Source organism: Collinsella sp. TM05-37, from assembly GCF_003436455.1.
Lineage (GTDB): Bacteria > Actinomycetota > Coriobacteriia > Coriobacteriales > Coriobacteriaceae > Collinsella.
Genome location: NZ_QSPN01000009.1, coordinates 1 through 57,671, shown reverse-complemented (window position 1 = coordinate 57,671; position 57,671 = coordinate 1). Strand labels below are relative to the sequence as shown.

Here is a 57,671-nt window from a genome sequence, read left to right as displayed (position 1 = left end):
TCCTCTCCGGCTATCGCGAGCATTCAAAATGAGATTAACTCTAATAGACCGAATGTTTTACATGCGAGTTTGTACAACGGATCAGCCCATTCTGTAACAGCGGAGGCTTACGCCACACTTACTGGTAAGAAAACTGGAGAGACAAGGCAGATGATTGGCATAGCGGACGGCTGGAATTCATCTTTATCCTTCCTGAAGTATGATCAGAGCTATTATGCGTGGACTTATGGAACGACTTTTTCGAAGTAGGGCGATTCGTCTAGCTCTGTCTTTGGTGCTGATGGCTTCATTGGTGGGCTGTTCAACAAAGGAAGAGATATCGCGCGGAGGTTCCGGAGAAGTGACTGCGACAGACTCAGGTTCATTAGAAATAGCTGGCGGGCATGCCGATGTGATGTTACAAGGAAAAGGCGTGCTTAGGTCGAATGATGCTGAAGACGCTGTCTGCTCAATAGAGGATTTGAAGACAGGTGAAACTGCATCGTACCGAGTTTCAGATAATGCTGCGAATATGATTGAGTCGATACCGACCGGAGCGCAGGTTTCTTTTAGATACTTTGCTCCGCAACTTGAGGATGAGCTTGCTTCTCTGGTGTCTATATGCGCCGATGACAACTAAAAGGCCTGAATTCAAACGGCCTCGGATGGTCAATTGGCTATCCGAGGCCGTTTTTTACTCGACCGGGGCTTCGACCTTGTCGATGGCCCAGGTGGCTCCGAGGCCGCCGGTGGTGTTGCGGCGAATGCGTACGGTGACTTCGTGGCGTTTGCCGGCCTGTGTGTAGCGCAGGGGGAAGCTCGCGCGGTTACGGCCGGCCTCGATGGTACCGCGCTCGCGAGCGATCCGGTAGTACTCGCCGACGATGCCGAGGGTGTCAGCGCCGTAGGGGAGATAAGTCGACAGCTGGTGCAGCAGCGGGCTAGGGCAGAAGACCTCGGTCGCGAAATCGATGGGGAAGTCCCCGGGGATGGTCGGTGCTGCGGGAGCGGGGGCCGGTGCTGAATTGGGGACCGGAGTCGGTGCAGGTGTGGGAGCCTGGTCACAGGCGGGTGCGGATGCGGACTCAATGACAGGTGCAGACTCAGATGCCGCTTCTGGCTTAGCTATGGAATCTGTCGGTTCCACGGAGATGGACGTGTCTTCGGTCCCGGTTTTGGCATCGGCCTGCGGAGTGTCCTCTGCCTCGACGTTCGGCTTGGCCTCGACCGGCGTGGATACCATGGTGGTGATGCCGGCGTTGGCGTTCTCGGGGTCGTAGACAACCGTGAGCGAGATGGCAGGCTGGGGCGCCTCGGGCTCCGGTGTTGCCTCGGCAGCATCTTGATCCGCGAGCTCGTCGGACTGATTGTCCTCGGTGTTGTCGCCAAAGACATCGTGGTTCTGGAACACGGGCGCCTCGGGCTGGCCAGCCGCCTCTTCGGTTGTCGACTTGGATGCCTCGTTGAGCTCCACAGCGGCTTCCTGCTCTGGCATGACTTCGGGATCGGTCATGGCGGCGATTTCGGTTTCGGCTTCCGCTGCCACCTCAATAGCGACTTCGATCTCTATCTCGGGCTCGGGCTCCGGCACAGCTTCAACCGCGGCTTCTGGTTCGGGACGCTTAACGTGCTTGGGGCGCACAGCCTTGAGGTCCTTCTCACCGCGCTTTTTCTTTTTGTAGGACTGCTTAGCGCCCTTGGCGGTCTTGGGCTTGTCCTCGCCCTTGGCAAGGGCGGCATCCCAGGCCTCGTTGGCGATGACGGTGGCATACAGGCGACCGCCCTTAAAGACGGTCAGCTTAATGCAGTCGTCAAGCTCTTCGAGCAGCTCGCGCGTGGATTCGAAGCCCAGGTCATAAGCGGTCATGTCGCCAGCGGCGAGCGCCTCTTCGACCTGCGTCATAAACGTTTGCTTGCCGCATCCAATCGCATCGCGCAGCAGGCGATACAGATAGATGTGGTTGCCCAGTGAAAGCGTGGGCCTAACTATTGTCTTGCTCATGGCAAATCTCCTCTTTACACATGTAAAGCATCTTACCATCGCATGGCGCTCGCCATGGCGGCGCCCAAGGCAAACGGGCGCGAACCGCTGTCGATTCGCGCCCGTTATACAGGTCGGTTATCTATGAGAGGCAAATGTGCCTAGTTGCCCGATGTCGCGCCTTGGCTTGAACTGTCAGATGCCGTGCCGGACGCGGTTCCGCTCGAGCTGTTGGTGTTGCTGTTGTCGGTAGATCCCGTACTCGGTGTATTGCCATTCGCCTGGTCGCCCGTGCTCGGTTGAGAGCCGTCAGTCGTTTGACTTGAGTCAGTCGTGCCGGATTGCGTGCCGCTGTTGTTCGCAGAGGAATCGACGCCCTGCGATTGGTTTTGGGTGTTCGAGGACGAATTGGCAGAGGTAGAACTGTCTTGCGTATCGTCCGTCTGTGCCTGCTGATCCTGCGACTGGGTGTTGCCATTTGCATCGCTCTCGGTCGTGCGCGACGACAGGATTGGCTCGGGACGCTCGCCCAGACCCTCACCGGCAGTGGTGATAAGGATGGCGCCGGCGCAGGCGATGACCGCGACGATGGCGATAGCGATCGAGAAGACGATGACCTTCTTTTGCGTCTGGCTGCGCTCAGCCGCCGCCTTGGCGCGCAGGCTGTTGGGAGCGACGCGCGCCGTGGTCGCGCGTCCCGCAACCTGGCGCATCTCCTGCGTGGTTGCGGCGCCACCTAGGTGCTCCTCGACATTGGGCTCAACGGGCTCGTAGGCGCCGGTAGGGTAGTCGACAGCGGCATGCGTGCCCTTGATTGCTTCGGCGCTGGCGGAGATAAAGTGGCGATAGACCTGCGAGGACACAACAGTGATGACTGAGCTCACAGCGGCACCAATCACCGAGCCGGCAATGCCGATCTTTGAAGCAAGCGCCACGCTCGTGGCGGCAGCTGCGGCGCCGGCGATGATCTGGGGAATGGAAATGTCGTCAAACAGGCCCTTTTTGGGCGCGATGGCCATGGTCTGTCCGATGGAATGGTTCTCGTGCACGCCGTTGTTGAGCGCGGCCGGTGTCATGACGCGCGTGCGCGGCGCGTCAGTGTACTTGGTTGTCATACGGGGTCCTCCCGGTGTAAATCTGCTTCGTTTTGTGTAGCCATCAGGGTACCCACCAGATGTGAATCGTACGTGACATTTAACAGATACCATCAACTCATCAAGGGGGCTTGCTGTCTTTGGTGCAATAGCTTGATGCTAAACTGGATTTACGATTGCGAGGTGGTTTACGTGATGTACCCGTATATGACGTTCGAAGACGGTACCGAGGTCATTCATTCTGACCTGATTGCGGATGGCGATATCGAAAAGGTTATCGTGCATTTTGAACGACCGACGGCAGAGGGCTTCGACTCCGCTCGTTGTGAGTTGCCTTCCTGTTCGTGGACTGACTGGGAAGGGCATTTTACTCAGAGTGAAAAACGAGCTTTCGAAGAGTGTCTGAGCAAATAATTTAGATTAGTTCGAGTTTAGTTCGAATAAAGAAGCTGAATGCGATGACCTAAAGCGTATGCATTTTTAGTATTAGATGCGTATGAAATGGAGGATGTGAATGGATGAGCTAATAGACTTTAAAAAACGATTTCTCAAGAATGGCGAGCTGGTTTCAATTCCAAAAAAGGAAAGCTATAAAAGAATCATGCTGCTATGGGCCGTCTCTTTCTTTGAATTAAATACAAGTTATACGGAGCTTCAGGTTAATCGTGTGCTGTCACAGCTCTATCCTGATTATGCCGTGTTGAGGCGGTACTTGGTTGATTATGGATTCCTATTAAGGGATGAACGAGGCCTGAAATACGAGGTTAATCGTGATGTTCACGGTATTGAGAGCTAGCCGTCCGGTTCGGGTCCTATATATTGCTAGAGGGATAAGCGAAATAGGCAATTGGTGTGCGAATATTGCTTTGCCAATGCTGATTTACGAGGTAACTCACGATGTTTCTGCAACTGCTTTGATGGTCTGCTGCAGATTTGCCCCCTCTCTGTTTTCAGTTGCGCTCGCGCAGCTGCCTCAGAAGATGGGTATCGGGACACTGCAGGCCATGAGATTGGCAGACTTAATTCGCGCGGGATTATTCGTTTGCTATATTTTTGTTGATAGTAAATGGAGTATGTTTGCTATTACGTGCGCGGTATCGCTTTGCCGAACGGTAGAAATGCCCTGCTTTTACTCGTTGTTAAGAGCCAATACGAATAGTATCAATCGCGACGTAATTAATAATTCGTTTGGGTTCCTGCAGAATTTGATGATGGTTCTGGGGCCAGTTGCCGGCGGTTTTGTTGTCGCTCAATTTGGGGCGGAGGCTGTTCTTGCATTAGACGCGCTTTCTTTTGCCGCGTCGTTCTGGTTGCTGCGAGATGTTCCGTCGGTTATCGAGGTTAATGATAAAGAGGGAATAAGCAAAAATGAAAAAAACAGGACTGCATTTAGTGATCTTAGCGCGAAGCACTTGGCAATTGGTTTCCTATTAATCGATATTTCTAGTGGCGTGGCATTCGGCTCTCTGAATTCTCTTTTGCCAGCTATAGCGCAATTGCAATTTGACTCGTCATCGATACAATACGGATTCCTTCAGAGTAGTCTTACAATCGGACTGTTGTTCGGAAATACAATATATGGTCGTTTAATCAGTGGTTCCGATTGCGTTAAATCATATTGTTTTGTGACGTATCTTGCGCTCGGTGCGTATCTGGCGTTTGGCTATCGCTATGCGTCTGGGATATCGTTTATTTTCCTTTTTATCGTCGGTGCCGGAAACGCCATTCAAGATGTGCTTCTCATAACATCGCTGCAGGATTTGGCGAGAGACGGATCTGAATCGATAAGCCTGTTTTCAATTAGGGAGTCTTTGCAATCGGTTGCTGTTGTTATTTCAACACTTCTTGTTTCGCTGTTCACGAGCATCGCGATGTTCTCAATTCTCGTTACAGGACTTGGTGTATTTTCAATTATGATGGTAGTTGTGTTTCAATTAAATTATTTGCGAAAGATGTGACGTTGATATGCCTAAAACGCTTTTAGTATTTCCCCCAGGATGGAGTCCAGTGGGGCCGTATCTTGCCTTGCCTGTTTTGAAGTCATATCTTCAAGAGGTTGAACAATACAAAGTTGACATTGTTGACTTAAACGTGGAATTTTACGATGACCTCCTATCTTTTAGACATGTCGAAGAGTGCTGTAAAAGGTATCGGGAATCAAAGGATTCGTTTAGTTCGAATGTTCAATTAACAATCGAGTTGATACAAAAGTCGGCACTTAATGTTGACGAGGCAAAAGATATTTTCAGATCGAAGAGATACTTTAATCTAAAAGAAAGACAATATGCCGAAAACATTTTTAGAAATGCACTCTATATCATAAATCGCGTCTCATATGGAGTTAAATACACGTTCAACTCCATAGATCTGCCCTATGATTATTATTCGACACCAGAAATAATGAAATCGCTTGCGGATACCTTGCATAATCCGTTTATTTCCTTCTATGAAACTGCCTTTCTTAAGCGTATTCAGAGGGAAAAAATCGAGTTTATTGGGATTTCGGTGAGCGGCTGTTTCCAATTGATTTCTGCAGTTACGTTAGCGAAACTGATTAAGGAAGAATGTCCATCTGTTAAACACGTCTCATTGGGCGGCAATTACATTACTCGTTTAGCAGATGACTGCATGAAAGAATGGCATCCCTTTTTTGAATACATTGATTCGATAATGATGTATGACGGCGAAGAGCCGCTTGCACGTCTTCTTGAGGCTCTTGACTCTGGTGATGACAATCTCGACTGTGTTCCAAACCTTTGCCATGCTAAAGGTGGAAATATATAAAAACCATCGGATTGAGCAAACATTTATCAACGATACAGTTCCCGATTTCGATGGCTTCGCCCTTTCTAAATACTTCATGCCTGAGTTAATATTGCCGGTTTATTCCTCTAGGCAGTGTTTTAATCATTGCGCCTTCTGCACCATTCCCGGTGCTACCGGTGGTTGTTACCGAAAGATGCCTATATCGAGAGTATTTGAAATAATGTGTCGGTTAAATGAAAAATACGGCACGAGAGTTTTCTCTTTTGTGGATGAAACATTCGAAGGCAAAAGAATGGAGCAACTCGCGGATGAAATAAACGCATCGGGAAAAACGTTTTTCTGGCATGGAGAAACGAGGTTCTCTCCAACCCTAAGTACAGAAGTTTTTAACAAGATATACCAAAGTGGATGTAGGCAGATTCAGTTTGGCCTCGAGTCATACAACCAAAGAGTTCTTGATCTAATGAAGAAGAACACGAGAGTTGATTGGATTGATCGCAATATCCATGATTGTCTCAATGCGGGTATTCCTGTTCATCTATTTTTTATGATTGGCTTTCCGACCGAAACTAAAGAAGAGGCTCTGAACACCTTAGCTTATACAGAGAATGTTTTGAATTATTCAAAACAGGTATGTGGTGTTCCATATTCCACGAGAGGATTTACGAATTTTGGTCTCGTTATGGGGTCGGATGTTTGGAATCATCCCGATAAGTATGGTGTCTCTGTAATGCCGAAGTCCCAATATGAGGATTTGCGCCTCGAAGTGGATTATGTTTCAGGCACTGGTTTAACTTTAAATGAAGCAAAATCCTTATCTGATGAGCATCATATTGATTTTTATATGCAAGAGGTCATAAACGGTAGCGACACAATTGACTTGCCCCAGCGGCTTCATATTTCAGAGGTGACCTGGATTCTAGATTCTATTCACGCTGTCAGGTATAAGGGACATTTGACCAAAGTAAAGCGACGGCTAACTAGTCTAAATCCAGCTGATCGAATCTGGCTGGATTCCAAGACCTCTGTCGTGCTCGTTGAGCCATTTGCCTACTTCTATAATTCTGAATACCATCATGTCTATGCTGTTTCCCAGTTGGTATACCTTAAGTTGGCCCGTTTATTGGAGGCCGATTGTAGCATTTCTCTTATTCTTGATCAGGGCGACCTCGAGCTGACAAGGGCGATAGAAGAACTGTTGCATTATGGATTGCTGAATACAAATATCGATGCCGATTATGTAATGCACGATAATGGTTTTCAATTGGTTAAAAGTTCGTTTGTTAAAGAAGTCGGACGCTCAAAAGAGGGGTTAAGAGTACTGCTGAGTTGTGCCACCCATAGAATGTGTGCGGTTAATGATTTTTCGTTCGCTTTGCTTTCGTTGTTTGAAAAGCCGATTACTAAGAACGAGGTGCGCGACATTTTGAAAAAAGAGGGACTATCGGCAAGCGAGGAGCAATTAAACAAGTTGGTTGATAATTGCATGAAAGCAGATATACTACAATTGATTAGATAGAGGAGGTTTCTACATGGACGTTATTAACAAAGATCTCTTGGAGCAACTGAAAGAGTCTCAGGAAGAGGGCGTCGTGGTAGAAGTGTTCGACTTTGAGGACTACATGGATAAATTCTGCCATTAGTTTCGGAATTTACTTGCCTCGCTTAAAGGAGAAGTCGATTATCGATTTCTCCTTTTTTAATTAAAGATATTTTTGGAATACATGCTCTTAGCACAGGTTGGCGTCTCAGTAAACTGGGAGGTTGCTTTGGCTAGCTAGAGATATGTGAACGTCCGTTAGACTGAATCTCAGGGTAGAAGGGGCCTCCAGTGTCCAGATCAACAAGGCAATGCTGCGTTTCGGCTAATAAGAACCATGGCTTTTTGCGTGTGGCGGCGGCGTCGCCGCGGATTCGCGTGGCCGATGTCGAGGGCAATGCCGAGGTTGCGCTGACGGCTGTTCGTGAGGCTGCCGAGCGCGGCGTTCGCGCGTTGGTACTGCCCGAGCTCAACCTGTGCGGCTATACCGCGGCCGACCTGTTCCATAACCGCACGCTGCTGCATGCCTGCGAGGCGGCGCTCGTGCGCATTCTCGATAAAACCCGTGAGCTGCCGATCGTCTTTACCATCGGTCTTCCCGTCGCGGTGGCCGAAAACATCTACAATTGCGCCGCCGTGTGCTGTGCGGGCGAGCTTTTGGGCCTTACGGCCAAAAAGTACTTGCCCAACTACGGAGAGTTTTATGAGCGCCGCTGGTTTGCTCCGGCGCCGGCCGATCCCGTGTGGATTGAATTTGCTGGTCAGGGTCCGGTGCCGCTTGGCTCGGGGCTTGTCTACCGCTGCTGCGATGAAGGTGCCGAGGATCTGGTGCTGGGTGTCGAGGTGTGCGAGGACCTGTGGGTACCGGCGCCCCCCTCGACCGAGATGGCGCTTGCTGGCGCGACGGTGATCCTCAACCCGTCGGCCTCGGACGAGATTATCGGCAAGGCGGATTACCGCCGCAGCCTCATCTCCAACCAGAGTGCGCGCCTGTACTGCGCCTATGCCTACGCGGATGCGAGTGAGGGCGAATCTACGACCGACATGGTCTTTGCGGGCGAGAACCTGATCTACGAAAACGGCTCTAAGCTGGCCGCCACCAAACTGCTTACCTGCGACATGGCGGTTGCCGATGTCGACCTCGATCGTCTGGTTGCCGAGCGCCGTCGCTCGACGACGTGGACGCGCGCGGACGATGCGCCGGAGGCCACGACCGTTGAGTTCTCTTTTGAGGGCGTGTTGGCCGAAGAGTCTGTCCTGCGCGATGCCTGCGATATCGACCGTGTTTTCCCTCGCGCGCCTTTTGTGCCGGCCGACCACGGTGATCTGGCCGAGCGTTGCGAGACTATTCTCAATCTGCAGACTGCGGGCCTCAAGACCCGCCTTGCCCATACGGGTACCAAGGCTGCAGTCATCGGTCTTTCGGGTGGCTTGGACTCCACGCTGGCACTGCTTGTGACCGTGCGTGCCTTCGATGCACTGGGACTGCCACGCACGGGTATCACGGCGGTTTCCATGCCCGGCTTTGGCACGACGCATCGCACCAAGTCGAATGCCGAGTCGCTCGCCCGCGACCTGGGCGTGAGCTTCCGCGAGGTTTCGATTCACGCGGCCGTGGAGCAGCACTTTAGGGACATTGAGCACGATCCGGCCGTGCAGGACGTGACCTACGAGAACAGCCAGGCCCGCGAGCGTACGCAGATCCTGATGGACCTGGCCAACCAGGCTGGCGGTTTTGTCATCGGCACCGGCGACCTGTCGGAGCTGGCGCTCGGCTGGGCTACGTACAACGGCGACCATATGAGCATGTACGCCGTCAACTCGAGCGTTCCCAAGACGCTCGTGCGCCATCTGGTGCGCTATGCGGCCGATGTCTTTGGCGGGCGCATCGCCAAGGTGCTGCTCGATATCCTCGATACGCCGGTGTCTCCCGAACTTCTGCCGCCCACGGGCGACGGCGAGATTGCGCAGAAGACCGAGGATTTGGTGGGCCCGTACGAGCTGCACGACTACTTCCTCTACTACCTGCTGCGTTTTGGCTTTGAGCCCGGCAAGATCTACCGCATGGCGCTCAAGAGCTTTGAGGGTGTCTACGATGCCAAGACCGTCCACACGTGGCTGCGTACGTTCTACCGTCGCTTCTTTGCCCAGCAGTTTAAGCGCAGCTGCCTGCCCGATGGTCCCAAGGTGGGCTCGGTGACGCTCAGCCCGCGCGGCGATTGGCGTATGCCGAGTGACGCCAGCTCGCATCTGTGGCTTGCGCAGATCGACGCACTCAATCCAATTGACTAAGGTTGGCTAAATTGAACCAATACGGGGTTTGCAAGCGTTACACTTTTGCAATCTGATGGCCCGTATCGCGCGGCGCTCTTGTCGGAGCGCCGCGTTTTTTATATCGAAAGGTGGCACCATGCAGGCATCGCAGCGTCTCGACCGCTTTGGCGCGGAGGTCTTCGCCTCGCTCAACAACAAGCTGCTCACGCTGAAGGCTCAGGGTAAGACCATTTACAACATGAGCGTGGGAACGCCCGACTTTAAGCCGTACGACCACGTGGTCGAGGCGCTCACGCAAGCGGCCCAGGACCCCGAGATGTGGAAGTATGCCCTGCGCGACCTGCCCGAACTCAAGCAAGCCGTGTGCGATTACTATGAGCGCCGCTTTGGCGTTTTGGGCATTACGCCGTCTATGGTGCAGTCGTGCAACGGCACGCAGGAGGGCGTGGGCCACTTGGGTCTGGCCCTGCTCGATCCGGGTGACACCATCCTGGTGCCCGATCCGTGCTACCCGGTCTTTGAGGCGGGTGCCAAGATTGCCGATGCCAAGCTCGAGTACTATCCGCTGGTTGCCGAGCATAATTACCTGCCCTATGTGGCGGGTATCGATCCCGAGGTGGCCGATCGTGCCAAGTATATGATCGTATCGCTGCCCGCCAACCCGGTGGGCTCGGTGGGCATGCCCGAGGTCTACGAGGAGATCATCGCCTTCGCCCGCGAGCACGACCTGCTCATCGTTCACGACAATGCATACTCCGATATCGTGTTTGACGGTGAGCCGGGCGGCAGCTTCTTGCAGTATCCCGGTGCGCTTGAGGTGGGTGTGGAGTTCTTCTCGCTCTCCAAGTCGTTTAACGTCACTGGCGCCCGCATCGGCTTTTTGGTCGGCCGCGAGGATGTGGTCTCTGCCTTTGCCAAGCTGCGCGGCCAGATCGACTTTGGCATGTTCTTCCCGATCCAAAAGGCTGCCATCGCCTGCCTGAACGGTCCGCGTGATGAGGTGGAGGCGCAACGTCTGAAGTACCAGGAGCGCCGCGACGCCCTGTGCGACGGTCTTGAGGGCCTAGGCTGGGAGCGCCCCAACGCGCACGGTTCCATGTTTGTGTGGGCCAAGCTTCCCGGCGGCCGCACTGACTCGATGGCGTTTTGCGAGGAGCTCATGGAGAAGGCCGGCGTTGTGGTGACGCCGGGCGCGAGCTTTGGTCCTTCGGGCGAGGGACACGTGCGCATGGCGCTGGTCCTGCCGCCCGATCAGATCGCTCTGGCTGTCGAGGCTATTCGCGAGGCGGGCCTGTATTAGAAGATCATTTAGGCTCGTCAATAGTTCGAAACCGATTTCGTGCAGTTATTTTACGAATCCTGCAAACAATTTCGGTAAACGGTCGATTTTTGGCTGCGAATAGGAGCATAATCAAAGTCCCGATTGGATGTATTGGGATTACGGCAAGCCGCTCGGGTCGTTCCCGGGCGGCTTGCTTGTGGAGAGAGATGGGAGTTTCTAATGGTTAACGAGAAGAAGGTCGCTATTGTCGGTTGCGGTTTCGTCGGTTCGTCTTCGGCGTTCGCGCTGATGCAGAGCGGTCTGTTCTCCGAAATGGTCCTCATCGACGTGGACAAGAACCGCGCCGAGGGTGAGGCTCTGGATATCGCGCACGGCATGACGTTTGCCGAGCCGATGAAGATCTACGCCGGCGATTATTCCGATGTCGCCGACGCCGCCATGATCGTCGTCACCGCTGGCGCTGCCCAGAAGCCCGGTGAGACCCGCCTGGACTTGGTCAACAAGAACGTCAGCATCTTCAAGTCCATTATTCCCGAGATTAAGAAGTCTGGCTTCGACGGCATTCTGCTCATCGTCTCCAACCCGGTCGACGTTCTGACCTACGCCGCCATCAAGATGTCCGGTCTGCCCGAGGGCCACGTCATCGGCTCCGGCACCGTGCTCGACACCGGCCGTCTGCAGCAGATGCTCGGCGCCCACGTCGAGGTCGACCCGCGCGACGTTCAGGCCTACGTCATGGGCGAGCACGGCGACTCCGAGTTTGTCGCTTGGTCCAGCGCTCAGGTTGCCGGCGTGCCGCTGAACACCTTCTGCGAGCTTCACGGCCACCTGGAGCACGAGGCCGCCGAGAAGCGCATCGCCGAGGACGTCAAGAACTCCGCCTACACCATCATCGAGAAGAAGCACGCCACCTACTACGGTGTCGCCATGGCCGTTAAGCGCATCTGCACTGCCGTCATGCGCGATGAACAGACCGTTCTACCCGTCTCCTCGCTCATGGTGGGCGAGTACGGCCTGTCTGATCTTGCCATCTCCATGCCGACCGTCGTTGGCCGCGACGGCGTTGTCTGCCGCGTCCCCGTGCCGCTGGACGATGACGAGCAGCATGAGCTTACCGCCTCCGCCAAGGCCCTCAAGGACATCATCGACAGCGTCGACTTCTCCTGCTAAATCCAGCTCTTTTGGGCAACAGGCTACAATGAAAGGCGTCCGGTCCACACGGTCCGGGCGCCTTTTTGGTGCAAAGTAACCCTACCCCAATGCGCCATAGTTGATGGGAGAGTCATGTCGGATTCGCCTAATTTTTTGACATATGCCCAGACGGTGTTTGATCCGTTTGAGGAGCGGTCGTTCTGCGCGGTGGATAGCCTGGTCTTTGCGTGGTTGTCCTATTTACGTTTGCCGGGTGATATGGCGGAGCTGACGAACTGGCAGGGCCTAGACGTACGCGAACTGCTGCGTGCCGAGTGCTACCGGGACATGATTGACGACTTGTGGGATCCAGAGGGGAGCAGGGCCTTGTTGGAGGCCGTGGCAGCAAACCCTCGTTACCGTGGCGTGCACGTTTGCGGCTATCGTGCCGTGAGCGATGTGGTAGCGACAGAGCAGTTTGCAGCCATGGCGTTCCGGTTTCCGGCGGGGTTTAGCTATCTTTCCTTCCGGGGGACCGACAGTACGATTGTGGGCTGGAAAGAGGACTTTAACATGGCGTTCCGGTGTCCTGTGCCGGCCCAGGAATCCGCGGCGCGCTATGTGGACGAGGCGGCGGATGCGATTGACGGGCCGCTTTTGTGCGGAGGTCATTCCAAGGGTGGAAACCTTGCGGTGTACGGTGCGGCGATGTGCTCCGATGTCGCCCGTGAGCGAATCGAACGGGTGTATTCCCATGATGGTCCTGGCTTCGTCGAGGAGTTTCTGAACGGCAACGCCTTTGCCGATCTTTCCGGCCGCATCGATAAGACGCTACCTCGGTCGTCGATCTTTGGCATGATGTTCGAGACACAGGAGGACTATGCCATCGTTGAGAGCACTGAGTTCAGCCTGCTGCAGCACAATCCCTTTAGCTGGGTGGTTGATGGTCGCGACTTCGTGTACTGTGAGCGCCTGTCCGCCGGTGCTCGATACGTTGATGGCTCCATTCGCGAGATGCTCTTGCAGTGGGGCCTGCCGAGCGCGAGCGTTTTGTAGATGCATTGTTCTCCGTGTTTGAGGCTACGGGTGCTGAGCGGTTTGCGGATATCGCTGGGAATCTGCGCGAGAGCCTGCCCGTGATGCTCCAGGCTGCACAAGGCTTTGACAAGGATACGCGACGCTTTGTCTCGCAGACCATCGTGGCAATCCTTAAATGCGCACTGCTGCCCAAACGACCCCAGATCGACATGCCCGCTGCCGGCAAGAGTTTGGCAGAACAGCTCGAGGCTTGGCAGTCCGAGCTCCTGCGCTAGCCATTGGTGCAAAGCAACCTGTCCCCGATGTACCAATCTTCGATGCGCTCGGGGAGGGCTCGACCGCTATACTGGTTCGTGCCGAAATCGATCTAGAACGGAATGCCGTATATGAAAATCAATCACGCGATTCTGCATATCCTGGACTTTGACTCTGCCGTCAACGTCATGAGCCAGCGCGAGCTCGATATCGAGAGCCGTACCGTGCGCAACTTTGTGACCACGCATCTGCGCCGCGCACGAACCTCGGCCGACAATAAGCGCGCCACGTTTGCCGAGAACTCTGCGTTTGGCGGCGAGCTCAAGGGCTATTTCTTTGGCGAGCGCGAGTTCGTAGACCTGTCGCAGCAGATTGCGGAGTTTATCTCCTCCGAGCTCACCAAAGCCGAGAAAGCCGAGTCCACCGACGTGCTCGTGGCCGATTTTGACGACGATGAGGATGCCCGCTGGTTTGCCGTGATGCTGCTGGGCTCCAAGCAGGCTTTTATGCACGAAGTGGGCCGCGAGGAGGGAGAGGTGCGCAACGACATCGCGCGCCACTACGCCATTCTGCCGAACCCCTCGCAAAAGGTGCCGAGCTATGCCATCGTGCGCGCGAGTACCATGGAGATCGGCTACGTGGACAAGAAGCGCAAGATTGCCGGCGAGGACCGTATGCTTATCCCCGATGGCCTGCTGCAGTGCGACACGGGCGTATCGGGCAAGGAGGTCATCGACACCGTGACGCGTGTGGTCGAGGAAGTCGCCGAGGAGCACGGTGCCAATACGGCCGTAGCGCTCGCTAAGGTTAAGGCTGCCGTTGCCGAGAAGGTCGAGGACGACGAGGAGCTTCCGCCTTGGGATATCGTCGATGAGGTCTTTGAGGACGAACCGGTCATCAAGGAGAGCGTACGTGCGGCGCTGACCGAAGAGAAGGTGCCCGAGCGTGTGCCCGTGGAGCGCAAGCAGGTCGAGCGTGCGGCCGTGCGCAACCACAAGATTCGTACCGACACGGGCATCGAGATCAGCTTTCCGGCCGAGATGGGCTCGAACTCCGAGTACATCGAGTTCGTCAACGAACCCAACGGCCTCATCTCCATCGAGCTCAAAAACATCGGCAGCATCGAGAATCGATAGCGGCTCGAGTAGATTGACCGTAACGAAAAGGCCAAAGCCCTTTGGGGCTTCGGCCTTCTTGGTAAAACCGCGTAACTATTAAAGCTGACGTAGTCCCTCTTCGAGGCCGGTCTTGCTGTCGGTTTTCTCATCGCGCATCTTGATGACGCGGGCGGGGACGCCGGCCACGACGGCACCAGCGGGGACGTCCTCGACGCACACGGCGCCGGCGGCAACGACAGCGCCCTTGCCTACGTGCACGCCTTCCAGGACCACGGCGTTGGCGCCGATCATGACATCGTCCTCGATGATGACGGGCGTGGCGCTTGCGGGTTCAACGACGCCTGCCAACACGGTTCCAGCGCCGATGTGGCAGTTCTTGCCCACTGTGGCGCGGCCGCCCAGCACGGCGCCCATGTCGATCATGGAGCCCTCACCGATGACGGAGCCGATATTGATGATGGCACCCATCATGATGACGGCGCGATCGCCGATCTCGACGCGGTCACGGATGATCGCGCCCGGCTCGATGCGGGCGTTGATGCCCTTAAGGTCGAGCATGGGCACGGCGGAGTTGCGGCAATCGTTCTCCACATCGTAGTAATCGATGGAATCGGCATTGGCATCAAGGATGGCTTTGAGCTCATCCCAGTCACCAAAGACGGTCTTGCCACGACGACCGCCGTAGACGTGCGCATTGCCCCACTGGACCTTCATGCCGGGCTTCTCGCGCACGTACAGTTTGACGGGCGTCTTTTTGGGCGCTGTGGCGATGTAGTTGATAATCTCCTGGGCATCCATCTCGGCTGCATTGCTCATTTGCTGTCTCTCCTTTGGGTGGATCCGGTTGATACCTGGTTAGGCAAACATGACCTGGTCGAACGTATAGAAGCCGTGCTCGCGGGTGACGAGCTTCTGCGCGGCTGCCAGAGCGCCGTTGACGAAGATCTGACGGCTCGTGGCGCGATGCGTGAGCGTGACTTCCTCGTCTTGGCCAAAGAAACTCACTTCGTGTACGCCGGCGACCGTGCCGCCGCGCAGCGAGTGCATGCCGATCTCCTTGGGGTCGCGCGCGCCGCACATGCCCTCGCGGCCATAGACGGGCTGGTAGCCTGCCTCGGGCTCGGCCTCGACGACGGCGTCGAGTAGCAGCTTGGCGGTGCCGCTGGGAGCGTCGACCTTTTGGTTGTGGTGTGTCTCGACGATCTCGCAGTCAAAGCCAGGCAGTTCGCGCGTGGCCTGTGCCACCAGATGACGCAGGGCCGCGATGCCGATGGAGTAGTTGCCGGAGTGCATGACGCGGGCGCTCTGACCTAGCTCGCGCAGGCGATCCATCTGCTCGGGCGTATAGCCCGTGGTGCCCGAGACCAACGCCGCGCCTGTACGCTCGACATAGGCAACGACGGCATCGAAGGTCACGACATTCGAGAAGTCGATGATGACGTCGGCTGCCGGGGCGCTTTCGAGCTCAGACAGGTCAAAACCGATCTGGGCCACAATGTCGAAAACGGGCTGTCCGGCGGTATCGACAATACCCTCGGCAGTGGTGCGGATGAGCGAGCCCATGCGGCCCGTTCCCATAATGACGGTCTTAATCAAGCAGACCAGCTCCCTTCAGAGCATCGGTAAGTGCGGCACGCGTATCGTCGGCCATGGGGCACAGCGGCATGCGGTAGTTTGCCTCGATCATACCCATCTGGGCGAGCGCTTCTTTAACGGGGATGGGGTTGACCTCGCTAAAGAGGGCGTTGATGAGCGGCTGGCCGGCAATCTGGATATCGCGGGCGCGCGCTACGTCACCGTCCAGATAGGCGCGGCACATGTCGTGCACGAGCTGCGGCTGTACGTCGGCCCACACGCTGATGGCACCCGAAGCGCCCAGGCTCATGAGCGGCACGGTGAGTGCATCCTCGCCCGAGTACATGCGGAAGTCATCAGACAGCAGGTGGGCGATCTTGGCCGCGTAGGCGACGTTGCCCGAGGCTTCCTTAATGCCCATGATGTTGGGGTGCGCAGCCAAGCGCTCTACGTTGCGCTCGCTGATGCTGCAGCCGCAGCGGCCGGGGATGTTGTAGAGGATGCAAGGGATGTCCACGGCATCGGCGACGGTCTTAAAGTGCTGGTAGATGCCCTCTTCATTTGACTTGTTGTAGTAGGGGGTAATGAGCAGCAGGCCGTCGGCGCCCAGGCCTTGGTAAGTGAGCGACTTGGTGAGCATGGTTTGCGTGGAGTTGGAGCCCGAGCCGGCGATGACGGGGACGCGGCCCGCAACCTGCTTGACCACTGCGGCGACAACGGAGTTGTCCTCGTCGTCGGTCATCGTGGCACTCTCTCCGGTGGTGCCCAGGGTGAGGATGGCGTCAGTGCCATTTTGCAGGTGGAAATCGATAAGGCGCTCGAGTGCATCAAAGTCGACGCTGCCGTCCTTTTTAAACGGCGTGACAAGGGCGACGATCGAACCCTCGAGGTTGCGGATGTCCATGTTCTTCTCCTTCGCTTCCGCGATCTGGATGCGTTTGTTCCATTGGGCGGCGACTGCCAGGCGCTCGTCCTGGGCGCGACGGCGGGCACTTTCGGCGCGCGACTTCGCCAGCAGCTCTCGGCCGCACGGCAGCACGTCGAGCGTGGCGAAGTAATCGCCCGGGCGCTCGGCGCGGCGGATGAGGTCGGCCGAGCCATCGGGGCGCAGCAGGACCTCGGCGGAGCGTAGGCGTCCGTTGTAGTTGTAGCCCATGGAGTAGCCGTGCGCACCCGTATCGTGAATCACGAGCACATCGCCCATGTCGATATGCGGCAGCTCGCGATCGATGGCGAACTTATCGTTGTTCTCGCATAGGTTGCCCGTGATGTCGTACGTGTCCGTGACGGGCGCTGCGGTCTTGTCGGCGCCACTCGGCTGACCCATTACCGTAATGTGGTGGTAGGCGCTATACATGGCAGGTCGAATGAGGTCGACGGCGCTTGCGTCGACACCGATATAGTCCTTGTAGATCTGCTTTTCGTGGATGGCCTTGGTGACCAGACAGCCGTAGGGGCCCATCATAAAGCGGCCCATCTCGGTGCAGATGGCCACATCGTCCATGCCGGCGGGAACCAAGATCTCGTCGTATGCCGCGTGCACTCCCTCGCCGATGGCATGGATGTCGTTAGCCTGCTGCTCGGGCAGGTAGGGGATGCCGACGCCGCCGGATAAGTTGATGAAGGCGACGTGTGCACCGGTCTCGCGCTCCAGGCGCACGGCAAGCTCAAAGAGAATGCGCGCGAGTTTGGGATAGTAGTCGTTGGTGACGGTGTTGCTGGCAAGGAATGCGTGGATGCCAAAGTCCTCAGCGCCCTTGGCCTTGAGCATGCGGAAGGCCTCGAAGAGCTGCTCGGTGGTCATGCCATATTTGGAGTCGCCCGGGTTGTCCATGATGCCGTTGGAGAGCTGGAACAAGCCGCCCGGATTAAAGCGGCAACTGACTGTCTTGGGGATGGGCCCCGCGACACGCTCAAAGAACTCGATATGGCTGATGTCGTCAAAGTTGACGATGGCGCCCAGCTTGTCGGCGAGTTCAAAGTCGGCCGCCGGCGTGTCGTTGGACGAGAACATGATGTCGTGGCCGGTGATGCCCAGCGAGCGGGCGATCATGAGCTCGGTATAGCTCGAGCAATCGCAGCCGCAGCCGTATTCGTTGAGAATGGAGATGAGCGCCGGGTTGGGGTTGGCCTTGACGGCAAAGTATTCCTTAAAGCCCGGGTTCCAGGCAAAGGCGTCGCGCACTTCTTGCATGTTGCGGCGGATGCCCGCCTCGTCATATAGATGAAACGGCGTGGAGAATTGCTCGACGATATGCTCGAGCGTCTCCTTGTCCACAAACGGCTGCTTTGCCGCATATGCCTCGTTGGGAGTCAGTGACATGTCCCGTAAACCTCGCTATCCAGACGGCGCTACCTGCGCATCGAATCCGCATAGCGTGGACCCAATGTCCGGATAGCGCTCCCGCATTGCTGCAGACAGTCCTGCGGGTGTTTCCCGCAGGCCCACCAGGTTGTTCGTGCCCGAAAAACCCAGTTCGGCGGGTTTCGCCTCCCCACGGGGTCAAAGCCTGCCGGCTCGCCCGCGGTTCTTCGTGCCCGCGCCTCTATCAAGTGGTAAAGACCCTACCACGTTGCACTTTACCAAACAAGAGTATTCGTATATAACGTTTAAAAAATGCAAGGATATGCTGGAAATAAGGGTGTAGCAATCTTGCGGCACAATAGATGGCAACCGACGCGCACCCATGAAAGGAACCTCTATGACCGAGCTCCAAGAACTCCGTCGCTATCGCCGCGATCTCCATCGCATTCCGGAGCTTGATTTCGATCTTCCGCAGACTATCGCCTATATCGAGGGCGTGTTGGCGCCGCTCGCTTGCGAGGTGACCCATCCGTGCCCCAGCTGCGTCTGCGCTTTCTTTGACGCTGGCACGGGCGCCGCGCATGCCACGGCGATTCGCGCCGATATGGACGCCCTGCCCATTGCGGAGGCGACGGGCGCGGCCTTTGCCTCGACGCATCCCGGAAAGATGCACGCTTGCGGACACGATGGACACATGGCCATGGCGCTTGCGGCGGCAACCTTCGTTGACCGTACGATCCGTGAGCAGCCGGGCGCCATTAAGCGCAATGTGCTCTTTGTGTTTCAGCCGGCCGAGGAGACGACTGGTGGCGCCAAGACGGTGTGCGAGAGCGGTGTATTCGAGCGCTACGGGGCGGATCGCATCTTTGGCTTCCACGTATGGCCCGATTTGCCCGCCGGCACGTTGGCGAGCTGTTCCGGTCCGCTGCTGGCGCGCTCAAGCGAGACGCACATTCATATCCATGGCGCGAGCATCCATATCGCCAAGACCTACGGCGTTCCAGTCGAGGAATCGCATGATGCCGCGCTGGCAGCGGCCAAGTTCTTGGTTTCCGAGCGCGAGCTCATGGACGAGTTAGGTGCCGACGAGCCCTGCATTGGTAAGTTCGGCCTGCTGCAGGCTGGCACCGTCTGCAATGCGGTGGCGGGGGAGGCCCATGTGGCTGGCAGCCTCCGCGTATTTACGGACGGTATGTTCGACCGTGCGCGCGAGGGCGTGCGCCGCGTGTTGGACGAGGCCTGCGCCGCAACAGGCTGTACGTACGACCTCGACTTTGCCGAGGGCTATCCGCCGGTCGATAACGACCCCGAGCTGTTCGCCCACATTGCGCCTGCCTTGTCTGAGCTGCAACTTGTGGACGAGCCACTGCTAATCGCCGAGGACTTCGCCTTCTATCAGCGCCATCTGCCGGGTGTGTTCTTCCTGCTGGGTATGGGCGTGCCGGAGGGACAAGAAAACCCGATCGATTCGGATGGCTGCCCCGCCTATGCCACGAGCGCCCTGCATACTGATACCATGCTCTTTGACGAGGAAATCCTGCTCAAAGGCCTCGATGTCTACAAACGATTGCTTTTGCTTGACTAAGGCGTGAAGGGCTATTTGTTCTAGAAAACACGAACAAACGTACGATATAATAGAGATGTAAGTTTGTAGAAACGTTTGACGTTACTAACGTAAGGCGATACTATGATTGCATCGTATAAAGATGAGGATACCGAACGCTTTGCCATGGGTGTGCGGGTCAGGAGGTTCGTGCCCTTTGAGCGTGTTGCGTTGAGGAAGATTCGCCAACTGCAGGTTTGTGCTTCGCTTGATGATCTTCGCGTTCCACCGGGCAACCGCCTGGAAGCTTTGAAGGGCGATCGTGCCGGTCAATATAGCATCCGTGTTAACGAGCGCTATCGGGTCTGTTTTGAGTGGAGACAGGGGATGGCTTGGAATGTCGAAATCGCCGATTATCACAAGTGATGAGACTGCGTCTGATTTGCTGCCGCCGGTGACTCCTGGCGAGCTTCTCAAAGAGGAATTTCTTGTCCCCATGGGCATTTCTCAATATCGCCTTGCTAAGGAGACCGGGATTCCGGCTCAACGCATTGGACAGATTATCTTGGGAAGGCGTCGTGTGACGGCCGACACCGACCTTCGTCTTTGCCGTTATTTTGGCCTGACGGATGGTTATTGGCTGCGCGCTCAGGTGGCGTTTGACCTTGAGGCCGAGAAAAGGCGGATCGAACCGGAACTCGATAAGATCGTTCCTGTTCAGCAGGCCATCGCACTGTAGTGCTCAAAGATGATGGGGGGTGGCGATGAGGCGACGCCGACAGTCTTCCGTATATAGTCCGGGTGGATGCGGGTGTGGCTTGCTACTGCTTCCGGTTATTGCTGTGAGCATTGGCGTGATGTTTGCGCTTGCCGGGTTGGCCGCGGCGGCGCTCGTGCTGCTGATTGTGGCCATTGGCGTGACGGTCTGGCTGCGCCGTTCTCGCGAGCAACGCCGCGCCGAAGGTAAGACCAATGTAGGATGGATTGCCTTTTTGATCATCGCCTACCTGCTGAGCATCAGCTATTTGGCCTTCTTTATCCTGTTGCTTGTGAGCGCCTTTACCGGGGAATCCGTCACGGTGGGGTAGGTTTCGACGAGCTTCTTGAGGATGAAGCGAGGGGACGGACCCTGAATGAACCGCGCCCCACATCAACAAGTTTCATTCGTTGTGTAGCAATCCGAATGTGCAAGTGTTTGGCGTGAGGGCACCGCCGCCAGTAACACGGGGATGCGGGCCGCGATCGCCAGCCCCCATGCCAGCTCATCGCAATAGATTCCATAAGGACCCACCAACAGGACATAGGCCAACTTGCGAGCCCATCATTCGCTGCGGCCACAAATCAGCTGGCAGCTGAATTATCGCTATAAATCGCGAGGTAAAATGTCCAAAGATTGATGGACGGTTCGCAGAATTTGCAAGGGTCATTGTGAAAGCAAAGCTGCGAGAAAGGAAGAGCCATGGCTAAGAAGACGGGAGAGAAAGAAACGGTTGAAAAGGCCAAAGGCTTCGAGATTCCCATCGATGAGGAATCGGCCGGCAAGCTGCTCGATACCATCTACAGGAGCGCACTGAATGGCGTCCCTAAGGTGAGTCGTTCGGTCGACGAGATGGTTGCCGACTACACGGGAAAGGCGAAGTCGCCCGATGATGCCGCAAGGGCACTCGCAAAGTGGCAGGTCATGAAATGCGGAACCTCAGGTTTCGTCACCGGGCTCGGGGGCTTGATTACGCTTCCGGTCGCAATTCCCGCGAACATAAGCAGCGTCATGTACGTTCAGATGCGCATGATCGCCTGCATCGCGAAGATGGGTGGCTATGACGTTACGTCCGACCAAGTTCAGACGATGATCTACATGTGCCTCACAGGTACGACGGCGAGTGATCTTGTCAAAATGGGGCTCATCAAGACTGGGACGAAATCGCTTGAGGCTGCAATCAAGAAGATTCCCGGGTCGGCACTCGTGAAGATCAACCAGAAGGTTGGCTTCAGATTTATCACGAAGTTCGGCGAGAAAGGTATCATCAACCTTGGGAAAATGCTGCCCCTCGCCGGCGGCTTGATTGGCGGCGGCGTGGACGTGGCATCGACGAGCATCATTGCTAAGAACGCCATCAGGATGTTCATGGAGGGCGAGGACCCCGATGGGACCCTGCCCACTGAAGCGGAGATCGAAAGCATCGAAGACGTTGAGGTGGAAAGCGACCTGCTTTAGTCCTTGCTACACGCCCCACACCCCATTGCCTAGCCTATGCCGTAGGGACTGCCCGGCTATTATGAGGTATTCCGCCTGCTCCTCGCGGTCTATTCGGCACATCGTGCGCATCGTCTGCTTTGAGTCGCAGGCCGTGTCGTTGCCGTCCACGATGGCCTTGTGGTTGTTGAATGTGGTCGAGCCCATGTGACCCTTGGGTGGCTCTCAGCTCGCATCTACCAGGATTCTTGTCGAGCTCGTGCGAGCATCGAGCGTGTAGGGCATGCTCGAGAGCGTCTTCGTCCGCATGGACCACGCCGCGCAGGTTCGCCATGTCGGAAATCGAGGCAAGGCACTGCAGCCGTAGAACCAGTAGTTCTAATCGATGTTGGCAAGCCTCGAGGTGTCATCGGCGATGGACACGCGCTTCACGCTCTTCTGTATGGCAACCTTAGCTCTCAGCTAATGAATTCAAGTTTAATCCTTCCTACGATGTGCTGTGTGCCGGCACGGTAGCCGGATAGATGGAAGGATGCATGATGAAAAAGCTCGAAAACGAAGTGCTGCTGAGCCGTCGCGCTGCGCTTGGCGCGTTCGCCACCGTTGCCTTGGGGACTGCCGGCCTGCTTGCGGGCTGTGGCAGCGATAAGGCGACCGTTACCGAGGACGCCGGCGACGCAGATAAGAAGGAGGAGTCGAAAAAGGAGGAACAGCCAACGACCGACCTGGCCGTCGGCACGACCGTGACCACGGCTGCCGGTCTTTCCGTTACTGTCGATTCCGTGCAGACCGGGCTTACCAATTTTGACGGTTCGACCATGACGGGCATTCACGTCACGTACGTCAACAATGGCGATGAGGGCGCGGATTACAATGTCTACGACTGGAAGGGCGAGGACGCCAACGGCGCCCAGCAGAACCAGGGCTATTACAGCGAAGGCTCTGACGAGCTGCAGTCTGGCACCCTTGCCGCCGGCGGCTCCGTTGCGGGCAATATCTACTTTGACGGCGACATCAAGAAGGCCCTGTATTTTGCCAACATGCTCGAAAAGACCGCGACTGCTAGCTGGGTGCTTGCTTAGCGTGTTGATGCCGTTGGGTCGTTTGGAGGTGAGGCCGCGTGCCCGATAAAAAGCTGACCGAGGAGCTGCTCAATGAGCTTCTCGATGCGCCAAGTATCGATGGCTACATAAGGGAACACGACTTTGCCGCCCCGTCGCTTTCGGATTACTTAAAGCAGTTGCTGCAAGAGAAGGGGCTCGAGCGTTCGCGCGTGGTGCGTATGGCCGACCTCAACGAGACCTTTGGCTATCAGATCTTTACCGGTTCGCGCAATCCGAGCCGCAATAAGGTGCTGCAGATTGCCTTTGCAATGGCGCTGTCGATGAAAGAGACCAACCGCGCCCTGACGGCTGCCGGAGTGAGCGTCCTCAACTGCAAGGACCGTCGCGATGCAATCATTATCTTTTGCATCGACCGTGGCTGTAGCCTCCAAAAAGTCAATGAAGAGCTGTATCGCTTTGGCGAGGAAACGGTGAGTTAGTGGCCGATGGCTGAGCCGGTTGTGTCACCAGAATAACCATGCAAACGAACGGGGTGCGGACAACATGGGGTGTCCGCGCCCTGTGTTATGATGGACGCTATGGATACTCAGAGCCCAACATATTCCGATGATGAGCTGACTGCTTCGCTTGTCGAGCATTTGGCGTCGTTCGACCGCGATGACAGCTATCGTGTGGAGCGCGTGCTCAAGCTCTCGGATGTCGAGACGACCGAACTCGTCTATTTTGAGGGCTCTGGTGGCGGGTCTCTTGGCCCCTTTGTCCGCAAGCGCATCGATGCTTCGGTGCAGATTGGCGGAGCTTATGAGCGCCTGTTTGCGGCCCAGCGCGCCGGTCGTCGTTTTGAGCACCTGCCCCGAATCGTCGATTGCCGCCGTGTGGGCGACGAGCTCGACGTGGCGATGGAGTATGTCGAAGGCGAGACACTCGAGGCGTTGGTGGGACGCTTGGGGGCGACGCCCGATTATGCCCGCGGGCTGTATCCCGTTTTGTGTGAAGCGGTAGGCGAGCTACATGCTGGTTTTGCAGCTGCGGGGGAGCCGGGGGTACCGGTAATCCACCGCGACCTGAAACCCTCGAACATCATCGTATCGGGCGTGAGGTATGCGGCCGATGCTGGCATGACCTTCTCGTCGCTGGTGATTATCGATTTGGGGATTGCGCGTGTGTGGCGTGACGGGGCCGATGCCGACACGGTTAAGTTTGGAACGCGACCCTATGCGCCACCCGAGCAATATGGTTTTGGGCAGACGAGCGTGCGCAGCGATGTCTATGCGCTCGGCGCGCTTCTGTTCTTTTGTCTGACGGGGGCTGACCCTAAGCCGGGTCAGAATATGCGCGAGCAATGCGAGGCGTGCGACGTCCCCGCGGCGCTGGCTGATGTCATTTGCATGGCCATGGCGCTCGATCCGGCCAAGCGCTTTGCAAGTGCCGAGGCGCTCGGACACGCTGCGCGCGCGGCATACGGGCTGTGTCTGCCTGTGCCTGGCTCGAATAGCACGACGGCGCCTTCAATGGCGCAGGCTGCTCCGCAAATGGCGCCGTCTTTCGGGCGGCGGCCCAAGGAAGTCTCTTCGGTGACTCCTTGCCGCAAGAGCCTGCTTTCACGGATCCCGGAACCCATTGGGCGTATATGGAACGGCATGATCTATGCGGCAACCTTGCTGCTATTGGTCGGAAGCCATTTTGCCGTATTCCAGCCCACGGGAGCCAACCGCAGCTATCCAACGTGGTTTTTGGCCCTTGAGTATTTTCTTATAGTCGATGGCATGGTGGTGCTCATCTCGTTTGGCGTGCTCGACCGCCGCAGGCTTCGGCGCCGCTTTCCCGTGCTTGATCGTTATCGGGGCCGTGAGTTTGTCACGCTGTGGCTTAAGGCGCTGGGAATTATGTGCGTCATCATGATCGTGATTATTGCCGTCGGCAACGCAACCGGCATAGTCGCTTAATGCAATGTACCGCTATAAGAAAAGGGTCCCGATTGGGGCCCTTTGCAGTAGCGCTTAAATGCGGTTCATCTGGTTGCAACCTTGTTGTACCAGTCCTGCCTCGTGGGCGGGGCGAGTGCCCATCGCCATAGGTGTTGTGACGGTTAAATTGCTCCGTGCTTCGAAGCGCCGTCAATTGTCACCACAGAATTCCGTCAATTGTCACCATAATTCGCCATCAATCCTCACCACAAATTTCCGTCAATCGTCACCACACAGCTGGTAAAATACCTAATATGGGTAAGTCAAGAAGGAGGCCGTGTGGATAGGTATGTAGATAGATGCATCGATAAGGCAATCAGCCGTAATCTCAATATCTTCGGTGCGGTCCTCATTCAGGGTCCAAAGTGGTGCGGAAAGACTACTTCGGCTAGTCGTTTTGCTAATTCATCCTTGTCTCTTTCCGATCCGGCTGGAAATTTTTCCGCTCTCCAGCTGGCACGGATCGATCCGGCGCAAGCATTAGCAGGGCGATCTCCCAGGCTCATCGATGAATGGCAGGAAGAGCCGAAGCTGTGGGATGCCGTGCGTTTCGAGTGCGATGCAAGGAGGGGAGAATCCGGTCAGTTTATTCTTACGGGTTCGGCAACGCCTCGGGATTCGATGCGGCCGATGCATAGCGGCGTTGGGCGAATAGTTAGGTTGCGAATGGACACCATGACGATGTTCGAGCTTGGCGTTTCTTCTGGCGCGGTTTCGATTGGAACGCTTCTTTCCGGTTACCCTGCCAAGCAGGCTGTCGGGTCAATCTCCGGCATCGCCGGAATCGCCGATTTGCTGTGTCGTGGCGGTTGGCCTCAGGCGATGGGGAAAACGACTGACGATGCCATGCAGATAGCCGCTGCCTATGTTGATGGCGTATGCGAATCGGATGTTTCTAGAACTGATGGCGTTAAGCGCGATCCGGTCAAGGTCAGGTCTCTTTTGGCATCGCTAGCGCGGAATGAGTCGACGCTTGCTGGCTCAAAGTCTATTGACAAAGATATCGGTACCGGCGTTTCGAAGAACTCGGTCTCCAGATACATGGACGCCCTGAGACGAATCAATATCGTCGACGATATCCCCGCTTGGCATCCAGCGCTCAGGTCTCCGGTGAAGCTGCGGCAGGGGGCGAAGAGGCATCTCGCCGATCCTTCGCTTGCCGTTGCGCTGCTCGGAGCAAATCCGGAGTCGTTGGCATCTGACCCGAAGACACTGGGGTTGCTTTTCGAATCCCTCGTCCTGCATGACCTCAAGGTTTACGCCGCCGCAAATGACTCGTTGGTGTCCCATTACCACGATGCCGACGATCTCGAGGTTGACGCAGTTATCCACAGGCGCGATGGAACTTGGATTGCCGTGGAGGTGAAGCTTGGAAGCCCTCAAATCCCCGAGGCATCCGCAAATCTGCTTCGGCTGGAGCGAAAGCTGGTCGAGCGTGGCGAGAGGCCGCCTGTGGCAAAACTCATCATCATTGGGTTCGGCATGCCGGTTCATACAACGCCCGATGGCATCATCGTTGCTCCCGTTGACACACTCGCGCCATAACGTTGTGGTGGGATCACCTTGCCTTCGGAAGGGGTTTCAGTCTCAAGCGACTTTTCCAACACTCACTTATGCCTGCATGCCAATTCTGGTCTAGCAAGGCCAAAGAAAAGGGGTCCCGTTTGGGGCCCCTTTGCAGTTGCACTTAAATACGGTTCATCTGGCCGGCGACCTTGTTGTACCAGTCCTGCCACGTGGGCGGGCAGTACTTTTTGGCGGCTGCCGGGGTAAGCGTGGAGCCATAGTTGGCGCCCAGGTAGGCAACGTGGGCGGAGACACCCTCGCTCCAGCTGCCAAAGCTACGCCAACCACCGCCGCGGGCACTCCAGCCCCAGGCGTTATAGGAGCCGGCGCAATAGAGGCCCTTGCTGCTCTCGATGCAGGCGATGGCGGGGGACCAACGGGGGTCGACGCCGGTATTCCAGGCGGCGACGGCAAAGTTATAGCCCTGGCCTGCCATGGGGGAACCGGCGAGGTAGTTGTCGATGCGGCTCGTCCACTCGTTAATGAACGAGTCGTAATCGGAATTGCCGCTGTTGGAGTTGTTCACCGTGGTGTCGATGGTGGTGTTGGAGTTGGTGGCCTGACTGTTGGAGTTATTGCCACTCACGCCGGTACCCGAGAGCTTCTCGGCGGCAGCGGCTTTGTCGGCCTCGAGCTTAGCCAGTTCGGCGGCATTTTCCTGCTCGGCCTTCGCTTGCGCCTCGTTGCGGAGCTGTTGTGCCTGGGCCAGCGCGTCCTCGGCATTCTTTTGCTCGCCCTCGAGCTGAGACTTGGCCTGCTCGAGCTCGGTTTTGTTCTGCTCGAGCTCGGTCTGCATCTTGTTAAGCTCTTCGATCTCGTCGACGCTCGAGCTCGTAATCTGGTTGGTGTATTTGCAGGTGGTGATAAAGTCACCCAAGCTCTGCGTGTTCACCAGGAAGCTCACGATGGGGCTGGTGCCCTTCTGGTACTTATACAGATCGCGCATGGCGGAGCTTGCCTTGGCCTGCTGCTCGGGTAGCTCGGCCTCAATCTTATCGATGTTCGCCTCATTGGAGTCGATCTGCTTCTGCAGATCCTCGAGCTTGGTTCGGGCGTCGTTGTAGGCGCTCGTGGCGTCCTCGATTTTTTTCTGGGCGGCGGAAAGCTGATCCTGCGTTGCCTGCGAGGCGGCATAGGCCGCGATGGGGGAGAGCATCGGCGTGGCCGTCAGCGCGACGGCGAGTGCGGCGCTCGTGATGATACGAGCCGGCTTCGACGCGATGAGCGCTGCGGTGCGATGGTTCGAATGCTGCATCCAGTCCCTCTGCAATCAATCGTAGGTTATTGGTCGAGCTGTATTCTACTACTGCTTTCGACCTCAACTTGAACCTTAAAGGTTCTAAAGGGTCAAGTTGAACTTGAGGCTTTGGCCTTGACCTGCGGGAATGGTGAATTGTTGAGAAACCATAGAGTTCAACTTTAACGTTACGGCACCCTGTTTGTGAGGGTTTTGGCTGTAAAAGTTGCCCTCACGTGGGGTTTTGCAACTACAAGGTCCCGTCGCGGTGAGCTTGGCCTTCATGCTGGATAATTACGCCGATTGCCATAGATACGGTGGAGCTTTGGGTGCCGGCGGCTCGGCACGCTAGAATAAATCAGTTGCACAAAGACCGCCCGTCGTGTGGGCAGTTCATGATAGGAAGTTTCCATGGCATTGCAGTTTACAGAGCGCGAGTTTATTCCCGTGCTGCTCGGCGGCGACATCAACGCGTATTCGGTGGCGCGCGCCTTCTACGAGGAGTATCAGGTCAAGAGCCTGGTCTTTGGCAAGTATCAGACGGGCCCTGCGTATCGCAGCCAGATTATCGACTACACGCCTAACGTGGATATCGACACCATGCCCGTGATGCTTAAGACCGTCAACGGTATCGCTCGGGCACATGCCGAAAAGACGATTGTCCTGATGGGCTGCGGCGATAACTATGTTGCTCTGGTGGCCCAGGCCAAGGATGCCAACGAGCTGGCGGATAACATCGTTGCGCCTTACGCGCCCTATAGCATGCTTGAGCAGTGCCAGAAGAAGGAGATCTTCTACGAGCTGTGCGAGAAGCACGGTGTGCCCTATCCGCATACGTTTACCTTTACCATGGCGATGCTCAACGCTCAGGGTGAGGCTCCCGCCGAGGTGCTTGACCAGATCGACTTTCCCTACCCGATGATCCTGAAGCCTTCCGACGGCATCATGTGGTGGCAGCATGAGTTCGAGGGTCAGAAGAAGGCTTATGAGATTGCCGACCGCGCCGAGCTGGAGCAGGTTATCCGCGATTCCTATGCCAGTGGCTACACCGATGACCTGATTTTGCAGGATCGCGTGCCCGGCAACGACGAGTACATGCGCGTGCTCACCAGCTATTCTGACCGCAACGGCAAGGTTCGCATGATGTGCCTTGGTCACGTGCTGCTCGAGGAGCATCAGCCCCATGGCGTCGGTAATCACGCCTGCATCATCACCGAGCCCAATGATGAGCTTATGAGTGGCGTGCGCAAGCTGCTCGAGGACCTTCACTTTGTGGGCTATTCCAACTTTGACGTCAAGTATGACGAGCGCGATGGCTCGTTTAAGTTCTTTGACTTTAACACCCGTCAGGGCCGCAGCAACTACTACGTAACCAACAGCGGCTTTAACGTTGCCAAGTACGTGGTGGATGAGTACGTCTATAACCGCCCGTTTGAGCCGGAATTTGTGACGGCGAAGGACGAGGCGCTGTGGATGGTCGTTCCCATGGGCGTCGTCGACAAGTACGTCAAGGCTCCCGAGCTGCGCGCGAAGGTGCATCGTCTTGCCAAGGAGGGCAAGGGCGCCGATCCCTCGTTTATGAAGGGAGACTTTGTCTTTAACCGCTGGTTGCGCATGTGGCACACCAAACTGCGTCACTATAAGCTGTTCAAGACGTATTACAAGTAGACGAGCGTGGCGCCCGTCCGGTATGTATCGGGCGGGCGCGGGTATGATACGCGCAATTGCGTGGGCGTCACCAAGGAGGCGGCGATGGAAAAGCTGGGAGTTATCGGCGGCATGGGCGCCGAGGCCACGTCGTATTACTACGACCAGGTGGTACGCCATACGGCGGCTACGTGCGACCAGGAGCATATCGACATGGTGGTGCTTTCCAAGTCGACCATGCCCGACCGCACGCTGGCCATCAAGACCGGTGAGCATACCGAGCTGCTGGCGACCATGAAGGAGTGTGCCCAAGCACTCGAGTCGCTGGGCTGCGCGCACATAGCGATTCCCTGTAACACATCGCACTACTTCTACGATCAGATTCAGTCGTTTACCAAGGTGCCGATTATCCATATGCCGCGCGAATCGGTGCGTTATGCCCTGGCGGGTGCGGTGATGGGGGAGTGCGAGTTCGATCCCAACCTGAGTATGCCCGCCGAGCCGGTGCACAAGATCGGCATTATGGGCACCGATGGCACCGTGGGCGCCGGCGTCTATGGCCGCGAGTGCGAGGCAGCGGGCGCTGAGGTCGTCTATCCCAGTGAGAAGCGTCAGGCCGACGTGATGTCGCTCATCTACGATGATGTGAAGGCCGGGCGCGAACCCGATATGGATAAGTTCGATCGCGTGATGTGGGAGTTCGCCCGCAGCGGCTGCGACCGCGTCATTCTGGCCTGCACGGAGCTTTCGGTGTTGCAGAAGTATCGCGAGATGCCCGAGATCACCCTTGATGCGATGGATGTCCTGGTACGCGAGTCCATCATCCGCAGCGGCGCCCTCTACCGCCTATAACCCTCGACCTGCCAAAAAGGGACAGGTTTATTTTGGCAGGTTTTATCTGGGAAAACAGTAAAGGCCTCGGCTCGTTTGGTGCGAGCCGGGGCCTTTTGCGTTTGCCGGTTGCTGCCAGCGATTGTTAGAACAGGAAGCCGATGGCGATAAGGGCGATGCTGACGATAAGTACGGCGATATCCAGGCTTTTGATGGGGTAGCGCTTATACGAACTCGCACGCGTGCGCAGGTAGAAGCCGCGCTGCTCGGCAGCAAGTGCGGTGGCATCGGTCTTGCCCACACTCGAAATAAGCAGTGGCACGCACAGCGGCAGCATGAGTTTGAGTTTCTTGACGGGATTCTTAGTGTCGTATTCGACGCCGCGTGCAGTCTGCGCCTCCATGATGGCGTTCATTTCCTGGCCAAATACCGGCACAAAGCGCAGTGCCGTGGTAAAGGTGAAGGCATAGCGATATGGCACGTGCAGCACCTCGACGCAGGCGTTGGCGAGGTCGTTGAGCTTGGTCACCATAAGCATGAGGATGAGTGGCAGCGCCACGCCCAACAGGCGTAGGCAGGCCTTCGATCCGGTAATGAGGCCCGTGTCGGTGATAAAGCCCCACACCACGTTGCCGTCGCGCATAAAGGCCAGCTGAAGCACCAGCATGATAAGCGCGAGCGGAATCAGCAGCTTGAGTAGTGAGAGCAGACGGTCGACGACGCCGGCGTAGGCGCCCAGTGCAAGGGTGAGCGCCAAAAAGCCCAACAGCGCCACGTAGGTATCGGACAGGAAGATGCCGATGATGATGGCGGCGGCAAGGCCCAGTTTGACGACCGGGTTCAAGCGGTGCAGCAGTGTATCGCCCGGCATATAGTCGATGACGTTAACCACGGTGGACCATCTCCTCGGTAATGCGAACGATATCGGTGACCTCGCTCACCTGTGCAAAGGCAGGAGAGACGGAGGATGCCAGACGACGAGAAAGCTCTATGACCTGGGGTGGCTCAACGTAGGCTTGCTGCATGAGCTCGATGTTCGAGAACAGCTCGTGCGTGCGGCCGCGCTCGAGGATGCGGCCGTCGGCCATCACCACGATGCGCTCGGCAAAGTCGGATACGACTTCCATGTCGTGGCAGACCATGATGACGGCGCAGCCGCGCTCGGCCATGGTGCGCACGGTTTCCATGACGGTCATGCACTCACGGTAGTCAAGGCCGCTCGTGGGCTCGTCGAGCACCACGATTTTGGGCTCTACGACCACGACGGCGGCGAGTGCCACCATCTGGCGCTGACCGCGCGAGAGCGAGAAGGGCGCCTCGTCGGCCGGCAAGCCAAAGCGGTCGATGACGAGCTGGGCGCGACGCAGCGCCTCGGCACGGTCGATGCCGGCAAGCTCCAGGCCAAAGGCGACCTCGTCGAGCACAGTGTCCTTGCAGATCTGGCGGTCGGGGTTTTGGAAGAGGGTTGCGACTTCGCGGGCGATGCGGCTCGTGGGAGCGGCTGCGGTATCCAGTCCCGTGACACGCACGCTGCCCGAGGCGGGCTTAAGCAGGCCTGTGAGCAGCTTGGTGAGCGTGGTCTTGCCGGCGCCGTTTTGGCCGACGATGCCCACGAGCTCGCCGGGATAGAGGGTCAGGTTGAGGTCGTGGACGGCGGCGCCGCCATTGGGATAGGCAAACTCAACGTGATCGAAGGTGAGCACGGGCTCGGCGTCCTTGGCGTGCGGGCGCAACGACGGTGCGTGCGGTGAGCCGGCGGGTGCCTGAATGTCACTGCTTGCGTGTGCGGGGTCGACGATGCCCGTAATCAGGCGCTCGGCCTCATCAACATCCAAACAGGGAGTGCCGCTGGCCAGGCCATCGACCTCGAGGCTGTTGAAAATGCGCGTGACACGCGGGCAATCGACGCCGATGGCGCGGAGCTCATCGGCGTGTGCGAAGACCTCGTGCGGCTCGCCCTGTAGCGCGATTTCGCCATGATTGAGCACGAGTACGCGGTTGCAATACTCCGAAAGCAGGGCGACTTTTTGCTCAACGACGACGATGGTGATGCCGAGTGCGCGGTTGGCCTCACGCAGGGTCTCGAAGATCAGCGTGGAGCTGGCGGGGTCGAGCGCCGCGGTGGGTTCGTCGAGCACGAGCACGCGCGGACGCATGGCGAGGATGGCGGCGATGGCAACCTTTTGCTTTTGGCCGCCCGAAAGCGTGGCGATCTCGCGGTCGCGCAGGTCGCTGATGCCGACGGTCTCGAGCGTCTCGCTCACACGTTGCTCGATCTGGTCGTGGGGAACGCCAAAGTTCTCCAGGCCAAAAAGCATCTCGTCCTCGACGACCGAGGCGACCATTTGCGTGTCGATGTCCTGCAGCACGCTGCCGACGATCTGCGACACATCGGTGAGCGTAACTTCACAGGTGTCGTTGCCGTCGACAGTGACGGAGCCAAAGAACGTGCCGGTGTAATGGTGGGGTACGGCTCCCGACAGACAGGCGGCAAGTGTAGATTTGCCGGCGCCCGAAGGACCGATAATGCCAATAAAATCTCCCCTGTTCACGCCGAGCGAGATATGCTTAAGCACCTGCTCGGTCTGCGTGCCATAGGAGAACGAGACATCGTCGACGTTGATGATCGTTTCCATGGATACCTTTCAGAGTCATCGGGGACGTTCTTACATGACTAGTCGTTTAAGAACGTCCCCAAGAGCTAGTTGTCTGGGACAGTCTTTGATGGTGGAGCACGGAGACGGCTTTACGAGGGGCCCCAGGTTGGCGCGAAAGAGGAGCGAAGCGTACTTGGGTACGCGAGCGACGAATGAACGCCAAGATGGGGTGGCTCGTAAAGCCGAGCGGGTTAGTTGAGCCTAAGGGCCTTCTGGATGGGCAGGTAGAGGGCGCCGACCAGAATGGCGTTAAACACGGCGGTCATGGCGACGACGGGCAACATGGCTGCGGCGAGCTCGCTCACCACGCCGAGCATGGCCATCTTGATGACCATGAAGATGACGCCCGAGACAAAGGTGGTCACGAACGTTGCGACGATGGCGACGGCAGGCTTAACCTGGCCTCCCTTGGCGGCGGCGTTGACGATGAGGGCCATGAGCATGGCGGCGATGCCCTCGGCGGCAAAATCGACAAACGGCGAGGTGGTGGTGATCTGGATCACGGCGGCCGAGATAAGGCCGATGACGAGCGCCTGACCAATGTTGGGGCGAACGACCAGGATGGTGAGGCAGAAGGCCGAGATGATGAACTCGGGGCTAATCATGCCGCCCGAGATGCCCGAGATGGCCTTGCCGACGGTGAAGTTGAGAATGAAGCCGGCGGCAAGGAGGATGGCGAGCAGGACAAGGGCACGGATATCGAGCTTACCGCGGTCGGCGGTCTGGACGGTGCGGGGCTGGGCGGTGGTGTTCTGAGACATGGTGAAAATCCTTTCGGAATGGGAGTGCAAGAGAAAAGCGGAGGCGCGTGATGCGAATGCGATCGGGCTCGAGATAGAAAAAGGCCCCCGGTCGAAACCGGAGGCCTTCCAATCACCTAGAGCTAAAAAACAGGCGTGAGGGACTCACTGTCGACCGATCGTATTCGCATCACGCCACCACCAGTTGTTGAGAGAGTTCATCGTGTTCTTCATGTTGGTGGCTCCTTTCGTGATGCCGTGGCGCGGTCGCACCTAGTTGCTGTTGCGCTGCACTATAGCACAGCGAAGTGTGTGCGGGGAAATCTTTTTTAAAAAGATTTCAGGCGGGTTTCCCGCCGGTCAAAAGAGCGGGCTAAGCGGGCGAGGCTGCCATTGCTGCCTTGCCCGCTCAGCTAGGACGTTACTCCTTGTTGCGACGGTAGAGGAAGTAACCACCGGCGGAGATGACGGCAACGCCAGCGATGGCGAATGCAGCCACCATGCGGCCATCAAAACGATCACCGGTGGTGGGCAGGCCGCCCTTGGTGTTCGTTTTGTTGGTGGTTACTGTGGTTGTGGTGTCCGACTTGCCAGGCTTCTCAGGCTTGGTGGTGGGCTGCTCGGGCTTAGCGGGCTGCTCGGGGGTGCCGGGCTGCTCGGGGGTGCCGGGCTGCTCGGGGGTGCCGGGCTGATCCGGGGTGACCGGATCGGTGGCAAGAGCATCCTTGGCGTAAGTGATGGACACCTTGAGGCCGTTGGTCTCGGTGTTCAGGTCGCTCGGGGTGAAGGGCTCGTCAAAGTTTCCGGCCTTCTGATAGGCGCGCATCTCCTGGAGCAGGGCCTTGCACTTGACGTAGGTGTTCTCGGTGGCAGCCTTGCCGGCCTTGTTGGCCAGAGCGGTGCGGCCCTCGGTGGTCGTCTCGGCCAGCATGGCGGCGTCGACTTCCTTGTTCTGTTCGATGAGCTCGTTCTGGAGTGCATCGAGGTAGGAGCGGACGCTGATACCAAGGGTATCGGGATTCTCAAAGCAGAGGGAGCTGATGTCCATGAGGACGTAGTTGATGGAGTTCTCGGGCTCCTCGTTGTTCACGATGTCCGTCTCTTTGCAGTGGTCGAAGGAGACGGTCTGGTCGCTGAAATACGGGCTAACCTCGGTAATCAGCGCGGAGTAGAAGGGGATGGCGACGGAGTACGCGGCGCGGGAGAGCATTTCCCACTGGATTGTTGCAACCTGGGGATCAAGACCGTTGCGAACCTGGAAGACGTGAATCTCGGTGTTGCGCTCGGTGCCGATGGCGTAGGCACCGTCAGTGTTGGCGTTAAGGCCCGGGGTATTCTCGCCACGGTTACCGAGAGAGCGAATCATCTCAAAGGTAGTCCAGTCTTTCTTTCCGGGCTGGAAGAACAGCGGCTGCATCTCGTGGACCAAGGCGCCGGTCGTGGCGCGAGCCTCTTCGCGCTCGTCCTTGACGATCTCGTAGTCGGTGCCCTCCTGGAGCTCGTTGCCAAAGTAGTTACGGCCCTGGACGTAGCGGGTCCACTGGTGCATACCGGAATTCTGAATGGTCTCGCCATAGGTTGCGGCGACGTCGAACTTGCCGTCGGTGTACTCGGCAAAGCCCTTCTCCTTAGGCATGGACTCGATGCCCTCGGAGTGCAGGCAGTTCTCGGGGTCGTTGAGGTCGACATCGTAGTTGAGGTTGCCGATGTTGGGGTTGATCGAGGCGACGTCGTCGGCGAGCTTCATGCCGATCCACTGGTGACCGGAAAGCGCGGCAAATAGCCAGGTCTCGTTGTTGTCGGCGATGATGATCTGGTCGTTGGAGCAGACGCCCTGCTCGTCAATCAGGCTGCCGAGGAGCTCGACGCCCTCGCGGGCCGTGGCGCTCTCGCCCAGGATGACGCTGGCGTAGTTGTACTCGCCGATGCCGGTTTTAGTCAGGGGGTCTGCTGTCTCGGCATCTGCATTCATACTGGTGCTTAGCGTGGCGGAGCAGGATACGCCCTTCTCGTTGATGCCTGCTTCAGAGTAGGCATCCCAGCGGTTGTCCCACTGGGAGGGATGGTCGCGTACATAGGTGTAGCGATACGTGGTCTTGGTCGAGGTGTACATGAACGAAGACTCGTCCGAGCTGTACGTATGTCCCGGGCCGTGAGAGGGCTCAATGCCAAAGTGCTTAAGATAGCGCGGGCCATAGTCCTCGGAACGGCCGTAGTACGTGTTGCCGTCGGCCGTAAGGTTTTTGCCCATGTAGACCTGCGTGCAAGCGAGTGCAGAGGTCGGCATGGACATGATGGTTGCAGCTCCAAATGCAAGGCCTATGCCAAGCTTCTTGAGCGCGTTGACGGGGCGAGTTTTCCTCATTTTCCCTCCCAGCGTGCGAAAGCCCTCTGTCGCCAGAGGGCTTCAGCCAATAAAGACACCTCATTAGCGTAACGAACTGGAAACAATATTCATCTATGAAAGAAACTTACTCGATAAGCGTGATGAAATATGCGATGAGCGGTTAATCGTACTCAGTTTGCAGCTTTACTTTAATAAAGACGCCCTGTAATTACTGTAGCCGAATAAAGTAGCTGGGAATGCCCGAAATGAAAATCCCCCGCTGTTTGACGAATGCATAAACAGCGGGAGAGGCGATAACTGGATGAATATCATACCAATGTGGATTTACTTCTTTCGGCGGTGAATCACGTTGATGGCGTAACCGACGAGCATGGCCAAGACGATGACAATAAAGCCGATCAGGGGATTGTCGTTCATGGGGTCCTCCTATTTTCCGAGCGGTGAGAATTCGTCGACGATGAGGTCGAGGCATTGCGGAAGCGCGCGGGCTCCAAAGACGCCCGAATTGCTGGAGATAATCTCGCCATCGAACTGCATGCCCAGCGACGGGGTGCAGGTGATCTTGGCTTCCTTGGTCTGGATGATCTTGAACTGCGGGCGCCCGAGTACCTTGCCGGCGGGGTCAAGCGCAGCGGTGATCACAGTAGGCAGCAGCTGCACGGTGCGCACGGGTTCGATGACCGCAATATCGACCATGCCATCGTTCATGCGGCAGTCGGGGAACAGGTTGATGTCGTTTTGGATGACCGAGGTATTGCCCGCCATGCAGCAGATGCCGTCGAGCTCCTCGACAATGCCGTCGTGCTCAATGGTAAAGCGCGCCACCGTGGGGTTGGGCGTGGCGAGAGCGGAGAGGAAGTAGGCGATCTCGCCGATGTCGTTTTTGGTGGGAGCGGCCTTCATCATGATCTCGGCGTCGAAGCCCGAGCCGGCGATGATGATAAAGCCGTGGCGCTTCTCTCTGCCGTTCTCGTCGAGCCAAAAGAGCTCGCCCATGTCCACTTTGACCGTGCGACCGGCGCGGCAAGCCTTGGCAAGCGCCGCCGCCTCAGGGGCATTGCCGATGTTGTTGAAGAACAGGCAGGCCGTGCCGGAGGGGAAGACGAGCGTGGGGACGCCGCATCCGCGCATCTGGTCGAGCACGTTGGAGACGGTGCCGTCGCCGCCCGAAATCACCACGCGATCAAACTCGCGCACGTCTGCCACGGCGTCCTCGGGTTCCATGCCATCGCCGATAAAACGCATCACGACCTCGTCGCCGCCCTGCGCGAGGGCGTGCGTGAATGCGTAGATTTCATCTGAGCTGGGGCCCGATGCCGGGTTGTGGATGATAAGGCAGCGCATACTTACGTTCCCGTTCTGTGACTAACCGAGTATAGTTGTAAGACAATGCCGTTATCCTACCCGTGTTTTTCGGGCCTAACCTTATTCGATGGGTTGATATGTACATTTCCACACATCAGGCTCTACTCGACTTTTGTCAGCGCGCCCGTGAGTTTGACGCGATTGCCGTCGATACCGAGTTTTTGCGCGAGCGCACGTTCCATCCGCGCCTGTGCCTGGTCCAGATTGCCACTCCTGCCGAGAGCGTCGCGGTTGATCCGCTGGTGATCGACGACCTGTCTCCCTTGGCCGAACTCATGGCCGACGAGAGCGTGACCAAGGTGTTCCATGCTTGCTCGCAGGACATGGAAGTTATGCTTCATACCGTAGGCGTGTTGCCGCGTCCGATTTTTGACACGCAGGTGGCCGCCGCCTTTTTAGGCGAGCGCCAGCAGATTTCCTACGGCGCGCTCGTGCAGACGTTTTGCGGCGTCTCGCTGCCCAAGACTGAGTCGCTGACCGACTGGTCGCGTCGCCCGCTGACCGATAAGCAGATTGAGTACGCGATCGATGACGTCAAGTACCTGATCGTCGCCTATACCGAGATGATGAGCCGTCTGCGCGAGCTGGGCCGCGTGGACTGGGTACTCGACGAGTTGCGCCCGCTGGCTGACGAGTCGCACTATCGCGCCGATCGCCACGAGGCGTTCCGCAAGGTCAAGCGCATCAATTCGTGCAGCCGTCACCAGCTGGGTATCGCGCGCGAGCTCGCCGCCTGGCGCGAGGACCGCGCCGAGCGCCGTAACATCCCGCGCAAGTGGGTCATGTCCGACGACACGCTGCTTGCGCTCGTTAAGCGCAATCCCGTCCGCGTTGAGGAGTTCCGTAGCATTCGCGGTACCGACCAGCTGGGGGAGCGCGACGTGGACGGTGCGCTCATGGCCATCAAGCGCGGCGCGAGCTGCCCGCACGATCGCCTGCCGCTCATGGTGCGCGGACACCGTCAGATCTCGCCGGAGCTGGAGAGCGTGACGGACCTGATGTATGCGCTCATCCGCTTGGTTGCCGAGCGCTCGGGGGTGGCGACCTCGGTCATTGCCTCGCGCGATGACCTGGCCGATTACATCGAGCATCCTGAGCAAAGCCCCCTGCGCGAAGGCTGGCGTTTTGAGCTTGTGGGTTCGCGCCTGGACGATCTGCTTTCCGGCAATATGGGGCTCACCGTGAAGGACGGAAAGATTGAGTTGTTATAGGTATATAGTTACGCGGTTTTACCAAACCGCGTAACAGCTCGACGCTGCAAACGGCCGAGAGCGAGCAATCTGACGTTCAATCGTCGCTCGCGTACCAAAGTACGCGTCGCTTCTCTTTCACGTCACCTTGCTCGCTCTCGGCCGTTTTCGCTGACATTGCCAAAACATCGATGTTGATTTGCCTGCTGGGCGAGTGGGTAGAATGCCTCCAACGTGTAACTCGATTTGGAGGAATTCGCATGCCCTATTACTATGGATATGGCTTTGGCATCGACCCGCTGTACCTGCTGGTTGTTCTTGTCTGCACGGTGCTTGGCCTTGCTGCGCAGAGCTATATCAATTCGACGTACAAGACGTGGTCCAAGGTTCGCTCGGACGGCGACACGGGTGCCACGGTCGCTCGCCGCATGCTCGACGCCAACGGTTGCAACGCCGTGGGTATCAAGGGCGTCGCCGGTGAGCTCACCGACCATTACAACCCGCAGGACAATAACCTGTATCTGTCGGATTCCAACCGTTCGGGCGGCTCGGTCGCAAGCGTTGCTGTCGCTTGTCACGAGGCAGGCCATGCCGCGCAGCGTCAAAGCGGCTATGCCATGATGAAGGTACGCACCGCCCTCGTGCCGGTCGTCAACTTTACCCAGAACACTTGGACCATCGTGCTGCTCATGGGCCTGTTTATGAACATCGCGGGACTCACGACCCTCGCACTGATCTTCTTCTCGTTTAGCGTGCTGTTCCAACTGGTTACGCTACCGGTCGAGATTGATGCTAGTCGGCGCGCCGTGGCGTATATTGAGCAGTCGGGTATGAGCTCCCAGCAGGTCAACGGTGCCAAGAAGGTGCTGACGGCCGCCGCGCTTACCTATGTGGCTGCGGCGCTCACCTCGATTATTCAGCTGCTCTATCTTATGGCTCGATACAACAGAAACTCCAACCGATAACAAATTGGGTCGCTGGGCGCCGCGGGGATTCGTGTCCTCGCGGCGCTGTACTATGTGTTGGACTTGAATTTGCGCAGGGCCGAAGCCCTTGTGCACGATGACGAAAGGAGGCTGCGTGGCAGGCTGGAATCTAACCGGCAATGCCGTTTCCGCCGAGTTCGACGGTTCGGACGAGCAGGAGCGTAAGGAGCTCAGCGTGAGCCAGGCGGTAGAGATCGCCGCCGGTGCGCTCGATGCCATTCCGCAGCTGAGTGTCCTGGGCGAGGTCACGGGTTTCCGTGGTCCCAATGCCCGAAGCGGCCACTGCTACTTCCAGATTAAAGACGACTCGGCCGCCGTCGACTGCATCATCTGGAAGGGCGCCTATCTCAAGCGTACCTTCGATCTGCGTGACGGCATGCAGGTGAGCTTTAAGGGCAGCTTCAATCTCTATAAGGCCACGGGCCGCATGAGCTTTGTCGCTCGCTCGTTTTCGCTGGCGGGGGAGGGTCTGCTGCGTCAACAGGTGGCGCAGTTGGCCGAAAAGCTACGCCGCGAGGGACTGATGGACGAGTCCCGCAAACGCCGCATCCCGGTGTTTTGCTCACGCGTGGCGGTCGTCACCTCGCTTTCCGGTGCGGTAATCGACGACGTCAAGCGTACGCTGCGCCGTCGCAACCCGCTCGTCGAGCTTGTCTGCGTGGGCGCCAAGGTTCAAGGCGAGGGTGCGCCGGCCGAGCTCATTGATGGCTTGCGCCGCGCCGCTTCCATTACGCCGGCGCCCGACTGTATTTTGCTGGTGCGCGGCGGCGGCTCCTTTGAGGACCTCATGACCTTTAATGACGAGGGGCTTGCCCGCGCGGTGGCGGCTTGTCCTGTGCCCGTGGTGACCGGCATTGGCCATGAGCCCGATACCTCGATTTGCGACATGGTGAGCGACCGACGCGCCTCCACGCCCACGGCGGCGGCAGAATCGGTGGCGCCGGCTATGACGGAGTTGGCCGATGTGCTCGAGGCGCGCCATCAGCGTCTGGGTGCCGCGATGGCATCGATGATTGGGTCGGCCCAGGTCGACCTGGAGATGCTCGATCAGCGCGGTCGCCGTGCCTGGGATACCTATACGGCTCGCTTGGGTGATGCGCTCGATGCCGCTGCGTGTCGCCCGTGCCTCAACGACCCCACATTTATGGTCGAGCGTCGCGAATCGGAGCTTGCACTGACTGCCGATCGCCTGTCGGGCGCCATAGTACGCTCGGTCGGGACATTCCGCTCCAACTTTGAGCGCTTGCCCGAGCGTCTGATTACAAGCACCTCGGGGCTCGATGGTAAGCGCCATGCGCTCACGCTTGCGAGTTCCCGCCTAGAGCATCAAGGGCGCACGATGCTCAGCAAGCCAGCGTCCGACCTGAGCCGTGCGGCAGCGTCGCTCGATGCCCTGTCGCCGCTCAAAGTGCTTGCTCGCGGCTATTCCATCGCGTACAGCGATGATGGTGTGGCTACGAGTGCCAAGACCTTTAAGCCTGGCGACGCCATTCGCGTGCGCATGGCAGACGGCAACGTGGCAGCAACGGTCGATACGGTCGAGTAGACCGCGTTTCGCAGTGATAGACCCTTAGGAAAGGAAACAGATATGGCAGAGAAGACCCCGGTCGAGCAGCTTACGTACAAGCAGGCCTCGCAGGAGCTGGAGCTCATCATCCGCAGCCTGGAGTCGGGCGATATGGAGCTTGAGGAGTCGCTCGAGAGCTACACCCGCGGCGTCGAGCTCCTCAAAAGCCTGCGCACCCGCCTGTCCGATGCCGAGCAGAAGGTCTCGGTGCTCCTTAAGGACGTCGACGGCAACGATGTGCTCGCCGACGGCGAGGCCGCCAACACCGATGATAACCTTTCGTTCTAAGCATCTCGACCAAATATAATTACCTTGGTCTGTAAGAAAGGAACCAGCTATGTGCGATTGCATCTTCTGTAAAATTGCCAACCACGAGATCCCCTCGACCGTTGTCTATGAGGACGACCAGGTCATCGCCTTCGATGACCTCAACCCGCAGGCGCCGGTCCACACGCTCGTGATCCCTAAGAAGCACTACAGCGACATCGCCGACAACGTACCCGCCGAGACCATGGGCGCCATAGCTCACGCCATCCAGGAGGTCGCCAAGGCCAAGGGTCTGGAGGACGGTTTCCGCGTCATCTCCAACAAGGGCGTCAACGCCGGCCAGACCGTCATGCACTTCCACATGCACGTCCTCGGCGGCAAAAACCTGGGCGAGAACCTCATCTGAGGGCGCTTGGCCCGTCGACTTGGCTGCCTTTGGAGTAATCTATGCAGCTTTCTCAACTCGAATACCTTCAAGCGGTAGCGAACTATGGCGGCGTGCGCAAAGCAGCTCGCGCCGTTCATGTGAGTCCGCAGGCCGTTTCGTCGGCAATCAAAAAGTTGGAATCTGAGTATCAGATTGTTTTGCTCGACCGATCGGCGGGGGAGGCTGTTTTGTCTCCGGCGGGCAGAGAATTTGCGCGTCGTGCGCGCGTGATCCTGGCACAAGTCGACGATCTCAAAAAGTACGTTCAATCGAGGGGCGGCGGCGTTTCGCCCGATGGCCACTTTCGTCTTTACGCCCCCTGCCTTCATGGGCGGGGGCGCCTTTTTGCCGAAAGCTGGTATGACTCGTTTGAACGCTCGCACCCTCAGATTCACCTTGATGTGTGGCATCAGCCAACGGCTACATGCTTTGAATCACTTGTGCTTGGCATTTCGGATGCGGCTATCTCATTCGAGGAACCACGGGACAGCGTCCTTTCTTCAAAATATTTGGGTGAAAAGGAGCTCAAGGTTCTTTCATGCCCAGCGGGTCATCAATCTGTGGGCGCCATGACCATTCGCGAGTTACTGGGCGGCAGGCTCGCTGTTCCCATTAATTTGTCACCCTGTCTCAATGCAATCAATCAATGTCCCGAAGCCCAGCTCGTCAATTTTCGCTTCCGTGATGTTGAATACGGAAACAGGGCGCAGACTGAGTTTCTTCAAGCCGGGGGATTGATATTGAGTTTTTCTGGCTCTTCTCTCGCATCAGATGTATTGGAAGTGAGCGAGTGCTCCATTGAAGGTTCGCGTGATGTAACCTTGCCTATCTACTTTTGCTATCGGCAAAATTCCTGGACTGATCGACACCAGACGGTTTTTCTGCACCTATTGCGTCATCTTGCTTCGTGAGATTAATTGGCTTCGAGGCATCAAGTGATTATTGACGCCTTGTAACACATAGCTGACAGCTTTGCCCTCATGCTTTTCCAAGATTCCGATTTAGATTGCTGACTCTTGGAGGGCGGAGCATGAAAAACCGTACGGTTTTGCTTTATATGACGTTCGTTTTTCTGTCGAACTTCAGCACCATCTTGTTTTTTCTAACTGTCTACCTTGAGTTCGTCGGATTCTCGATGGTGGCGATTTCTAGCATGATGATTGCATACCAAGTGAGCAAGTTCATCCTTGAAGTTCCCACTGGCTATATTGCTGATAGGTTTGGACGAAAGACAAGCGGTCTCGTTGGCGTCGCAGGAATGCTTGGATACTACGCCGCCCTGCTTCTCGTCCGTTCTCCCCTGCTTTTAATCGGTGCGTTCGCTCTTAAAGGTTTTGCCGTTGCATGTGTGAGCGGATCCATAGAAGCGATTTTCATTGACAGCGTCTCTCAGGACCAGCTCGTAAGACTTAATGTCGTTGAGCGATTTGTTTTCTATGCCTCTTATGCCATCTCCGCTTGCGTGGGCGGTTTCATTTCGTCCGTCGGTGCATATCTCATTGGTCTTTCGGCAGATATCATCGCAATGGTGTTGACGTTGGTTGTCGTTGTCTGCATTCCTGAGATGCGAAGAGGGGGCACTGCGACGACACCTGAACATGGGATTAGCCCGAAGATGATCGGTGCCGCTATTGCGGGTAATGGCATTCTTCGTTCAGCGTTCATCATGGACTGTTCTCAGGCATTTGCTTTTGTCGCCCTGGAAGACTTTTTCTCACTGCTGCTTGCGGGTCGCGGAATGAATGCCGTCGCTTCGGGTGTGACCATTGCGGTTCAGCTCCTTGCCTCGGCCTCCATGGGACTTATTGTGCCCTGTGCGATTGCTCATGTCGACAAGGGCCGCTTTGCGCGTATTTGCGGCATCGTGCGTCTTTTCCTGACAGCTCTGTTTTTGATTCCCTTAACTCCGGTTTATTTGCTGCCCGTGTTCTATGTGCTGCAGACGGTCGCGTACTCGTTATTTGCTCCAATTAAATACTCAATTTTTCAAAAAGCAGCCGATCCTTCGATGCGCTGTTCACTGATTTCGGTTCAAAGCCAGATGGTGGCGGTGGGTGCCATCCTTTTCTATCTGTTCAACGCTGCGTTGAGCGGCATCGCGGGCATTCGAGTCATATTGCTTGTCGCGCTCGGGATTTCTTCCCTTGTGTATATCCCCGCGTTATTTCGTCTTACAAGCCAGAGGACATGAGTATTTAGGCACCGATAACTTATATATCAACGCAATAAACCCGAGCGCGAGGGCGTTTGGGTTTATTATTGAAGCGTATGTAACCTGGCGGCGCCACACCGCCTGTTAGTAGGGAGACACATGAACGTTCTGGTCGTCAACGCAGGATCTTCGACCCTTAAGTATCAGGTCATCGATACCAAGTCCCATAAGGTGTCCGCAAAGGGCTCCTGCGAGCGCGTCTGCTTTACCGGCGGCACTTTCACCCATGCTGCCAACGGCTCCAAGAAGGTGACCGAGAACATCGAGTTCCCCGACCACAAGGTCGCCATCGAGGTTGTCCTGAAGGACCTCGAGGCCAACGGCGTCAAGATTGAGGGCATCGGCCACCGTATCGTTCAGGGCGGTTGGTACTTTGGCGATTCCTCCCTCGTCGACGAGGATGTCCTCGCCAAGATCCGCGAGGTCGCTCCGCTCGCCCCGCTGCACAATAACCCCGAGGCCAACGTTATCGAGTACTGCCTGGAGCAGTATCCCGACCTGCCCAACGTCACGGTTTACGACACCGCTTTCCACTTCAACATGCCCGAGGTCGCCAAGACTTACGCCCTGCCCAAGGACGTCTGCGACAAGCTGCACATCCGTAAGTACGGCGCCCACGGCACCAGCTACCGTTACATCTCCAAGAAGGTCGCCGAGATGACCAACGGCGAGGCCCGCAAGGTCGTCGTGTGCCACATCGGTTCCGGTGCCTCCCTGTGCGCCATCGAGGACGGCAAGTGCATGGACACCACCATGGGCTTGACGCCGCTCGACGGCGTTATGATGGGCACCCGCTGCGGCTCCATCGACCCGGCTACCGTGTGCTACCTGCAGCGCGAGGGCGGCTACACCTTCGACGAGGTCGACGAGATGATGAACAAGAAGTCCGGCCTTTTGGCTGTGACCGGCGGCAAGACCAACGACTGCCGCAATGTCGAGGAGCTCGCCGCCGCCGGTGACCCCGAGGCCCAGCTCGCCTTCGATATGTTCGTCTACAAGATTGCCGCCAAGGCCGCCGAGATGGCCACCTCCATGTGCGGCATGGACACCCTGGTCTTTACCGCCGGCATCGGCGAGCACGCTCCGGCCGTCCGCGCTGGCGTGGCCGACCGTCTGGCCTTTATGGGCGTCAAGATGGACCATGCCCGCAACGCTCTGCGCGGCGACGGCGCTTGGTGCCTGTCCGCCAAGGATTCCAAGGTCAAGATCTTCGTCATCCCTACGGACGAGGAGTTCATGATCGCTTCCGACGTCGAGCGCATCGTCAACGGCAAGTAATTGCAAGAGGGGAGGGGCTGGACGACCGAGCGCCGTTCAGCCCCTCTTCTGTCTCGTTGAGCGATATGCCTGATAGCTATTTATCAAGTTGTGATAACTTCTTATTAACATGCGGCCGCCTTAAGGGGTCTGCGCCGACCGTATCGCACTGCAAAGGAGTCTCATGAACGTACTTGTTGTCAACGCCGGCAGCTCGAGCCTTAAATATCAGCTTTTGGATACCGATACCCGCGAGGTTTTCGCCAAGGGCAACTGCGAGCGTATCGGCTCGGACATGGGCATCTTTGGCCACTCCGAGAACGGTGGTGCCAAGCAGACCGAGGAGATTCCTTTTCCCGATCATCGCTGCGCCATTGCGCGCGTGCTCGAGGAGCTCGAGAAGACCGACTTTACGATCGATGGCATCGGCCACCGTATCGTTCAGGGTGGCTGGCACTTCGATGATTCCGCGGTCGTCGACGATGAGGTCATGGCTAAGATCCTCGAGGTTGCTCCGCTCGCCCCGCTGCACAATTACGGCGAGGCCGCGGCAATCGAATATTGCCGCGAGAAGTATCCGGAGCTGCCCAACGTGGCCGTCTTCGACACCTCGTTCCACATGACCATGCCCGAGGTTGCCTACACCTACGCACTGCCCAAGGACGTGTGCGACAAGTACCACGTGCGCAAGTACGGTGCCCACGGCACGAGTCACCGCTATGAGTGGATGATGGCCAAGGAGATCCTGGGCTCGCGCTGCCACCGCCTGCTCTCGTGCCATTTGGGCAACGGCGCCTCGCTTGCCGCCATCGAGGACGGTGTATGCCGCGATACCACGATGGGCCTCACGCCGCTCGACGGCCTGATGATGGGCACCCGTTGTGGTTCCATTGACCCGGCTACCGTGTGCTACCTGCAGCGCGAGGGCGGCTACAGCTACCAGGAAGTCGATGACATGATGAACAAGCAGTCTGGTCTGCTTGCCATCTCGGGCATCTCCAACGACGCCCGTGACATCCGTACGCGCGCCTCCGAGGGCGACGAGCGCTGCCTGCTCGCCTTCGATATGTTCGCCTACAAGGCCATGCAGCAGGCCGGCTCCATGATCGCTTCCATGGCGGGCGTGGACACCATTACCTTTACCGCCGGCATCGGCGAGAATGACTGGTCGATCCGCAAGGCCTTCTGCGACTGCTTCGAGTGGCTGGGCGTGCGCATCGACAACAACAAGAACCGCGAGGCCGTGGGCAACGGTCCGCAGGTCATCAGCGCCGCCGGTTCCGCCGTCACGGTCATGGTCATCCCCACCGACGAGGAATACATGATCGCCCACGACGTCGAGCGTCTGACCGCGAATAACTAGTGCGTTCGCTTGCGATTGAACGAAAGGCCTCCTGAGCAGCAGCTCAGGAGGCCTTTTTGCTAGCAGGCGGAAATTCCAGTCCCAAAGTGATCATCACCAGTAACGTCTGCGCTCCCAGCAACGACACCCATCCATTCAGATCCTCAGCCCCAGCTCGTAGCCAAGCCGCCGTCCACTCCAGATGCTCTGAATGCTTCGTAGCAGTAGAAGGCCGTACGGGCTAACCCCTGAAAACATTCCGCAGACCAGAAACGCCCCCGTTCGTAGCTCCGAAGGAGCAGAACGGGGGCGTTTCATTGGTCGAGGACGTTTTCAGGGGTTAGCCCGTACGGCCTTCGGGCGAGTGCGTCCGCTACTCAGCCATCTGAGCCTGGACGGCGGTGATGGCTACGACACCCACGATGTCGTCGGCAGAGCAGCCGCGCGAAAGGTCGTTAACCGGCTTGGCGATGCCCTGCAGGATGGGGCCGTAAGCGTCGGCGCCGGCGAAGCGCTGGACCAGCTTGTAGCCGATGTTGCCGGCCTCGAGATCGGGGAACACAAGCACGTTGGCCTTGCCGGCAACGGAGGAGCCGGGGGCCTTGAGCTGGGCGACGGTGGGAACGATGGCGGCGTCGAGCTGCAGGTCGCCATCGATGGCGAGCTCGGGAGCCTTCTCCTTGCAGAACTTAACGGCCTCCTGGACCTTCTTGGCGACCTCGCCGCCGGCGGAGCCCATGGTGGAGTAGGAGAGCATGGCCACGTGCGGCTCGACGCTGCCCATAAAGGTGGACCAGGAGTGAGCGGAGGCGATGGCGATCTCGGATAGCTCGTCGGAGGACGGGTTGATGTTGAGGCCGCAGTCGGCGAAGATTAGCGTACCGTCGGTGCCGAACTGCGGGGTGTCGGTGCACATCACGAAGAAGGCCGAGACCAGCTTGGTACCCGGGGCGGTCTTAAGGATCTGCAGCGCGGGGCGCAGGGTGTCGGCGGTGGAGTGGCAGGCGCCGGAGACCAGGCCGTCGGCGTCACCCATCTTGACCATCATGGTGCCAAAGTAGGTGGCGTCCATCACCTGGGCGCGAGCCTGCTCGATGGTGACGCCCTTCTTGGCGCGGAGCTCGGCAAACTTCTGCGCGTACTCCTCGTGCTTCTCGGCATTGCGCGGATCGATGACGGTGGCGCCGGGAACGTTGATCTCGTCGGGGTTGCCCAGGATGACGAGTTTTGCCAGGCCCTCCTCGATGATCTTGGTGGCCGCGACGATGGTGCGCGGATCCTCGCCCTCGGGCAGGACGATCGTCTTAAGGTCGGCCTTGGCGGCAGACTTCATACGGTTAAGGAAATCGCTCATGTTACTCCTTACAAGCGTTTCACTAAGCTCCAGGCGCCCGGCTGTTCACGAATAAACCCGCTGCTAGCGGGTTTACCTTTCAAATTTGTACGCCGCGGTGCTTGAGCTTTCCTTGTGTGGCAAGCTCATTATAGGACGCATTAGCGCTATAATCACTCTGATAAATATGTCTCGAAGAATGTTCGAGAAAAGCCCAGCTAACGAGCCCGTGGCTTTTGACAAGGAGTATCGATGCAGATTACCTCAGGCCTGCCTGAAGGCTTTAACGCTGGCGCGTACGACATGATTGTCGTCGGTGCTGGATATGCCGGTGCCGTTTGCGCCCGCCGTCTTGCCGAGACCATCGGCTATCGTGTTGCCGTTTTGGAGCGCCGTAGCCACATTGCGGGCAATGCCTATGACTGCACTGACGAGGCCGGAATCCTGATCCACGAGTACGGTCCGCATATCTATCACACCTTTAACGAGCGCGTGCACAATTTCCTGTCGCGCTTTACCAAGTGGACGGATTATCAGCACAAGGTGCTCGCCAACATCAACGGTACCCTTATGCCCGTGCCCTTCAACCATGCGAGTCTCAAGCTCGCCTTTGGTGATGAGCGCGGCGAGGAGCTGTATCAGAAGCTCGTGGAGACCTTTGGCAAGGATGTCAAAGTGCCCATTATGGAGCTGCGTAAGAAGAACGACCCCGACTTGGCCGAGGTCGCCGATTACGTCTACGAGAACGTCTTTTTGCATTACACCATGAAGCAGTGGGGCCAGACGCCCGACCAGATCGATCCCTCGATCACCGGCCGCGTTCCCGTCTTTGTGGGCGACGATGACCGCTATTTCCCGCAGGCTCCCTTCCAGGGTATGCCGCAGGACGGCTACACGGCGCTGTTCGAGCATATGCTCGACCACGACCTGATCGACGTGTTCTGCGACGTGGACGCCCGCGATCTCTTTGAGATCGACGAGACCACCGTCAAGATCGGTGGCAAGGTCTACGGCGGCGAGATCGTCTATACCGGTCCGCTCGATGAGCTGTTTGGCCTTGATCTGGGCGCTCTTCCGTACCGTACGCTCGATATGAAGTTCGAGACGCTCGATATGGATCAGTTCCAGCCCGTGGGTACCGTCAACTACACCACGAGTGAGGACTACACGCGCATTACCGAGTTCAAGAACATGACTGGTCAGGTCCTGCCCGGCAAGACCACCATCATGAAGGAGTACTCCAAGGCCTATACGCCCGGCTCGGGCGAGACGCCGTATTACGCCATTCTTGAGCCCGAGAACCGTGAGCTCTATGAGCGCTATCTTGAGCGCGTCCAGAACCTGACAAACTTCCACCCGGTGGGTCGTCTGGCCGAGTATCGTTACTACGATATGGATGCCGTGACCAATTCCGCCCTCGATCTTTCGGATGAGATTATCGCCTGCCATGCATAAAGTCATAACATTCGGTATTCCCTCGTATAACGCCGCCAAGGACATGGACCATTGCATCACCTCCATCTTGGAGGGGAGCAATTACGCCACCGATATCGAGATTGTCGTGGTGGACGACGGCTCCAAGGACGAGACGGCCGCCAAGGCCGACGAGTGGGAGGCCCGTTATCCTGGAATCATCCGCGCGGTGCACCAGGAGAATGGCGGCCACGGTATTGCCGTCCTTTCGGGTCTGCGCGAGGCGCAGGGCACCTACTACAAGGCTGTCGACTCGGACGACTGGCTTGACGGCGCTGCCCTTTCGACCATGCTGTCGATTCTGCGCGGCTTTGAAGAGCGCGACCAGCGCGTTGACCTGTTTATCTCGAACTACGTGTACGAGAAGGTTTACGAGGGTACGCATACGGCTATTGGTTACAAGTTTGCCCTGCCGCGAAAAAAGATCTTTACCTGGGACCAGATCGGCCATTTCCGTTTGGACCAGAATCTGCTCATGCACAGCCTGTGCTATCGCACAGATGTGCTGCGCGAGTCCAACCTGCCCATGCCACCGCACACGTTCTATGTGGACAACATCTACGCCTACGTGCCGCTGCCGCGTTGCAAGACCATGTACTACGCCGACATCGACCTCTATCGCTACTTTATCGGTCGCGAGGGCCAGAGTGTCAACGAGGCCACGATGGTCAAGCGTCTGGACCAGCAGTTCCGTGTTACGCGTATCATGATGGAGTCGTACCACCTGTACAGCGATGTCGAGTCGTCGCGTCTGCGTTCGTACATGATGGGCTACTTCACCATGATGATGGCGATCTGCTCGGTGCTCACCAAGCTTTCCGACGAGGATTGTGCCGATGAGCGCCTGAAGACGCTGTGGAAGGACTTGAAGGAGTACGACGAGCGCATGTATCGTCGCGCCCGCTACGGCGTGGTCGGATTCTTCACCAACCTGCATGGACGGGCCGGAGACAAAACCACACTCGGCCTATACCGTCTTGCCTCAAAGATCTTCAAATTCAACTAGCTGCTGAGTAATCGCTGCTGATAGGTTGACTGGGCCCCTTGGCCTTTAGTTTGCTACTGCGAACAGTCCTGCTCGCACGGAAAGCACATTAAGTGCTTTCCGGCTCGTGCGGAACTTGTATCAAACTAAAGGCCAAGGGGCCTCTGCTATAAGAATCGATTGTCAGGTTATTTGAATTTGAAGATCTTCGGCGCGCGGTACACAGGGGCCTGGGCTGAAAAGAATAAGGTTGGAAGTCGGTCGGAGGCGGGCGGGCATTACGTTTGTCGCGAGTTCCGCATGCAAAGAAGGCCACTTAATGTGGCCTTCGTCTTGCATAGGACTGTAGAGCAGCAAACGTAATGCCCGCCCGCCTCCGACCGACGGACGAGTGAGATTACCTCGCGGCGCCGGGGATGCCGTGGGAGGTTTTGGCGTTTTTGGCTCCGTTTACGATGGCGGTTTGCAGGGCCCTTACGGCGAGCATGCCCAGCAGGTCTAGGGGAACGACGGCGCTTGCCTGGGCGCCCAGTTTGCCGCTGGCGAGGGTGTAGATGGTGTCGCCATCGTTGGTAGTGTGCGTGGGACGGATGGCGTGTGCGTAGGCGTCTGCGGCCATCTGAGAGACCTTGGTGGCTTGTGCCTTAGTGAGTTCCACGTTGGTGACGATGCAGCTGATGGTGGTGTTGGTGCGGTCGAGCGGCATCTGCATGGATCCGGCGGCGGCAAAGGCTGCGAGTTCCATGTCGACGATCTGGTCGCTATCGGCTGCGGCGCGCATACCGGCGACCCACTCGCCGGTGAAGGGGTCGACAACGTTGCCACAGGCATTGACTGAGACCACGGCGCCCACCTTGACGGGGCCGAGCGCCACGGCGGCGGCTCCAAGGCCGGCCTTCATGCAGGTGGCAGATCCCATGAGCTTACCTACGGTGGCGCCGGTGCCGGCGCCCACGTTGCCCTGCTCGAGCGAGGCAGGGGTGTGGTCCAGTGCCTCACGCACGGCAGCGATACCGGCCTCGATGTCGGGACGCACCGTGGGGTCGCCAAAGGCAAGGTCGAAGATGCAGCTGGAGCACACGATGGGCACCTGTGTGGGACCGACGGGCAGGCCGATGCCGCGGCTCTCGAGCTCGCGGGCCACGCCGCTTGCGGCCTCCAGACCAAAGGCCGATCCGCCCGAAAGGCAGACGGCGTGGACCTTGTCGACGGTGTTCTCGGGACGCAGCAGGTCGGTCTCGCGCGAAGCGGGGGCGCCGCCGCGAACGTCGACACCGCCGGTGGCGCCCTCGGGCGCTACGATTACGGTGCAGCCGGTGCCGGCCTTCTCGTCGGTATAGTTGCCATAGCAAAAGCCATCGACATTGCAAACATCGATGGCTTCGAGCAGTGTGTCCATGTTTTCTCCTATCGGTTTTCCGCCGGGCCTTATGCCCGGTCGGGATCCGTACGGTACGGCAAAATTGTAGGCGCTGGGGGATACCCAGCGCCAGATGCAATTACGAGAGTTTTTGAATCGCGCGTGCGACGCGAGCGATGGGCAAGCCCACCACGTTGTAGAAGTCACCCGAAATATCGTGCACAAGCATGCGGCCGCCTGTGCCTTGGATGCCGTAGGCCCCGGCCTTGTCCATGGGTTCGCCGGAGGCAACATAGCGCTCGATCTGCTCTTCGGTAAGCTCATAGAACGTCACGTCGGTCACATCGACAAACGACAGGCTCTCGGCGGCATGCGGAGCTGTAGCGTCGCCGGCTTTAACGATGCAGACGCCGGTTGCGACCTGGTGCGTGCGGCCCGAAAGCTCGCGGAGCATGGTGCGCGCCTCGTCCCCGTCTGCCGGCTTGCCCAAAATTTGGCCGTCAAAGGTGACAATAGTATCGGCCGCGACGGTCAGTTCGTTGGGCTCGGCATGCTCGGCGGCAACGGCGGCGGCTTTGGCACGCGCCAAGCGCTCGACGAGTGTAAGCGGAGCTTCGCCATCAAAAGGCGTTTCGTCGATATCTGCGGGAATCACGCGAATGTCATAGCCCGCCTCGCGCATCAACTCGATGCGGCGCGGTGATTGCGAAGCCAAAATCATAGCTGAATGCCCTCGGCGACCTTCTCGACGGCCTTGTCGCCGGCGAGCGTGCGCAGCAGCTCAAGCGCAAAGGGGAGCGACTGGGCCATGCCGCTGGCGGTGATGATGTTGCCGTCTTGCGTAACCTTCTCGCCGGTATAGGCGCCTTCGGGGAAGCTTTTCTCAAAGCCAGGGAAGCACGTGGCGTGGCGCCCCTCGAGTAGGTCGAGCTCGCCCAGGATAAACGGGGCGGCGCAGATGGCGGCAACGTGCTTGGTCGCGGCGAACTCGCAGACCACGTCGCAGACGCGCTGATCGGCACGCAGGTTGGTGGCACCGGGCAAGCCGCCGGGCAGCACGACGCAGTCGTACTCGTCAAAGTTGATCTCATCAAAGAGCGCATCGCAGGTCACGGGGATCTGCAGCGAGCTTACGACCTCACGTGTGGGCATAATCGAGACGAGCGTGGCACGCACACCGCCGCGACGCATGACATCGACCATGGTCAAGCATTCAATAGTTTCAAAGCCATCGGCGGCGAGAACGGCAACGCTGGGCATGAGGGTTCCTTTCATAGGCGGCATACAATTAGCCGTCTTATACCCCGAAGACCTCCGCTTGCCACGCTCGATTTCTCAATGATTTATCTGAGCAATGATTGAGTGACTAGTTGCGCCTAAGGTGGACGACGGTCTCGCAGTGGAAGGTTTGCGGGAACAGGTCGACTGGCGTGATCTTGACGGGGGAGAAGGTGCCTTCTTCGACAAAGCGTTTGAGATCGCGCGCCAGGGTGGCCGGGTCGCAGCTCACGTAGGCGACATCGCGAGCACTCGTGCTGGCGATAAGGTCGATCGCCTCGGGGGCGAGGCCTGCGCGCGGCGGGTCGACCACCAAGACGTCGGCATCCTGGTCGGGGAACTCGCGCACCGCGTCTCCGCCAATGACGTCGACGTTATCAAGCTTGTTGATCTCCAGGTTACGGCGCAGGTCGCGCACGGCCGGGCCGTAGGCCTCGACGGCGGCGACGAAGTCGCAGCGGCGGGCGAGCGGCAGGGTAAAGGTTCCGGCGCCGCAGTACAGGTCCACGGCAAGCTCGTCTTCTTGCGGGTCGAGCGCTTCCATGACAAGCTCGATCAAAATCTCAGCACCCTTGGTGTTGACCTGGAAAAAAGACGGGGCGGACAAGCGCATCTGACCCTCGGCGATATTCTCGGTCCATGAGCCCTCTCCGGCGAGCATTTCGACCTTGGAGACACGGCGGGCCTTCTTTTCGCCCTTGCTCATCACGCGCACGATGCTCGTGGGATGAGCGGCGTCCGCCAGCACGCGGGAGACCTGCGAGCGCGGAAAAGAGCCTGTAGGCGTCCAGAGTGCGACCTCGAGTGCCTTGGTACGGCGCGATGCACGAATGCCCACGCGTTCGAGTCCCAAGTCATGGCTGCCGCTTAGATAGTTGAGTGCGCCGACGACCGATTTGAGCGCCTTCGGGAAGCGCTTATCGAACAGCGGGCACGCATCGACGGTCACGATTTTGCTGGGGTCGACACCGTGCATGCCAAGGCGCACGCGACCGTTGACGACGGTCGGTTCGAGCTCGATTTTATTGCGGTAGCCCCAGTCGTCCTTGGTGTGGCAGATGGGCTGTACCAACTCATCGACCTGCTCAGGAGCGAACTTGCCGATGCGCTCGAGCGTGGAGCGCAGGTTTTGCTCCTTGGCGGCGAGCTGTGCCGTGCGTGAGAGATTGCCCCACGAACAACCGCCGCAGATGCCAACGAAGGGGCAGGGGGGCTGAATGCGATCGGGGCTCGGCTCCAGAATCTCGGTCGTGCGGGCGCGCATGAACGACTTGCCGTCCTGTACGACCTCGGCCTCGACGGTGTCGCCTGCCACGGCGCCCTGCACAAAGACGGCCTTGCCGTTGTCGGCGTGCGCCAGCCCGTCGGCGCCGTAGGTCATCGATTCTATAGTGAGCTTCATATCCCTGCCTGTCATTCGTGTTGTTGCTCGCACCATGGTAGCAGGGAAAAGCGCCCCGCATCCGAGGCTTTCCTCAAATGCGGGGCGCTTCTACAAACTGCTTCTACAAACGACTATTTCGTCTTGCCGGTAATGAGCGTCTTAAGACCCAGGCCGATCAGGCCCAGGCCCATGCGCACACGACCGGGGCGATGGCGCTCGATGGCCTTGGTCTTGCCGGCGGGCTTATCGCGACGGGCGCTCGTCTCGGGTGCGGGCTTAGCTGCCTGCGGCTCGGGCTGAGGTGCAGGTGCGGGCTCGGGCTCAATGACGGTCGCCTGGACCTTCTGAACCTCGGGTGTGGCCGGCTGCGGCTTAGGAGCAGGGGCGGGCTTTGCCTCAATGACGGGCTCGGGCGCGGCCTCGGCGTTGCGGTAGGCACGCTCCAGCAGGGCTTCCTGCGAGTTGAAGGGTTTCTCACCCTCTGCGCGCTCCACGGGGACCCAGGTGCCGTCGCTCGTGAGGCTGCGGGCCTTCACGTTGTCGCGCAGCTGCATGCTCATGTACTCGTGCACCAGGGCGCGGCAGGTGGGGTCGAGCACGGGGAAGGCGATCTCCACGCGGTGCTCGGTGTTGCGTGTCATCATGTCGGCCGAGCTCAGATAGATCATGTCCGAGTCCACGCCAAAGGCGTAAACGCGCGCATGCTCCAAAAAGCGTCCGACGATAGAACGGACATGCACGTTCTCGGTCTTGCCAGGAACGCCCGGCTTGAGGCACGAGATGCCGCGGATGATCATGTCCACGCGGACTCCTGCGCACGATGCCTCGGCGATCTTGTCGATGACCTCGCGGTCGGTGAGCGAGTTGAGTTTAAAAAACACGCGGGCGGGCTCGCCGGCGAGGGCGCGCTGGATCTCGCGGTCAAGCCCGCGCATGATGAGCGGTTTCAGTCCGACGGGCGCCACACCCAGGAAGCGGTAATCGCCGCGCAGGTTGCCCAGCGACAGGTTGCGGAAGAACAGGTTGGCGTCCTCGCCGATGCCGGGGTGAGCGGTCATGAGCATAAAGTCGCTGTAGAGTTTGGCCGTCTTCTCGTTAAAGTTGCCGGTGCCCAGCAGCGTCAAGCGCGTTAGCGCCATGCCCTCGCGATAGGTGAGCTGGCAGATCTTGGAGTGGCACTTAAAGCCCTCGGAGCCGTAGATGACGGTGCAGCCGGCCTCTTCCAAGCGCTCGGCCCACTCGATGTTGTTCTGCTCGTCAAAGCGCGCGCGGAGCTCCATGAGCACCGTGACCTCTTTGCCGTTCTCGGCGGCATCGATCAGCGACTCGCACAGGCGGCTCTGCTTGGCCACGCGGTAGAGCGTGATGCGCAGTGAGATGCACTCGGGGTCGTAGGCGGCCTCGTGCACCAGATCCAGGAAGGGGTTCATGGCCTCATAGGGATAAAAGAGCAGCTTGTCGTGCTGAAGTACCTGCTCGCGGATGGAGCGGGTCATATCGATGGTGGGGTTGGGCTGCGGCTTAAACGGCGTAAAGAGCAGCTCGTTGCGCAGGTGCTCGGGAATCTTGCCCTCAATGCCAAAGACGTAGCCCAGGTCGAGCGGGATATCGCAGGTAAAGACAGAGCGGCGCGAAAGCTCGAGCGCCTTGCGGATGGTCTTGAGCGTCGCCTTCTCGAGCGACCCCGAGACCGCGAGCACCACCGGCTGCAGGCGCAAGCGTTTCTTGAGGATGCGCTTCATGTGCTGACGGTAATCCTCTTCCTCCTCGACGCCCTCGCCGTCCGGGTCGATGTCGGCGTTGCGGGTGACGCGGATGAGCGCGCGGTCGAGCGGCTTATAGGAGCCAAAGCAGCTGTCCAGGCAGGCGAGGATGACGTCCTCGAGCAAGATGTAGGAGTAGGTGCCGGTGGACGAGGGGACCTCGACCACGCGGTTCATCGAGGTGGGAATCTCGATAAGGCCCAGCAGACTCTCCTCGTCGGTGACGCCGTCCAGGCCGCAGGCCAGGTAGAGTGCGCCGTTGCGCAGGTTGGGGAAGGGGTGGCGCGGGTCAATCACCAGCGGTGAGATGACCGGCGACACGTAGGCCTGGAAGTAACGGGTTACAAAGGTGCGCTCCTCGGGCGTAAGCGAATCGATGCGGGCGCGGTGAACGCCCAGGGTGTCGAGCTTGCCCTCGATGCTCTTAAAGATGGACTCCCATCGGGTAAGGAGCCCGGGCATTTCGGCCATGACAGCATCGACCTGTTCGGAGGCGGTCATATTGCTCTTGTTGTCGACAGGCTGTTTTTTGAGCTCTGCCAGATCGGACAGGCCGCCCACGCGCACCATGAGAAACTCATCGAGGTTAGACTCGAAAATCGACACGAACTTTAGCCGCTCGAACAGCGGAACGGTCTCGTCGAAGGCTTCGTCAAGCACACGGTTGTCAAAGCGCAGCCAGCTGAGCTCTCGGTTCTGCGTGTACGAGAAGTCGCGCGGCGGCTTACGCAGCTTTGCAGCGGCTTGCTTTTTTTCGATTTTGCTCGGCATATGCATCTGTCCGTTCAGTCCCCGTGGGGGACGGTTGCCTAACACTATTCACTATTGTCTCAATTTAGTCGACCTATGGCACGGACGTATCGCGTGAACGGTATCTTTACCTACTTCTTACGCTGACAAGCCATAGAGCTGACGCCCTTCGCGTTGTGAAAAACGGTCTATATCCTCACTCAACTGGTGAGTATGTGTGAATAAGAATGATAGGTAGCTGAATATCATCGAATACAGACAGAAACACGAACAAGCGTCATTTATATACATAAAACCGTTTTAGATATGCAATTCTTAATCGAAAGATTGGAGTTGTGATTGCGAATGATTTTTAAGAAAAAAGAGCATTTACCTTAGAAAAGCTACTTTAGAACGCCGAAGTGCATTATGGGGGAATCATATTCGATATACCGTTCATCGAACTTTGTTGACCGTTCGGGGGCGAGGTGGAATTGCGGGTGATATTTGGATATAACTAGAGCTGTCAGCAAGCAGCACCCGTTACGGAAGGGTGCTGAGAGATTCGGCCGAAAGGCCCGAAAGAAAGGTAGGAGGCCATGACGAAAGGTCTGCACGTGCC

General features: G+C 57.9%; 53 protein-coding genes and 1 riboswitch (1 of these 54 running past the window's edge). Of the genes, 35 read left to right on the top strand and 18 right to left on the bottom strand.

Annotation, left to right across the window (positions count from 1 at the left end; genetic code table 11):
• A protein-coding gene (locus DXD48_RS10010) for a hypothetical protein (protein WP_147324150.1) crosses the window boundary here: on the top strand, positions 1-249 show its final stretch. The gene continues 879 nt to the left of window position 1, outside the view; only the last 249 of its 1,128 coding nucleotides appear in the window; its start codon lies off the left edge, out of view; its stop codon occupies positions 247-249.
• Positions 250-280: 31 nt separating this feature from the next.
• The gene (locus tag DXD48_RS06135; protein ID WP_147326362.1) at positions 281-619 is read left to right on the top strand and encodes a hypothetical protein; all 339 of its coding nucleotides are present in this window, start codon (positions 281-283) and stop codon (positions 617-619) included.
• 54 nt (positions 620-673) lie between these two features.
• Here DXD48_RS06135 and DXD48_RS06130 read toward each other — a convergent pair whose 3' ends face one another.
• Positions 674-1,981, bottom strand: coding sequence for a hypothetical protein (locus DXD48_RS06130; protein WP_117564418.1), 1,308 nt, complete (start codon positions 1,979-1,981; stop codon positions 674-676).
• Positions 1,982-2,121: 140 nt separating this feature from the next.
• Positions 2,122-3,075, bottom strand: coding sequence for a hypothetical protein (locus tag DXD48_RS06125; RefSeq protein WP_117564417.1), 954 nt, complete (start codon positions 3,073-3,075; stop codon positions 2,122-2,124).
• A gap of 171 nt (positions 3,076-3,246) precedes the next feature.
• Between DXD48_RS06125 and DXD48_RS06120 the strand changes: the two genes are divergently transcribed.
• The 11 genes from DXD48_RS06120 to DXD48_RS06075 all read left to right on the top strand — a co-directional run bounded on the left by DXD48_RS06120 (position 3,247) and on the right by DXD48_RS06075 (position 14,476).
• Complete coding sequence (locus DXD48_RS06120; protein ID WP_233502378.1) at positions 3,247-3,468, top strand: hypothetical protein; 222 nt, start codon at positions 3,247-3,249, stop codon at positions 3,466-3,468.
• Between the two features lie 100 nt (positions 3,469-3,568).
• Positions 3,569-3,850 (top strand): DUF2087 domain-containing protein, encoded by a 282-nt coding sequence (locus tag DXD48_RS06115; protein WP_055251466.1) that lies wholly within the window; start codon positions 3,569-3,571, stop codon positions 3,848-3,850.
• Positions 3,828-5,012 (top strand): MFS transporter, encoded by a 1,185-nt coding sequence (locus tag DXD48_RS06110; RefSeq protein WP_082435530.1) that lies wholly within the window; start codon positions 3,828-3,830, stop codon positions 5,010-5,012. The genes DXD48_RS06115 and DXD48_RS06110 overlap by 23 nt, the downstream gene beginning before the upstream one ends.
• Before the next feature lie 7 nt (positions 5,013-5,019).
• A complete protein-coding gene (locus DXD48_RS10005) occupies positions 5,020-5,838 on the top strand; it encodes a hypothetical protein (protein WP_147324147.1) in 819 nt (272 codons plus the stop codon).
• The gene (locus DXD48_RS06105) at positions 5,783-7,339 is read left to right on the top strand and encodes a radical SAM protein (RefSeq protein ID WP_233514972.1); all 1,557 of its coding nucleotides are present in this window, start codon (positions 5,783-5,785) and stop codon (positions 7,337-7,339) included. Before DXD48_RS10005 ends, DXD48_RS06105 begins: the two co-directional genes overlap by 56 nt.
• Before the next feature lie 312 nt (positions 7,340-7,651).
• Positions 7,652-9,652 carry an NAD(+) synthase gene (locus tag DXD48_RS06100; protein WP_117564415.1) on the top strand — a complete coding sequence of 667 codons (2,001 nt, stop codon included), beginning with the start codon at positions 7,652-7,654 and terminating at the stop codon, positions 9,650-9,652.
• A 118-nt stretch (positions 9,653-9,770) separates the two neighbouring features.
• A complete protein-coding gene (locus DXD48_RS06095) occupies positions 9,771-10,934 on the top strand; it encodes a pyridoxal phosphate-dependent aminotransferase (protein ID WP_117564414.1) in 1,164 nt (387 codons plus the stop codon).
• Positions 10,935-11,135: 201 nt separating this feature from the next.
• Complete coding sequence (locus tag DXD48_RS06090) at positions 11,136-12,086, top strand: L-lactate dehydrogenase (RefSeq protein WP_117564413.1); 951 nt, start codon at positions 11,136-11,138, stop codon at positions 12,084-12,086.
• Positions 12,087-12,200: 114 nt separating this feature from the next.
• On the top strand, positions 12,201-13,103 hold the full coding sequence (locus DXD48_RS06085) for an Mbeg1-like protein (protein WP_117564412.1): 903 nt from the start codon (positions 12,201-12,203) through the stop codon (positions 13,101-13,103).
• Positions 13,073-13,360, top strand: coding sequence for a hypothetical protein (locus DXD48_RS06080; RefSeq protein ID WP_117646565.1), 288 nt, complete (start codon positions 13,073-13,075; stop codon positions 13,358-13,360). Before DXD48_RS06085 ends, DXD48_RS06080 begins: the two co-directional genes overlap by 31 nt.
• Before the next feature lie 111 nt (positions 13,361-13,471).
• A complete protein-coding gene (locus tag DXD48_RS06075) occupies positions 13,472-14,476 on the top strand; it encodes a nucleoid-associated protein (protein WP_022094136.1) in 1,005 nt (334 codons plus the stop codon).
• 78 nt (positions 14,477-14,554) lie between these two features.
• Here DXD48_RS06075 and dapD read toward each other — a convergent pair whose 3' ends face one another.
• Genes dapD through dapA form a run of 3 tightly spaced genes read right to left on the bottom strand, consistent with a single transcriptional unit; the run spans position 14,555 to position 18,356 of the window.
• Positions 14,555-15,274, bottom strand: a complete 720-nt coding sequence (gene dapD / locus DXD48_RS06070; RefSeq protein WP_117564410.1) for a 2,3,4,5-tetrahydropyridine-2,6-dicarboxylate N-acetyltransferase — start codon at positions 15,272-15,274, stop codon at positions 14,555-14,557.
• A 39-nt stretch (positions 15,275-15,313) separates the two neighbouring features.
• Positions 15,314-16,054: a 4-hydroxy-tetrahydrodipicolinate reductase gene (gene dapB / locus DXD48_RS06065; protein WP_233502377.1), complete on the bottom strand. Its 741-nt coding sequence runs from the start codon at positions 16,052-16,054 to the stop codon at positions 15,314-15,316.
• Positions 16,047-18,356, bottom strand: a complete 2,310-nt coding sequence (gene dapA, locus DXD48_RS10240) for a 4-hydroxy-tetrahydrodipicolinate synthase (RefSeq protein ID WP_117564409.1) — start codon at positions 18,354-18,356, stop codon at positions 16,047-16,049. The genes dapB and dapA overlap by 8 nt, the downstream gene beginning before the upstream one ends.
• Before the next feature lie 65 nt (positions 18,357-18,421).
• A riboswitch (Lysine riboswitch) is annotated at positions 18,422-18,590 on the bottom strand.
• A 145-nt stretch (positions 18,591-18,735) separates the two neighbouring features.
• Between dapA and DXD48_RS06055 the strand changes: the two genes are divergently transcribed.
• The 5 genes from DXD48_RS06055 to DXD48_RS06035 all read left to right on the top strand — a co-directional run bounded on the left by DXD48_RS06055 (position 18,736) and on the right by DXD48_RS06035 (position 22,096).
• On the top strand, positions 18,736-19,923 hold the full coding sequence (locus DXD48_RS06055) for an amidohydrolase (RefSeq protein WP_117564408.1): 1,188 nt from the start codon (positions 18,736-18,738) through the stop codon (positions 19,921-19,923).
• 102 nt (positions 19,924-20,025) lie between these two features.
• Positions 20,026-20,307, top strand: a complete 282-nt coding sequence (locus DXD48_RS06050; protein ID WP_117564407.1) for a type II toxin-antitoxin system RelE/ParE family toxin — start codon at positions 20,026-20,028, stop codon at positions 20,305-20,307.
• Positions 20,279-20,620: a HigA family addiction module antitoxin gene (locus DXD48_RS06045; RefSeq protein WP_117564406.1), complete on the top strand. Its 342-nt coding sequence runs from the start codon at positions 20,279-20,281 to the stop codon at positions 20,618-20,620. Before DXD48_RS06050 ends, DXD48_RS06045 begins: the two co-directional genes overlap by 29 nt.
• Before the next feature lie 79 nt (positions 20,621-20,699).
• The gene (locus tag DXD48_RS06040; RefSeq protein WP_117564405.1) at positions 20,700-20,969 is read left to right on the top strand and encodes a hypothetical protein; all 270 of its coding nucleotides are present in this window, start codon (positions 20,700-20,702) and stop codon (positions 20,967-20,969) included.
• Between the two features lie 371 nt (positions 20,970-21,340).
• Positions 21,341-22,096, top strand: a complete 756-nt coding sequence (locus DXD48_RS06035) for an EcsC family protein (protein ID WP_117564404.1) — start codon at positions 21,341-21,343, stop codon at positions 22,094-22,096.
• A 6-nt stretch (positions 22,097-22,102) separates the two neighbouring features.
• Here DXD48_RS06035 and DXD48_RS06030 read toward each other — a convergent pair whose 3' ends face one another.
• Entirely contained in the window at positions 22,103-22,282 is a 180-nt protein-coding gene (locus tag DXD48_RS06030; protein ID WP_117564403.1) for a hypothetical protein, read from the bottom strand.
• A gap of 332 nt (positions 22,283-22,614) precedes the next feature.
• Here DXD48_RS06030 and DXD48_RS06025 point away from each other — a divergent pair, with 332 nt between their 5' ends.
• From DXD48_RS06025 to DXD48_RS06010, 4 genes are all read left to right on the top strand, one after another.
• Positions 22,615-23,157 carry a DUF4352 domain-containing protein gene (locus DXD48_RS06025; protein WP_233502376.1) on the top strand — a complete coding sequence of 181 codons (543 nt, stop codon included), beginning with the start codon at positions 22,615-22,617 and terminating at the stop codon, positions 23,155-23,157.
• 38 nt (positions 23,158-23,195) lie between these two features.
• The gene (locus DXD48_RS06020) at positions 23,196-23,618 is read left to right on the top strand and encodes an XRE family transcriptional regulator (protein ID WP_117564401.1); all 423 of its coding nucleotides are present in this window, start codon (positions 23,196-23,198) and stop codon (positions 23,616-23,618) included.
• A gap of 99 nt (positions 23,619-23,717) precedes the next feature.
• Positions 23,718-25,085: a protein kinase gene (locus DXD48_RS06015; RefSeq protein ID WP_158548941.1), complete on the top strand. Its 1,368-nt coding sequence runs from the start codon at positions 23,718-23,720 to the stop codon at positions 25,083-25,085.
• Positions 25,086-25,385: 300 nt separating this feature from the next.
• On the top strand, positions 25,386-26,651 hold the full coding sequence (locus tag DXD48_RS06010; RefSeq protein ID WP_117564399.1) for an ATP-binding protein: 1,266 nt from the start codon (positions 25,386-25,388) through the stop codon (positions 26,649-26,651).
• Between the two features lie 142 nt (positions 26,652-26,793).
• On the opposite strand, the gene DXD48_RS06005 is transcribed toward DXD48_RS06010, so the two are convergent.
• Positions 26,794-27,927 (bottom strand): glucosaminidase domain-containing protein, encoded by a 1,134-nt coding sequence (locus DXD48_RS06005; RefSeq protein WP_117564398.1) that lies wholly within the window; start codon positions 27,925-27,927, stop codon positions 26,794-26,796.
• Positions 27,928-28,320: 393 nt separating this feature from the next.
• Between DXD48_RS06005 and DXD48_RS06000 the strand changes: the two genes are divergently transcribed.
• Both DXD48_RS06000 and DXD48_RS05995 read left to right on the top strand, forming a co-directional pair.
• Positions 28,321-29,577: an ATP-grasp domain-containing protein gene (locus tag DXD48_RS06000; protein WP_117564397.1), complete on the top strand. Its 1,257-nt coding sequence runs from the start codon at positions 28,321-28,323 to the stop codon at positions 29,575-29,577.
• An 84-nt stretch (positions 29,578-29,661) separates the two neighbouring features.
• Positions 29,662-30,408 carry an aspartate/glutamate racemase family protein gene (locus tag DXD48_RS05995; protein ID WP_233502375.1) on the top strand — a complete coding sequence of 249 codons (747 nt, stop codon included), beginning with the start codon at positions 29,662-29,664 and terminating at the stop codon, positions 30,406-30,408.
• Between the two features lie 124 nt (positions 30,409-30,532).
• Here DXD48_RS05995 and DXD48_RS05990 read toward each other — a convergent pair whose 3' ends face one another.
• The 5 genes from DXD48_RS05990 to DXD48_RS05970 form a co-directional block, all read right to left on the bottom strand.
• Positions 30,533-31,279, bottom strand: a complete 747-nt coding sequence (locus DXD48_RS05990) for an energy-coupling factor transporter transmembrane protein EcfT (RefSeq protein WP_117564395.1) — start codon at positions 31,277-31,279, stop codon at positions 30,533-30,535.
• On the bottom strand, positions 31,272-33,023 hold the full coding sequence (locus tag DXD48_RS05985; protein ID WP_117564394.1) for an ABC transporter ATP-binding protein: 1,752 nt from the start codon (positions 33,021-33,023) through the stop codon (positions 31,272-31,274). The genes DXD48_RS05990 and DXD48_RS05985 overlap by 8 nt, the downstream gene beginning before the upstream one ends.
• A gap of 212 nt (positions 33,024-33,235) precedes the next feature.
• The gene (locus tag DXD48_RS05980) at positions 33,236-33,805 is read right to left on the bottom strand and encodes a hypothetical protein (protein ID WP_117564393.1); all 570 of its coding nucleotides are present in this window, start codon (positions 33,803-33,805) and stop codon (positions 33,236-33,238) included.
• Positions 33,806-34,205: 400 nt separating this feature from the next.
• On the bottom strand, positions 34,206-36,149 hold the full coding sequence (locus DXD48_RS05975) for a C69 family dipeptidase (protein WP_117564392.1): 1,944 nt from the start codon (positions 36,147-36,149) through the stop codon (positions 34,206-34,208).
• A gap of 408 nt (positions 36,150-36,557) precedes the next feature.
• Positions 36,558-37,475 carry a diacylglycerol kinase family protein gene (locus tag DXD48_RS05970; RefSeq protein WP_117564391.1) on the bottom strand — a complete coding sequence of 306 codons (918 nt, stop codon included), beginning with the start codon at positions 37,473-37,475 and terminating at the stop codon, positions 36,558-36,560.
• A 98-nt stretch (positions 37,476-37,573) separates the two neighbouring features.
• Between DXD48_RS05970 and rnd the strand changes: the two genes are divergently transcribed.
• The 9 genes from rnd (at position 37,574) to DXD48_RS05925 (ending at position 46,765) form a co-directional block, all read left to right on the top strand.
• Entirely contained in the window at positions 37,574-38,707 is a 1,134-nt protein-coding gene (gene rnd / locus DXD48_RS05965) for a ribonuclease D (protein ID WP_006234315.1), read from the top strand.
• Between the two features lie 239 nt (positions 38,708-38,946).
• Positions 38,947-39,651: a zinc metallopeptidase gene (locus DXD48_RS05960; protein WP_117564390.1), complete on the top strand. Its 705-nt coding sequence runs from the start codon at positions 38,947-38,949 to the stop codon at positions 39,649-39,651.
• A gap of 115 nt (positions 39,652-39,766) precedes the next feature.
• Entirely contained in the window at positions 39,767-41,218 is a 1,452-nt protein-coding gene (xseA, locus tag DXD48_RS05955) for an exodeoxyribonuclease VII large subunit (RefSeq protein ID WP_369831501.1), read from the top strand.
• Between the two features lie 42 nt (positions 41,219-41,260).
• Positions 41,261-41,527 (top strand): exodeoxyribonuclease VII small subunit, encoded by a 267-nt coding sequence (xseB, locus tag DXD48_RS05950; protein WP_006234311.1) that lies wholly within the window; start codon positions 41,261-41,263, stop codon positions 41,525-41,527.
• A 49-nt stretch (positions 41,528-41,576) separates the two neighbouring features.
• The gene (locus tag DXD48_RS05945; RefSeq protein ID WP_117564389.1) at positions 41,577-41,912 is read left to right on the top strand and encodes a histidine triad nucleotide-binding protein; all 336 of its coding nucleotides are present in this window, start codon (positions 41,577-41,579) and stop codon (positions 41,910-41,912) included.
• Positions 41,913-41,953: 41 nt separating this feature from the next.
• Entirely contained in the window at positions 41,954-42,844 is an 891-nt protein-coding gene (locus DXD48_RS05940) for a LysR family transcriptional regulator (protein ID WP_117564388.1), read from the top strand.
• A 119-nt stretch (positions 42,845-42,963) separates the two neighbouring features.
• Complete coding sequence (locus DXD48_RS05935) at positions 42,964-44,124, top strand: MFS transporter (protein WP_117564387.1); 1,161 nt, start codon at positions 42,964-42,966, stop codon at positions 44,122-44,124.
• Between the two features lie 120 nt (positions 44,125-44,244).
• On the top strand, positions 44,245-45,423 hold the full coding sequence (locus DXD48_RS05930; protein WP_006234305.1) for an acetate/propionate family kinase: 1,179 nt from the start codon (positions 44,245-44,247) through the stop codon (positions 45,421-45,423).
• Positions 45,424-45,586: 163 nt separating this feature from the next.
• The gene (locus DXD48_RS05925) at positions 45,587-46,765 is read left to right on the top strand and encodes an acetate/propionate family kinase (protein WP_117564386.1); all 1,179 of its coding nucleotides are present in this window, start codon (positions 45,587-45,589) and stop codon (positions 46,763-46,765) included.
• Positions 46,766-47,117: 352 nt separating this feature from the next.
• On the opposite strand, the gene pta is transcribed toward DXD48_RS05925, so the two are convergent.
• On the bottom strand, positions 47,118-48,098 hold the full coding sequence (gene pta, locus DXD48_RS05920) for a phosphate acetyltransferase (RefSeq protein ID WP_117564385.1): 981 nt from the start codon (positions 48,096-48,098) through the stop codon (positions 47,118-47,120).
• A gap of 231 nt (positions 48,099-48,329) precedes the next feature.
• Here pta and glf point away from each other — a divergent pair, with 231 nt between their 5' ends.
• Both glf and DXD48_RS05910 read left to right on the top strand, forming a co-directional pair.
• On the top strand, positions 48,330-49,532 hold the full coding sequence (gene glf / locus DXD48_RS05915; protein ID WP_117564384.1) for a UDP-galactopyranose mutase: 1,203 nt from the start codon (positions 48,330-48,332) through the stop codon (positions 49,530-49,532).
• Positions 49,525-50,556 (top strand): glycosyltransferase family 2 protein, encoded by a 1,032-nt coding sequence (locus DXD48_RS05910; protein ID WP_117564383.1) that lies wholly within the window; start codon positions 49,525-49,527, stop codon positions 50,554-50,556. Before glf ends, DXD48_RS05910 begins: the two co-directional genes overlap by 8 nt.
• A 376-nt stretch (positions 50,557-50,932) precedes the next feature.
• Here the strand turns inward: DXD48_RS05910 and DXD48_RS05905 are convergent, their stop codons facing one another.
• The 5 genes from DXD48_RS05905 to ppk1 form a co-directional block, all read right to left on the bottom strand.
• Positions 50,933-51,934: a P1 family peptidase gene (locus DXD48_RS05905; RefSeq protein WP_117564382.1), complete on the bottom strand. Its 1,002-nt coding sequence runs from the start codon at positions 51,932-51,934 to the stop codon at positions 50,933-50,935.
• Positions 51,935-52,034: 100 nt separating this feature from the next.
• On the bottom strand, positions 52,035-52,616 hold the full coding sequence (locus DXD48_RS05900) for a nucleoside triphosphate pyrophosphatase (protein WP_117564381.1): 582 nt from the start codon (positions 52,614-52,616) through the stop codon (positions 52,035-52,037).
• Complete coding sequence (locus DXD48_RS05895; protein ID WP_055287259.1) at positions 52,613-53,155, bottom strand: DJ-1 family glyoxalase III; 543 nt, start codon at positions 53,153-53,155, stop codon at positions 52,613-52,615. The genes DXD48_RS05900 and DXD48_RS05895 overlap by 4 nt, the downstream gene beginning before the upstream one ends.
• A gap of 106 nt (positions 53,156-53,261) precedes the next feature.
• Complete coding sequence (gene rlmD, locus DXD48_RS05890; protein WP_117564380.1) at positions 53,262-54,590, bottom strand: 23S rRNA (uracil(1939)-C(5))-methyltransferase RlmD; 1,329 nt, start codon at positions 54,588-54,590, stop codon at positions 53,262-53,264.
• A 98-nt stretch (positions 54,591-54,688) separates the two neighbouring features.
• On the bottom strand, positions 54,689-57,091 hold the full coding sequence (ppk1, locus tag DXD48_RS05885) for a polyphosphate kinase 1 (protein ID WP_233502358.1): 2,403 nt from the start codon (positions 57,089-57,091) through the stop codon (positions 54,689-54,691).
• Positions 57,092-57,671 lie beyond the last annotated feature (580 nt).

Bases quoted from the DNA above. Each gene is read 5' to 3' on its own strand.
- DXD48_RS06135 (WP_147326362.1), top strand. From the start codon at position 281: ATGGCTTCATTGGTGGGCTGTTCAACAAAGGAAGAGATATCGCGCGGA.
- DXD48_RS06130 (WP_117564418.1), bottom strand. From the start codon at position 1,981: ATGAGCAAGACAATAGTTAGGCCCACGCTTTCACTGGGCAACCACATC.
- DXD48_RS06125 (WP_117564417.1), bottom strand. From the start codon at position 3,075: ATGACAACCAAGTACACTGACGCGCCGCGCACGCGCGTCATGACACCG.
- DXD48_RS06115 (WP_055251466.1), top strand. From the start codon at position 3,569: ATGGATGAGCTAATAGACTTTAAAAAACGATTTCTCAAGAATGGCGAG.
- DXD48_RS06110 (WP_082435530.1), top strand. From the start codon at position 3,828: ATGTTCACGGTATTGAGAGCTAGCCGTCCGGTTCGGGTCCTATATATT.
- DXD48_RS10005 (WP_147324147.1), top strand. From the start codon at position 5,020: ATGCCTAAAACGCTTTTAGTATTTCCCCCAGGATGGAGTCCAGTGGGG.
- DXD48_RS06105 (WP_233514972.1), top strand. From the start codon at position 5,783: ATGACAATCTCGACTGTGTTCCAAACCTTTGCCATGCTAAAGGTGGAA.
- DXD48_RS06095 (WP_117564414.1), top strand. From the start codon at position 9,771: ATGCAGGCATCGCAGCGTCTCGACCGCTTTGGCGCGGAGGTCTTCGCC.
- DXD48_RS06090 (WP_117564413.1), top strand. From the start codon at position 11,136: ATGGTTAACGAGAAGAAGGTCGCTATTGTCGGTTGCGGTTTCGTCGGT.
- DXD48_RS06085 (WP_117564412.1), top strand. From the start codon at position 12,201: ATGTCGGATTCGCCTAATTTTTTGACATATGCCCAGACGGTGTTTGAT.
- DXD48_RS06075 (WP_022094136.1), top strand. From the start codon at position 13,472: ATGAAAATCAATCACGCGATTCTGCATATCCTGGACTTTGACTCTGCC.
- dapD (WP_117564410.1), bottom strand. From the start codon at position 15,274: ATGAGCAATGCAGCCGAGATGGATGCCCAGGAGATTATCAACTACATC.
- dapA (WP_117564409.1), bottom strand. From the start codon at position 18,356: ATGTCACTGACTCCCAACGAGGCATATGCGGCAAAGCAGCCGTTTGTG.
- DXD48_RS06055 (WP_117564408.1), top strand. From the start codon at position 18,736: ATGACCGAGCTCCAAGAACTCCGTCGCTATCGCCGCGATCTCCATCGC.
- DXD48_RS06050 (WP_117564407.1), top strand. From the start codon at position 20,026: ATGATTGCATCGTATAAAGATGAGGATACCGAACGCTTTGCCATGGGT.
- DXD48_RS06045 (WP_117564406.1), top strand. From the start codon at position 20,279: ATGTCGAAATCGCCGATTATCACAAGTGATGAGACTGCGTCTGATTTG.
- DXD48_RS06035 (WP_117564404.1), top strand. From the start codon at position 21,341: ATGGCTAAGAAGACGGGAGAGAAAGAAACGGTTGAAAAGGCCAAAGGC.
- DXD48_RS06030 (WP_117564403.1), bottom strand. From the start codon at position 22,282: ATGGGCTCGACCACATTCAACAACCACAAGGCCATCGTGGACGGCAAC.
- DXD48_RS06025 (WP_233502376.1), top strand. From the start codon at position 22,615: ATGAAAAAGCTCGAAAACGAAGTGCTGCTGAGCCGTCGCGCTGCGCTT.
- DXD48_RS06015 (WP_158548941.1), top strand. From the start codon at position 23,718: ATGGATACTCAGAGCCCAACATATTCCGATGATGAGCTGACTGCTTCG.
- DXD48_RS06005 (WP_117564398.1), bottom strand. From the start codon at position 27,927: ATGCAGCATTCGAACCATCGCACCGCAGCGCTCATCGCGTCGAAGCCG.
- DXD48_RS06000 (WP_117564397.1), top strand. From the start codon at position 28,321: ATGGCATTGCAGTTTACAGAGCGCGAGTTTATTCCCGTGCTGCTCGGC.
- DXD48_RS05995 (WP_233502375.1), top strand. From the start codon at position 29,662: ATGGAAAAGCTGGGAGTTATCGGCGGCATGGGCGCCGAGGCCACGTCG.
- DXD48_RS05985 (WP_117564394.1), bottom strand. From the start codon at position 33,023: ATGGAAACGATCATCAACGTCGACGATGTCTCGTTCTCCTATGGCACG.
- DXD48_RS05980 (WP_117564393.1), bottom strand. From the start codon at position 33,805: ATGTCTCAGAACACCACCGCCCAGCCCCGCACCGTCCAGACCGCCGAC.
- DXD48_RS05975 (WP_117564392.1), bottom strand. From the start codon at position 36,149: ATGAGGAAAACTCGCCCCGTCAACGCGCTCAAGAAGCTTGGCATAGGC.
- DXD48_RS05970 (WP_117564391.1), bottom strand. From the start codon at position 37,475: ATGCGCTGCCTTATCATCCACAACCCGGCATCGGGCCCCAGCTCAGAT.
- rnd (WP_006234315.1), top strand. From the start codon at position 37,574: ATGTACATTTCCACACATCAGGCTCTACTCGACTTTTGTCAGCGCGCC.
- DXD48_RS05960 (WP_117564390.1), top strand. From the start codon at position 38,947: ATGCCCTATTACTATGGATATGGCTTTGGCATCGACCCGCTGTACCTG.
- xseB (WP_006234311.1), top strand. From the start codon at position 41,261: ATGGCAGAGAAGACCCCGGTCGAGCAGCTTACGTACAAGCAGGCCTCG.
- DXD48_RS05945 (WP_117564389.1), top strand. From the start codon at position 41,577: ATGTGCGATTGCATCTTCTGTAAAATTGCCAACCACGAGATCCCCTCG.
- DXD48_RS05940 (WP_117564388.1), top strand. From the start codon at position 41,954: ATGCAGCTTTCTCAACTCGAATACCTTCAAGCGGTAGCGAACTATGGC.
- DXD48_RS05935 (WP_117564387.1), top strand. From the start codon at position 42,964: ATGAAAAACCGTACGGTTTTGCTTTATATGACGTTCGTTTTTCTGTCG.
- DXD48_RS05930 (WP_006234305.1), top strand. From the start codon at position 44,245: ATGAACGTTCTGGTCGTCAACGCAGGATCTTCGACCCTTAAGTATCAG.
- DXD48_RS05925 (WP_117564386.1), top strand. From the start codon at position 45,587: ATGAACGTACTTGTTGTCAACGCCGGCAGCTCGAGCCTTAAATATCAG.
- pta (WP_117564385.1), bottom strand. From the start codon at position 48,098: ATGAGCGATTTCCTTAACCGTATGAAGTCTGCCGCCAAGGCCGACCTT.
- glf (WP_117564384.1), top strand. From the start codon at position 48,330: ATGCAGATTACCTCAGGCCTGCCTGAAGGCTTTAACGCTGGCGCGTAC.
- DXD48_RS05910 (WP_117564383.1), top strand. From the start codon at position 49,525: ATGCATAAAGTCATAACATTCGGTATTCCCTCGTATAACGCCGCCAAG.
- DXD48_RS05905 (WP_117564382.1), bottom strand. From the start codon at position 51,934: ATGGACACACTGCTCGAAGCCATCGATGTTTGCAATGTCGATGGCTTT.
- DXD48_RS05900 (WP_117564381.1), bottom strand. From the start codon at position 52,616: ATGATTTTGGCTTCGCAATCACCGCGCCGCATCGAGTTGATGCGCGAG.
- DXD48_RS05895 (WP_055287259.1), bottom strand. From the start codon at position 53,155: ATGCCCAGCGTTGCCGTTCTCGCCGCCGATGGCTTTGAAACTATTGAA.
- rlmD (WP_117564380.1), bottom strand. From the start codon at position 54,590: ATGACAGGCAGGGATATGAAGCTCACTATAGAATCGATGACCTACGGC.
- ppk1 (WP_233502358.1), bottom strand. From the start codon at position 57,091: ATGCCGAGCAAAATCGAAAAAAAGCAAGCCGCTGCAAAGCTGCGTAAG.